This is a genomic window from Kitasatospora sp. NPDC036993, from assembly GCF_055607525.1.
Map to the genome: position 1 here is coordinate 454,131 of NZ_JBVJRP010000005.1, position 57,671 is coordinate 511,801.

The following is a 57,671-nucleotide window of genomic DNA, read 5'->3' on the forward strand; positions in this document are numbered from 1 at the left end:
CGGCTGCACGGCGAGGACCTGCTCGCCGCCACCCCCGCCCGCCGCGCCGCGCTGCTCGGCACCGGGATCGCCATGGTCCACCAGGACCCGATGACCTCGCTCAACCCCGTCGTCAGGATCGCCGACCAGGTCACCGAGTCCATCACCAACCGGCGTCGCCTCTCCCGGCGCGAACGGCTGCGCACCGCCACCGAGTTGCTCGCCGCCGTCGATGTCCCCGACCCCGCCCGGCGGGCCCGCGCCCACCCGCACGAGCTCTCCGGCGGCCTGCGCCAGCGGGTCGGCATCGCCGCCGCCCTGGCCGGCGAACCCGCCCTGCTGCTCGCCGACGAACCCACCACCGCCCTGGACGTCACCGTCCAGCGCACCGTCCTCGACCTGCTCGACCAGCACCGGCGCAGCCGCGGCCTCGCCACCCTGCTGATCACCCACGACATCGGCCTGCTGTACGGGCGGGCCCGGCGGATCGCCGTCATGTACGGCGGCCGGATCGTCGAGACCGGCCCCACCGAGGCCGTCACCCAGCACCCCCGCCACCCCTACACCGCGGCGCTGCTGCGCTCCGTCCCGAGGGTCACCGGCCCGCTGCGCCGCACCCTGCCCGCCATCCCCGGCTCACCTCCCGACCTCAGCAGGCCGACCCCCGGCTGCCCCTTCGCGCCGCGCTGCGAGCGGGCGACAGCGCTCTGCACCGAGACCGCGCCGCCCACCCACACCGCGGCGGACGGCCACACCGCCGACTGCCACTTCCCGCTCACCGTGCCCGGGGCCACGCCCGACGCCCCCGCCCCCTCGCCCGACGAACTGGAGTCCGTGGCATGACCACCGCCCCCGCAGCCGTCGCCCCCGACGTCGCCACTCCGGGAGAGGCCGTCCTGGAGGCCACCGGCCTCGCCGTCGTCCACCGCACCCGCTCCGGCCCGCTGCACGCCGTCAGCGGCGTCGACCTCACCCTGTACCCGCGCCGCACCCTCGCCCTGGTCGGCGAGTCCGGCTCCGGCAAGAGCAGCATCGCCAAGGCCCTGCTGCGGCTGCCCCCGCCCACCGCCGGCACCGTCACCCTGGACGGCACCGACCTCGCCACCCTCTCCCCGCGCGCCCTGCGGGCCGTCCGGCCGCGCCTCCAGATGGTCTTCCAGGACCCGGTGTCCTCGCTCAACCCGCGCCGCCGGGTCCGCGACCTGGTCGCCGAGTCCCTCGACGCCCACCCCGACCCGGCCCGTGACCGCGAGGAGACCGTCACCCGGCAGCTGGAGGCCGTCGGCCTGCCGCCCGCCCTGTTCGGCGACCGCCGGCCGAGCCAGCTCTCCGGCGGGCAGGCCCAACGGGTCGCCATCGCCCGGGCGCTGGCCGCCGAACCCCGGGTGCTGATCGCCGACGAGGCGGTCTCCGCGCTCGACGTCTCGGCCCAGGCCACCGTGCTCAACCTGCTGCGCGGCCTCACCGAGGAACGCGGGCTGGCCGGCCTCTTCATCTCCCACGACCTCGGCGTCGTCCGGGCGGTCAGCGACGAGGTGGCCGTGCTCCAGCTCGGCCGGATCTGCGAACGCGGCCCCACCGAGGCCGTCCTCGCCGCCCCGGCCCACCCCTACACCGCCGCCCTACTCGCCGCGGTGCCCGAACCCGGCCGCCCGCTGGGCGACACCGGGCTGCTCCCCGCCGACCCGCCCTCGCCGCTCGACCCCCCGTCCGGCTGCCGCTTCCGCACCCGCTGCCCGCTGGCCGACAGCCGCTGCGCCGGCGAGGAGCCGCGGTTGCGGGAGGTTAGCCCCGGCCGCGCGGTGGCCTGCCACCGCCCGCTGGTCGAGGCGGCCACCCAGGCCACCCAGTCCACGCAGGCCACCCGGGCCTGACCGGCGCGGGCGCGGCGCGGCCCCCGGTCCGGAGGCCGCGCCCGGCCGGGGCCCGTGCCGTTCCGGTCAGGCGGCGGACGGGACGGGGTCGCTGGTGAACAGGGCGCGCCGCTCGTCCTCGGTCAGACCGCCGCGGACGCCGTACGGCTCCCGGGTGGCGAGCGCGTGGCGGCGGCACTCCACCCGGACCTCGCAGCCGGCGCAGACCGCCTTGGCCTCCTCCTCCCGCTCCCTGGCGGCGGCGCCCGCCTCCTCCGCGGAGCGGTCGAAGAGGCCGCTGTCGGCGCTGCCACAGGCTCCGGCCGCCTCCCGGCTCCAGGGCTGGTCCGGTACGACGGGCGGGCGGGAGAGGTCGGACACGGCGGTTCCTTCCGATCGGGGTACGCGGGTGTCCCGCTCGTCTAACCCCGTCGCGCCCGTTCATGCCTCTTTCCCCCGGGCCGGCTGGTGGCGAAGGAGCGGGGCATGCCTTCGCCGTCCGGGGGCAGGAGGGCGGTCACACCGCCTATCCGAGGAGGTCCAACCATGATCCCGCTCCTGCTGGTCCTGCTGCTCGCCCTGATCCTGTTCGGCGCCGGCTTCGCCCTGAAGGTGCTCTGGTGGGCAGCCGTCATCGTGCTCGTCGTGTGGCTGCTCGGCTTCATCGCCCGGGGCACGACCACAGCCGGCGGACGGGGCCGCTGGTACCGCTGGTAGCCGCTCGCCGGACGGGGCGCCCGTGGTCGCGGGCGCCCCGTCGGCATGGACCACCGGGTCCGGCGGCGGCCCCGGGCCGCACGGCGTCGGCGACCGGCTCCGCCACCAGCAGCACGACGGCCGGGTGGACATCGGGCACGTACCAGTCCCCCACCACCTCGGCGGTGAAGCCCCTGGCCCGGGCGACCGGCCTCGGCACTGCGGCCGGCGTCAGCCGTCTGCGCCGGCCGCCGACGGGCAGGGCCGGGCAGGGCCGCCGCGGCTCACCGTCCAGGGTCCCCCGGCCCGTCGTCATGTGAGGCCGCCCCTTCGGATCGACGGCGGTGTCGCGTGCTGCCCGGTTTCCCCCGCGCACGCGGGACCATGACCGTCCGCCGGCTCCCGCGGTGCCCGCCGGGGATCTCCCGGCTCAGCGGGTCAGGGCCTCCTCGGCGGACTCCGCCGTGAAGGTTCCATGGAGAACGTTCGTACACCTCGGGTGCGCCACCGAACCGCCCACCCCACCGTGACCTCCGGCCGTTTCGGGCCGGTCAAGGCCTGCGATAGCCTCCGAACGGGTACACACCATACTTGACACCTCGAACCACGGCTGGGTCCATCCGGTCCGCTCCGCGGTGCCCACGCCCGGAGGCGGCCCGTCGGCCCGGCGTTCTACGGAGGCGACGTTTTCGATGGCCGGCCCGACCCTGTCCGACGACCCGCGGGACCGCCCTCAGGACGGGCCGGCCGTCGCGCTGGTGAACGAGCCCGAGCTGCGGCAGCTGCTGGCGGGGCTGACGGCCGTGCGGGACGGTGACTTCAGCACCGAACTGCCCAGCGACGCGGACGGGCTGCTCGGTGAGATCGCCACCGTGTTCAACGGGATGGTCGACCAGCTGTCGCACTTCACCTCGGAGGTGACCCGGGTGGCCCGCGAGGTCGGCACCGAGGGACGCCTCGGCGGCCAGGCGCAGGTGCCGGGGGTGTCGGGCACCTGGGCGGACCTCACCGACTCGGTCAACGCCATGGCCGGGAACCTCACCTGGCAGGTGCGCAACATCGCCCAGGTGACCACGGCGGTGGCGCGCGGGGACCTCACCCAGAAGATCGAGGTCGACGCGCGCGGCGAGATCCTGGAGCTCAAGGACACCGTCAACACGATGGTCGACCAGCTGTCCTCGTTCGCCGGGGAGGTGACCCGGGTGGCCCGCGAGGTCGGCACCGAGGGACGGCTCGGCGGCCAGGCCAGGGTCGAGGGCGTCTCGGGAACGTGGCGCGACCTGACCGACTCGGTGAACTCCATGGCCGGCAACCTGACCGGCCAGGTCCGCGCCATCGCCCAGGTCGCCACGGCGGTGGCCGAGGGCGACCTCACCCAGAAGATCACCGTCTCCGCCCGGGGCGAGATCCTGGAGCTGAAGACCACCATCAACACGATGGTCGACCAGCTGTCCTCGTTCGCCGACGAGGTGACCCGGGTGGCCCGCGAGGTCGGCACCGAGGGGCGCCTCGGCGGCCAGGCCAGGGTCGAGGGCGTCTCCGGCACCTGGAAACGACTCACCGCGAACGTCAACGAGCTGGCCGGCAACCTCACCCGGCAGGTCCGCGCCATCGCCGAGGTCACCGGTGCCGTCACCGCAGGGGACCTGACCCGCTCGATCACCGTGGACGCCTCCGGCGAGGTCGCCGACCTCAAGGACAACATCAACGCCATGGTGGAGTCCCTGCGCGAGACCACCCGCGCCAACGAGGAACAGGACTGGCTCAAGACCAACCTCGCCCGCTTCTCCGCGCTGATGCAGGGCAGGCGCGACCTCGCGGTCGTCGCCGAGTCCGTCATGGACGAACTCGCCCCGCTGGTCGGCGGGCAGTGCGGCGCCTTCTACCTCGCCGAGGACAGCCAGGACGGCACCGTACTGCGGCTGGTCGGCTCCTACGCGTTCCCCGACGGCGAGCGCCCGACCCGCTTCCGGCTCGGCGAGTCCTTCGTCGGCCAGGCCGCGCGCAGCCGGCGGATCATCGCCGTCGACGCCCTTCCGCCGGACTACCTGGCCGCGTCCTCCGGCCTCGGCCGCACCGAGTCGCTGTCGCTGATCGTGCTGCCGATCGTGGTCGAGGAGCAGGTGCTGGGCGTCATGGAGCTGGCCTCGGTCCGGCCGTTCACCCAGGTCCACCGGGACTTCCTGGGCCGGCTCATGGAGACCATCGGCGTCAACGTCAACACCATCATCGCCAGCGCCCGCACCGACGAACTCCTCGGCGAGTCCCAGCGGCTCACCACCGAACTCCGGGCCAGGTCCGCGGAGCTACAGGCACGCCAGGAGGAACTCCAGGCCTCCAACGCCGAGTTGGAGGAGAAGGCGGAACTCCTCGCCGCCCAGAAGGGCGACATCGAGACCAAGAACCTGGAGATCGAACAGGCCCGCCAGGAGCTGGAGGAGCGCGCCCACCAGCTGTCGCTCGCCTCGAAGTACAAGTCCGAGTTCCTGGCCAACATGAGCCACGAGCTGCGCACCCCGCTCAACAGCCTGCTCATCCTCGCCCAGCTGCTCGCCCAGAACCCCACCAGGAACCTGACCGCCAAGCAGGTCGAGTACGCCGGCATCATCCACTCCGCCGGATCCGACCTGCTCCAGCTCATCAACGACATCCTCGACCTCTCCAAGGTCGAGGCCGGGAAGATGGACCTCAACATCGAGGCCGTGCCGCTGCAGGCGCTGCTCGACTACGTCGAGGCCACCTTCCGCCCCATGACCAGCCAGAAGAACCTCGCCTTCGCGGTCCGGACGGCCGACCGGGTCCCGACCGAACTCCCCACCGACGACTACCGGTTGCGCCAGGTGCTGCGCAACCTGCTGTCCAACGCCGTCAAGTTCACCGAGCAGGGCCGGGTCGGTCTGCACATCGCGCCCGCCGACGAGACGGAGATCCCCGAGGGCGTCCGCCGCGACGGCCCCGTGCTCGCCTTCCGGGTCACCGACACCGGCATCGGCATCGCCCCCCAGCACCTGGAGACCGTCTTCGGCGCCTTCCAGCAGGCCGACGGCACCACCAGCCGCAAGTACGGCGGCACCGGGCTCGGCCTGTCGATCAGCCGGGAGATCGCCTTCCTGCTCGGTGGCGCGATCACCGTGGAGAGCACCCCGGGCCGGGGAAGCAGCTTCACCCTCTTCCTCCCCGCCGAACGCCCCGACCTCTCCGCGAACGGCACCGGCACGACGCCCGGGGCGCTCGAAGGCCGTGCGCCGGAGCCCTCGGCGGACACCGGGCACGGTCCGGACCACCCCGCCGCCCCCGGCCGCCCGCGGCGCCTGCTCGTGGTGGAGGGCCGCCCCAACGGTCTGCTCTCCCTGGTCGCCGAGAACGCCGTCGACGACCTCGCCCGCTACTCGGACGGGCAGCGGAGGGTCGAGATCGTCACCGCGGTCGGCGCCCAGGAGGCCGCCACCGCCCTGGCCACCGCGCCGTGCCACTGCGTCGTCCTGGAACTGGGCCTGCCCGACGGGACGGCCGTGACCCTCCTGGAGGAGATGGAGGGCGATCCCGCCCTGTCCACCGTCCCGGTGCTGGCCCACGACAACCGGGGCGTCACCGCGGAGCAGGAACACGCGGCGAGCCGCGAGGGCTCGCGGCCCCTGGAACTCATCTCCAGCCTCGACGAGCTGCGCGAACGCATCGCGCTGCACATGAGCGCCGACCGGCCGGGGAACGTCGTGCAGCTGGTGCGCGACACCGGCCGCAGGCCCGCCTGGAGCCCCGGGGCCGACCCGGTGCTCTCCGGGCGCACCGCGCTGGTGGTCGACGACGACGACCGCAACCTGTACGCGATCACCAGCATCCTGGAACTGCACGGCATGAACGTCCTCCAGGCCGAGAACGGGCGCGCCGCGCTCGAAGCGCTCGCCGTCCACCCGGGGATCGACGTGATCCTGATGGACGTGATGATGCCGGAGATGGACGGCTACTCCGCCACCGCGGCGATCCGCGCCATGCCCGAGCACGAGGGGCTGCCGATCATCGCGGTGACCGCCAAGGCCATGGTCGGCGACCGGGAGAAGAGCCTGGCGTCGGGAGCCAGCGACTACATCACCAAGCCGGTCGACTCCGACGAGGTGATCAGCCGGATCAGGCACAACCTCGCCCGCTGACCGCCTCCCGCGATCCAGACCCCAGGAGCCACGACCGTGCAGCAGCCACCGGACCGGTCCGCCACCGGCCGCCCCCCGTCGGCCGGACCGGCCGCCGGCCCCGCGCGGGTCGGACCGCAACGGAGCGCCACCGCCCCGGGGGCGCCGAGCGCGGCGGGGGCGCCCGGCCTCCGGGAGGCCGAGCGCGAGGCGACGGCGGTCGGCCGGCTCGCCGGCACGGTCGAGCGGCTGCGGCTGGAGCTGGACCACGCCCAGGCCCACTCGGCAGGTCGGGCCGTGGTCGAGATGGCCGTCGGCGTGCTCGTGGAACGCCTGCGGTGCGGCCCCACCGAGGCGGGCAGGCAGCTGGAGACCCTCGCCGAGCAGGCCGGGGTGTCGGTCCTGGCGCTCGCCGCCGACCTGGTCAACCAGTCCGCGTCGGACGAGATCTCCGCACTCGCCCGCGGCTTCGTCGCCGGTGCGTCGGTCCCGCCCGCGGAGCCGGTGGCCGTCCGGCTCCGGAGCACCGAGGCGGACGCCCTCGCGGGCGGTGACGCCCCGGCGGCCGCCCGCTCGATGCTGGAGCACGCGCTCCGGCCGCTCGGCGTGGCCGCCGTCGCCGTCTGGGCGGCCCACCCCGACCTCTCGCTGTCGCTGGCGGGCAGTGCCGGCTTCCACGAGGAGGAGGCCCGCCGCTGGCGTCACGTCCCACCGGGCGTGCCGACCCCGGCCCGCCGGGCCCTCGACGAGCGCTCGGCCATCGGCTACCCGACGCTCGCCGAGGCCTCGCTGCCGTCGATCGGCCAGCACGAGATCCGCGGCGGCCGGCTGGCCGTCCCGGCCGGCACCGGCGGCCGGCTCATCGGTGTCCTGGAGATCTGCTGGCACGACGCGCTGCCCGAGCAGTCCCAGTCGCTCCAGCGGCAGTTCGAGGCGCTCGCGGAGCTGGCCGCCGCCACGCTGGACTCCCGGAGCGGCCAGGAGCTCTCCGCCCCCGGCCTCGCCGACCGGGAGTTCGGCGAACTGCGGCAGCTGGTCGACGGCCTCCTCGACCCGTGCCTGGTCCTGCGGCTGTCACCCGACGGCGACGGCCACCCGCCGCACTTCGTGATCCGGCACGTCAATCCGGCCTTCGTCGACTTCGCCGGCCGGCCGACCAGTGCCATCGCGGGCACCCGCCTGCTGGAGGCGTACCCGCTGGCGGCCGAACCCGGCGGCCTGGCCGAGAAGGTCGAGCACGTCCTCGCCACCGGGGAGCCCTTCCGCACCCACGACATGCGGCTCGCCGCCGTGGTCGACGGCGTGCGGCTGACCGCCGGGGCCCGGGTGAGCATCAGCCGGACCGGCACCCACCTGGCGGTCGTCTGGCGCCTCGACGACGGCACCCCGAGGGTCGCCCGGCTGCTCCAGCACGCCCAGCGGCTCGGCCGGATCGGCGGCTTCGAGGAGAACCTGCGGACCCGCCGGATCGCCTGGAACGAGACCCTGTACGAGTTGCACGGGCTGCCGCCCACCGCGCCGCCGATCGCCCTGGACCAGCTGGCCGAGCACGCCCACCCGGACGACCGGCACACCATCGGCCGGTTCCTGCGCACCCTGCTGCACCACCGGCGTCCGGCCTCCACCGCGTTCCGCCTCCAGCGCCCCGACGGCGTCACCCGGCACATCCGCGTCGTGGCGGAGCCCGTCCCCACGCCCGGCAGCGACCTGCGGCTCGTCCGCGGCGCCTACCAGGACATCTCCGCCCAGCACTGGACGGAGGTCGCCCTGGCCGCCACCCGTGACCAGCTGGCCCAGAGCGAGCAGCAGGCCGCGGAACGCAGCCGCCTCGCCCTCCAGCTCCAGCACGCCATCATGCCGCCCGCCCGCGGCCCGCTGGACCTGCACGACCTGCGGGTCGCCGTCCGCTACCGTCCGGCCGAGAAGGGCCACCTGGTCGGCGGGGACTGGTACGACGCGCTCACCCTACCCACCGGGGACGTGCTGCTGTGCGTGGGCGACGTCGCCGGGCACGGCATCGAGGCCGCCACCGGCATGGTCGCCCTGCGCAACGCGCTGCGCGGCCTGGCCGCCACCGGTGCCGGGCCGGCCCAGCTGCTGAGCTGGCTCAACAGCGTCACCCACCACCTCACCGACAACGTCACCGCCACCGCGGTCTGCGGCCTCTACGAGCCCGGGACCCGCCGGCTCCGCTGGGCCCGGGCCGGCCATCCGCCGCCGGTCCTGCTGCGCGGCGGGCACGCGACGACCCTCCCGCAGCTGGGCGGCATCCTCCTCGGGGCGGTGGACCACGCGGACTACGCGGAGGGCGAGCTGGCCCTGGCGGCCGGGGACACCCTGGTGATGTACACCGACGGGCTGATCGAGCGTCGCGACGAGTCCCTCCAGGCGTCCCTGACCAGCCTGATGGCGCTCACCGAGCAGGCGCACAGCGGGTCGGCCGCGGGGGCCGACGGCCTGGAGGAGCACCTGGACCACCTGCTGCGGTACAGCAGCGCCGACACGGACGACGACACCTGCCTGGTCGGGGTGGCGGTCCGGTAGCCCGGGCCGCCACCGGCCTCCGGCCGGCCCGGCCGGCCCCGGTCGGTCAGGACGCGACCGACGGGCGGTACACGGTCAGCCCGGCCGGCTTCTTGGACAGCCGCAGCGCGCCGCGGGCGGGAACGCTCTCGCCGTCGACGGCGATCCGGTCGGCGTCGCCGAGGAAGTCCAGCTCCAGGGCGCTCAGCCGGGCCGTCCGGTAGACCCGGGAGCGGTGCAGGGTGCCGGACAGGAACGCGGCGGCCAGCCGGGCGCGGGCGAAGGGCCGCCCGCCGTCGACGACCCGGACGTCGAGTTCCCCGTCCGCCAGGGCGGCGCGGTGGGTGGGGGCGAATCCGGCCGGTTCGTACGCCCCGTTGCCTGCGAACAGCAGCCACAGCCGGTGCGGGCGGCCGCCGGCGTGGACGGTGACCGGTTCGGCGGTCGGCAGCAGCCTGGCGACGGCCACCGCGAGGGCCGGCCACTTGCCGAGGCGCTTCTCCAACCGCTCCCGCTCGTGGACGAGTTCGGGGTAGATGCCGAGACTGAAGGTGTTGACGAAGGTCCGGGTGCCGGTGCCGTCGGTGGCCAGTCCGAGGTCCACGCCGGCCGCGGTGCCGGCCTCGACGGCCCCGGCGGTGGCCTCGTGGGTGGTGGCGCCGAGGTCGAGCGCGAAGTGGTTGAGGGTGCCGCCGGGGAAGACCGCCAGCGGCAGGGCGCGCTCGACGGCCAGCGCCGCGGCCAGGTTGACGCTGCCGTCGCCGCCGCACACCCCGAGCGCGCCGCCGGCCCGGTCGGCCCGGTCGGCGGCCTCGGCCAGCAGCTTCGGCAGGTCGTCCTCGGGACCGCACACCCGGACGTCCGCCTCGGGCAGCAGTGCGCGCAGCTTCTCGGCCGTCTCCTCGGGACCGGGGGTGAGCGGGGAACCGTTGCCGGAGCCGGAGTTGACCACCACCGACAGGCCCAGTCCGCGCGGCAGGGCCGGGGCCGGGGAGGTGGCCGGGGCGGCCGGCGGCGGCACGTCGGAGGAGCGCGGCCACCAGCGCAGGGTCGTGGCGGCGGCGGCCGTCCCCAGCGCGGCGCCCGCCAGGACGTCGCCCGGGTAGTGCGCCCCGGTGTAGACGCGGGAGAACGCCACCGCCGCGGCGACCGGCGCGACGGCCGCTCCCAGCAGCGGGGACTCGATCGCCACGCCGGTGGCGAAGGCGGCCGCGGAGGCTGCGTGGCCGGAGGGGAAGGAGGTGGTGAAGGGCCGGCGCAGCAGCCTGCGCACCGACGGCACGCCGTCCAGCGCCGGGCGGGGCCGGCGGGTGGCGTGCTTGGCGACGGTGTTGGCGGTGGTCGAGGCGATCGCTAGCGCGCCGAGCCCGCGCAGCGCGGCGCGCCGGCCGCGGCGTCCGCCGACCGCGCCGAGGACGGCGGCGGTGCCCATCCACAGCACGCCGTGGTCGGCGGCCCGGCTCAGCCCCCGCAGCCACGGGCGGGTGCCGTGCCAGGGCGCGGCGGCGACGCGGTCGAACAGGGCCCGGTCGATGGCGTCGAGTCGTGTGGTCCCCAGTCGTGTCATCCGACGAGCCTAACCGAGGCCCCGGAACGCGGTCGGGCGCCGCCGACGGCGTGTTCGAACGGGCCCCGGTGCGGGTCCGGCCGCGGGGCCGGCGTGCTGCGCTCGGCGTGGGGTGCCGTTCGGACGCCGTCGACACCTGCCAACCGCCACCCCGGTCACGGGTGGCGCGCGCCGGGCCGGGGCCTCACCCGCGCACCGGCCCGGCGCGCCTCACCGCGCGCCTCAGCTGACGCCGGCGGCCTGAAGCGCGGCCGAGACGACCGCGGCGGTGTTCCGCTGGCCGGCCGCGTTCGGGTGGAACGGCACGTAGGGGCCGGCCGGGATCAGCGGCTCGACCCACCGGACGGACGCGCTCTTGCAGGCGTCGTGCCCGAGGCTCGGGGTGTAGGTGTCGACGTACGTGGCGCCGTTGTTCTGCGCCACCCGCTTCAGGGTGTCGTTGAGGACCTTCTCGACGTTGTTCAGGTAGACGATGTCCTTGGTGGTGATGAGGATCTGCGGCTTGCAGCTGCCGCTCGTCGGCAGGATGCTCGGGTAGCCGACGACGAAGACCTTGGCCTGCGGCGAGAGCTGGTGGATCCGCTGGACGGACGCGGCGATGTTCGGCTCGCTCGCGGCGATGGCGTCGGTGAAGGTCGACTTGTACTTGTCCGCGCACGGGGAGCCGAGGTTCAGCCAGTCGGCCGCGCCGAGGATCTCGCAGCCCTGGACGGCGGTGCTGAAGGTGTTGTTGTCGTTGCCGCCGATGCCCAGGGTGACCACCGAGGTGGCCGGGGTCAGCGCGTTGAACTGCGGCGGGGAGTCCGCCGACTGGGCGTTCGACAGGTCGGAGGTCGCGGCGCCGGAGCAGCTGACGTCGACCAGCGGCAGCCCGAGGGTCTGGGCCACGACGTGCGGGTAGTTGTCGGTGCTCTGCGCACAGGACGACGGCGTGCCCGGCGAAGCCAGGGGCAGTGTGCCGACGGCGGTGTAGGAGTCACCCAGGGCGACGTAGCCGCCTGATCCCGCCGCCTGGGCCGGGGCGGCCGCGGCCAGCGCGGTGGTGAGGGCGAGGCAGGCCGCGGCGGCGAGGCCGGCGGTCTTGATGGAGGTCATCGAGGTCTCTTCCCGTTCGAGTGACGACAGGTCAGCAGGCGGGAGGGCACCGTGGAACGTGCGATGCCCACCGCCGGGTGGCTGTGCAGGTCCCACAGGGGCTCCGGCCGGACATCCGGACGTCCGGATGCGGCAGCTGCCGTCCGCTGCGCGGTCGCATCCGGCCGAACGGCGGGAGGACTCCACGGATGCGGACCAGGACCGGCCCCTCGCCGCTGATTGTGCCTCAGATTTCTTGATCTACACGGTAGTTGCGGGAAGCAGGGGGACCCCTAAACCTTCCGTCGGGGGCCCGCGGCACGGGTGGTCACACGCCGCGGGCCCGGCCCGGTCAGGCCGGATCGGCGGCGCCGGTCGCACCGGCGCCGGCGGTCGAGGCAGCGAACAGGCTGGACACCGAGCCGTCGTCCGCGACGACGTCGCGCAGGTGCCGGAAGCCCAGCCGCCGGGACAGCGCCAGGCTAGGGGTGTTCTCCGCGCCCACCAGGCCGTACACCTCCTTGAGCCCCAGTTCCTCCCCGGAGTAGCGGATCAGCCCGCGAACCACCTCGCTGCCCAGTCCCCGGCCCCAGAACTCCGGGGCCAGCGCCGTCACCAGTTCGTGGCCGTCGACGTTCCCGGCCCGCTTCACCTCGGCGTGGCCCGCGTACGTCCCGTCCGCCCACAGGCCCCAGACGTCGAAGAGGTTCCTGGGGTAGACGTCGGACAGGATCGCCCGGAACAGCGTGCGGATGTCCGGCTCGGGCACGAGGTCCTGGCCCATCCAGCGGCACACGTCCGCGTTGCGCAGCAGGGAGACGAAGGCGTCCTCGTCGTCGGTCCGGTAGGGGATGAACTCCAGGTGTTCGGTGCGCAGCGGAGGGGTCATGGTGCTCTCCTCGGTGTTGTGGTGGTTCGGTGGTGCAGCGGCCGGACGGGGCCGGACGGCGCGTGGCGCGACCGGCGGCCCCGTCCCGACGGCCGGTCAGGCTCCGGCGTTCTCCATGCGCTCGCGCAGGCTCTTCGGGCGCATGTCGGTCCACACCTCGTCGACGTAGGCGGTGCACTCGGCTTCGGTGCCCTCCGTGCCGACGGGCTGCCAGCCGGCCGGTACCTCCAGGTCGGCGGGCCAGAGGGAGTACTGCTCCTCGTCGTTGCGCAGCACCTGGTAGCGGGTGTTCTCGTCCATGTCGGTCTCCTTCGTCATCGTCGGTCGGTGGTGGATCCGGTAGGGGTGTCGGGTGTCGTCAGCGGTCTCCCCTCGCGTGCCGGGCGATCTGCCGCAGCGCCTCGGCGAAGTCCCCGGCGGCCCGGCGCACCGCCTCGGTGTCGTGGACGGCCGGGCGGTGGTGCCAGGTGAAGGCGAGGCGGCCCGCCTGGGCGGCGCCGACCACCTCCAGCGGGTGGGAGCCGCCGTCCCCGGGGTCGTGGTCCTGGCCGAAGGAGCCGAGTTCGGCGCGGACCAGGCCGTCGCCCGCGGCCTCGGGCCTGGCGTCCCACTGGCCGAGGTAGTTGAAGACGACCTGGCCGTGGCCGGCGGCGGCGAGGCGCTCGCGGACCCCGGGCGTGCCGAAGGTGCGCAGGGCGCCGAAACCGAGGCCGTTGCCGGGCACCGCGCGCAGTCGGCGGCGGACGGCCTTCACCAGGGCGCGCCAGTCGCGGTCGGGGCCGAGGTCCGCGGGGTCGGGGACGTCGAAGCTGACGGGGTGGACGGTGGTGAACCAGCCGACCGTACGGGACAGGTCGACGCCGTCCAGCAGGTCCTCCCGGCCGTGTCCCTCCAGGTCGAGGCCGATCCGTTCCCGGCCGCTCCAGCGGGCCAGGGCGAGGGCGAGGGCGGCCAGCAGGACGTCGTTGACCCGGGTGCGGTAGGCGGCGGGGGCGGCGCGCAGCAGCGCCTCGGTGTCGGCCTCGTCGAGTTCGACGGTGACGGCCGCGGTCTCCGTGTCGCCGCCGGCGGCCGCGGTCTCCGCCTCGCCGGGCGCCGCCGGGCGTCCGGGCAGGGCCGCGCGGGCGCTCACCGCCTCCTCCCAGTACGGGAGTTCGTGGTCGAGGCCGCCCTCGGCGACGTGGCCGGCGAGCCGCCGCGCCCAGTCGCGGAAGGAGGTGCCGCGCTCCCCCAGGGTGATCGGCCCGCCCTGGACGGCCTGCCGGTGGGCGCTCTCCAGGTCGTCGCGGAGCACCCGCCAGGAGACGGCGTCGACGACGAGGTGGTGGGCGACCAGGAGCAGCAGCGCCGGGTGGTCGGGGTGGCCGGTGAACAGGGCGGCGCGCAGCAGCGGGCCGCGGGCCAGGTCGAAGCCGGCGTGCAGGTCGTCGGCGGCCTTGGCCATGGCGGCACCGGCGGCTTCGGCGCTCTGTCCGGTGAGGTCGTGGCGGAGCAGGAGGTCCTCGGCGGGGGCGGGCGGCGGGTTGAACTGGTGCCAGCCGTCCGCGTCGTGGGTGAAGCGCATCCGCAGGGCGTCGTGGTGTTCCAGCAGGGCGTCGAGGGCGGCGCGCAGCGCCTCCGGGTCGGGGTCGGTGCCGAGTTCGAGCAGGGTGGACTGGTTGAAGTGGTGGTGGGCGGTGCGCGGGGTGGTCAGGAACCACTCCTGGATGGGGGTGAGCGGCACGTCGCCGGTGACCGGGCCGTCGTCCGCGCGTTCGGTGGCGGTGCGGACGACGGTGGCCAGTTCGGCCACGGTCTGGTGGCTGAACAGGTCGCGGGTGGCCAGGTGCAGGCCGTCCCCGCGCAGCCGGGACACCACCTGCATGCTGAGGATGGAGTCGCCGCCGAGCAGGAAGAAGTTGTCGTCGGCGCCGACCGCCTCCAGGCCGAGGACGTCGGCCCAGATCCGGGCGATCCGGCGTTCGGTGTCGGTCCCGGGAGCCCGGCCGGGCCCGGTGATCGGCTGGGCAGGTCCGGGGTCGGGCAGGGCCCGCCGGTCGAGCTTGCCGTTGGGGGTGAGCGGGAGCCGGTTCAGCGGGACGAAGGCCGCGGGGACGAGGTGCGGTGGCAGCGACTCGGCGAGGTGGAGCCGCAGTTCGGCGGCGGGTGCGCCTTCGGCGGGGTCCGCGGGGACGACGTGGGCGACCAGCCGTCCGCCGCCGGGGCCGTCGGCGCGGACGGTGACGACGGCGTCGCGGACCAGCGGGCTGCCGCGCAGGGCGCTCTCGATCTCGCCCGGTTCGATCCGGAAGCCGCGGAGCTTGATCTGCTCGTCGGCGCGTCCGGCGAACCGCAGTTGCCCGTCGGCGTCGCGGCGGGCGAGGTCGCCGGTGCGGTACATCCGGGTGCCGGGGGCGCCGTGCGGGTCGGCGAGGAAGCGCTGGGCGGTGAGGCCGGGGCGGCCGAGGTAGCCGCGGGCGAGGCCGGGGCCGGCCAGGTAGAGCTCTCCGGTGATGCCGGGCGGCACCGGCCGCAGGGCGATGTCCAGGACGTACGCGCGGGTGGCGCCGCTGGGCCGGCCGATCGCGGGGCTGCCGGTGCCGGGGGCGAGCGGTCCGGTCCAGGTGGCGACCACGGTGGCCTCGGTGGGGCCGTAGGAGTTGACCATCCGGCGGCCGGGGGCCCAGGTGTCGACCAGGTCGGCCGGGCAGGCCTCGGCGCCGACCACCAGGGTGCGCAGCCCTGGCAGGGCGGCGGCGGTCTCCGGTTCCATGGTGGCCAGCGCGGCCGGGGGGATCAGGGTGTGGCTGATCCGGCGGACGGCCAGCACCTCGGCGAGCCGTTCGCCGACCAGCGGGCCCTCCTCCCCGGTGACCAGCGCGGCCCCGGAGAGCAGGGAGGTGCAGAGTTCCAGGACGGAGGCGTCGAAGCTGGGCGAGGCGAACTGGAGCACCCGGTCGCCGGGGCCGACGGCGTACTGCTCGGCGGCGGCCGCGGCGAAGACGGCGAGGCCGGTGTGGGTCACCTGGACGCCCTTGGGCGTGCCGGTGGAGCCCGAGGTGTAGATGACGTAGGCCGGGTGGGCGGGGGTGAGGGCGGCGCCGCGGTCGGCGTCGGTGGGCGCGGTGTCCGGCCCCTCGGCGGCCCACACCAGGGCCGGGTCGTCGAGCAGCAGGTGCGCTCCGGCGTCGCGGACCATGAACTCCCGCCGGGGCGCCGGGTAGTCGGGGTCGACGGGGAGGAAGGCGCCGCCGGCCTTGGCGACGGCGAGCTGGGCGACGACCATGGCCGCCGAGCGGGGCAGCGCGAGGGCGACCAGCCGCTCCGGTCCGACGCCACGCCCGATCAGGTGGTGGGCCAGCCGGTTGGCGGCCCGGTCCAGTTCGGCGTAGCTGAGCTCCCGTTCGCCGTCGAGCAGCGCGGGCGCCCCTGGGGTGCGGGCGGCCTGGCGTTCGAACAGGGCGGGCAGGGTGGCCTCGGCGACCGGGCGGAAGGTGCCCCGGGGGTCGGCGGGCGGCGTGTCCTGGCCGGCCAGCGGCAGCGCGCCGACGGCGCGCTCCGGGTCCCGGGCGACGGCGGTGAGCAGGGCGGCGAGCTGGCCGGCCATCCGTTCGACGGTGGCCGGGTCGAACAGGTCGGTGTTGTAGGTGAGCAGGCCGTGCAGCGCGCCGCCCTCGGCCTCGGCGAACTCCAGCACCAGGTCGAAGGCCGTCCGGGTGCTGTCGGTCTCGATGTCGCTCACGTCGAGGCCCGGCAGGTCGAGGTCGGCGGACGGGGTGTTCTGGAGTACGACGAGGACCTGGAAGAGCGGGCTGCGGCTGGTGTCGCGTACCGGCTGGACCTCGTCGACCACCTTCTCGAAGGGCACGTCCTGGTGGGCGAAGGCGTCCAGGACGGTCTGCCGCACCTCGCCGAGGAACGCGGCGAAGGGCTGCGCGGGGTCGACCCGGGAGCGCAGCGCCAGGGTGTTGACGAAGAACCCGACGAGCTGCTGGACCTCGGGCCGGTCGCGGCCGGAGGTGACGGTGCCGACGGTGATGTCGGTGTCCCCGCCGAGCCGGGCCAGGTAGGCCTGGGCGGCGGCGACCAGGGTGGTGAACAGGGTGGTTCCGCGCTCCCGGCCGGCCAGGGCCAGCCGGCGGGCGGTGTCGGCGGGCAGCTCCAGCCGGGCGGTGGCGCCGTTGCTGGTGCGCACCGCGGGCCGGGGCCGGTCGGTGGGCAGCCGCAGCGGTACGACGCCGTCCAGCCGGCGCCTCCAGTAGCCGAGCTGTTCCCCGGCGGGGGCGCCTTCGGTGCGCTGCCAGTGGGCGTAGTCGGCGTACTGGACCGGCAGTGGCGCCAATTCGGCGTCCTCGGAGCCGAGTTCGGCCCGGTAGAGGTGGGCCAGGTCGGTGAGCAGTACGGCGGTGGACCAGCCGTCGGTGACGATGTGGTGCAGGGTCAGCGCCAGCACGTGGTCGCCGTCGGCGGGCCGGGCCAGGGCGGCGCGCAGCAGCGGGCCGCGGCGCAGGTCGAAGGGGCGGGCGCGTTCGGCGGCGAGCAGGTCGCGCAGCGCCCGTTCCCGGTCTTCCGGCGGCAGTGCGGAGAGGTCGTGCAGGGGCAGCGGGACGTCCCGCGGCGGGTGGACGAGCTGGACGCCGTGGCCGTCGACGCTGTCGAAGGTGGTGCGCAGCGACTCGTGGCGGGCCGCCAGGGCGGTCAGGGCCGCGCCGAGCGCGCCGGGGTCGAGGCTGCCGCGCAGCCGCAGCGCGAGCGCGGTGACGTACTCGGCGCCGCCGGGGGCGAACTCCTCCAGGAACCAGAGCCGTTGCTGGGCGTGGGACATCGGGGCGGCGCCCTCGCGGGCGACCGGGCGCACCGGTGGGCGCGCCGGGGCGGCGGGCTCCGAGGTGAGCAGCCGGGCGAGGCCGGCCGGGGTGGGGTGGTCGAAGACGGCGCGGGGGCCGAGGTCGGTGCCGAAGGCCTCGGCCAGCCGGGCGGCGAGCCGGATGCTGAGGATGGAGTCGCCGCCGAGTTCGAAGAACCCCTCCGCCATGCCGGGCGGGCGGATGCCGAGGACCTCGGCGAAGACCTCGGCGGTGCGGCGTTCGGCCTCGGTGCGCGGTTCGACCCGGGCCCGTCCGCCGCCGGGCTCCCGCTCCGGCGCCGGGAGGGCGGCGCGGTCGACCTTGCCGTTGCGGCTGAGCGGGAGGGCGGCGAGCGGGACGAAGGCGGCCGGGACGAGGTAGTCGGGCAGTGCGCGGGCGGCGAAGGCCCGCAGCTCCTCCGGGTCGACGGGGCCGACCGGGTAGGCGACCAGCCGGCGGGCGCCGGGCCGGTCCTCGCGGACCACCACGGCGACGTCGGTGACCAGCGGGTGGGCGGCGAGCGCGGACTCCACCTCGCCGGGCTCGACCCGGAAGCCGCGGATCTTCACCTGGTCGTCGGCGCGGCCGAGGAACTCGACGGTGCCGTCGGTGCGGCGCCGGGCGAGATCCCCGGTGCGGTACATCCGGGCGCCGGGCGGGCCGGCCGGGTCGGCGAGGAAGCGGGCCGCGGTGGCGCCGGGCCGGCCGAGGTAGCCGCGGGCCACACCCTCGCCGGCCACGTACAGTTCGCCCGCGCAGCCCGGCGGGACGGGCCGCAGCCGCCGGTCCAGGACGTGCACCCGGCGGTCGTCCAGCGGCCGGCCGATCGGCACGGTGTCGGGCACCGCCGTCGCGTCGGGCAGGGCGTGGGCGGTGGCGAAGGTGGTGGTCTCGGTGGGGCCGTAGCCGTCCACCACGGTCAGCCCGGGGCAGGCGGCCAGGACCCGGCGCACGGCGGCGGCGGGCACCACGTCCCCGCCGGTCCACAGGGTGCGCAGGCCGGTGAAGCAGTCCGGCGCGTCCTGGGCGAGCAGCCGGAACAGCCCGGCGGTGAGCCAGAGCGCGGTCGGCCCGTCCGGTCCGGCGAGCCGGCGCAGCAGCGTGGCGTCCACCGGTCCTTCGGGGGCGACGAGCACGCAGCCGCCGTTCAGCAGCGGCGCCCACACCTCGAAGGTGGCGGCGTCGAAGGCGACCGGCGAGTGCAGCAGCACCCGGGCGCAGCGGCCGTCGGTGAAGCGGCTGTCGGTGGCGAGCGAGGCCACGTCGCGGTGCCGGACGGCGACGGCCTTGGGCTCGCCGGTGGAGCCGGAGGTGTACATCACGTACGCGAGCCGGTCGGGGTCGGCGGGCGGCAGTGCGGGCGCGGTCGGCCCGGCCGGTTCGTCGCGTACGGCGGCGACCTGCCCGGCGGTCAGCAGCAGGCCCGCGCCGGCCCGGTCGAGCAGGGTGCGGCGGCGTTCCTCGGGGGCGCGCCGGTCGACGGGCAGGTAGGCGCCGCCGGCCTTGAGGACGGCCAGCTGGGCGACGACGAGTTCGGCGCCGCGGTCCATCGTCAGGGCCACCCGGCCCTCGGGGGCCAGGCCGTCGGCGAGCAGCCGGGCGGCCAGCCGGTCGGACCAGTCGTCCAGGCCGCGGTAGCTCAGTTCGCGCCCGCCGTCGCGCACGGCGGGGGCGTCCGGGGTCTGGCGGACCCGCTCGGCGAAGACCGGCAGCGGGCTGCCCGGCGCCGGCGGGCGGGCGGTGGTGTGCCAGGAGGCCAGCAGCGCGCGGTCGGCCGGGGTGAGCGGGTCCAGCGCGGCGAGGTCGCCGTCCAGGCCGTCGGCGAGGGCGGCCAGCAGCAGGGCGAGGCGGTCGGCGGCGTCCCCGGCCGTGCGCCGGTCGAAGAGCGCGGGGTCGTACGCCAGGTCGAAGGCGAGCTGCCCGCTCAGGTGGGCGCGCAGGCACCAGGGGAAGGTGGTCGCGTCGTCGGCGCGCACCTCGGCGACCCGGACGCCGGTTCGGTCGGCGGCGGACTCGTCGACGGGGTAGTTCTCGAACACCACCATGCTGTCGAACAGCGGTTCCCCGGCGGGCAGTTCGCTCAGGGTCTGGATCCGGTGCAGCGCCAGGTGGTCGTGGCGGCGGCCGTCGCTCTGCCGGTCCTGGAGGTCGCGCAGCCAGGGCAGTACGCCGGTCGCGGGGATCTGTACCCGCGCCGGCACGGTGTTGATGAACAGGCCGATCATCGTCTCGACGCCGGGCAGTTCGGCCGGGCGCCCGGAGACGGTGGTGCCGAAGACCACGTCCCCGGTGCCGCCGTAGCGGGCCAGCAGCAGCGCCCAGGCGCCCTCGACCAGGGTGTTGACGGTCAGTCCCGCGGCCGCGGCCCGTGAGCGCAGCCGGTCGGAGAGGGCCTCGTCCAGGGTGCGGTGGACGGCGGCGGTGGAGCGGGCCCGGTGGGCTCCGCCGGGCCCGCGGTCGTAGGGCAGCGCGGTCCGTTCGGTGAACCCGGCCAGGGCGTCGGTCCAGTGGTCCTCGGCGGCCTGCCCGTCCTGTTCGCGCAGCCAGGCCAGGAAGTCCGCGAACGGGCGCCGGACGGGGCGGGGGGCCTGCGGTCCGCCGGTCAGCGCGGCGTACTCCTCGCAGACCTCGGTGAGCAGCTGGCCGGTGCTCCAGCCGTCCAGGATCACGTGGTGGGTGGACCAGAGCAGCAGCACCTCGTCGTCGGGCAGCGCGGCCAGGGTCAGCCGGGTGAGCGGGGCGGTGCCCAGGTCCATCCCGGTGGCGCGCTCCTCGGCGAGCAGCCGCTCGGTCTCCGCGCCCAGCTGCCCGGGCGTCAGCGCGCGCCGGTCGAGCTGCCGGACGGGCAGCGCGGCGTGCCGGGCGACCACCTGGACGGGGTGCGGCAGGCCGCGCCAGTGCACGGCGGTGCGCAGCGCGGGGGTGCGGTCGGCGACCAGCTGCCAGGCCTCGGCGAAGGCCGCCGGGTCGGCGACGCCGGCCAGCCGCACCGCGATCCGGTCCACGTAGGCGCCGTCCTCGCCGACCAGGCCGTGGAACAGCATGCCGGACTGGAGCGGGGTGAGCGGCAGCACGTCCTCGGTGTCGCGGCCGTCGCCGACCAGGCCGTCCAGCCGCTCCTGGTCGAGGCCGGCCAGCGGGAAGTCCGACGGGGTGCGCCCGCCGGCGCCGGGGCTCGCGCAGTGCTCGGCCAGCTCGCGCAGCGCCCGGAGGGTCTGCTCGGCGAGGTCCCGGACGGTCGCCTCGTCGTAGACGGCCGGGGGGTACGTCCAGCCCAGTTCGAGCCGGCCGTCCTGGACCGCCCCGACGACGTCCAGCAGGTAGGGGCGGGGCTCGTCGGGGTCGGTGTCCCGCCCGGCCGGGGGCAGCGAGCCGCGCAGCAGCCCGTCGGCGCCGGCGCGGGTGTCCCACTGGCCGTGGTAGTTGAAGCCGACCTGCGGTGCGGCGGCGCCGTCCGGCAGGGCGGACGGGCGCAGCTGCCGCAGCGCGCCGTGGCTGAGGCCGCGCAGCGGGACGGCGCGCAGCTGTTCCTTGACCGAGCGCAGGGTGTCGTGCCAGCCGGCCTCGGGGTCGACGCGCAGCGCGAGCGGGAACTCGGCGGTGAACCAGCCGACCGTCCTGGACAGGTCGAGGCCGGGGAACAGGTCCTCGCGGCCGTGGCCCTCCACGCCGATCGGCACCGTCGCCCGGCCGCACCAGCGGGCCAGGGTGCGGCCGAGGGCGCTGAGCAGCACGTCGTTGACCTGGGTGCGGTAGACGGCGGGCACCTCGCGCAGCAGCGCCCCGGTGGTCCGTTCGTCGAGCGTCACGGTGAGGGTGGCGGCGGTGCCGTGGGTGTTGGGCCCGGGCCGTCCCGCGGGCAGGGCGGCCGGGGCCTCGCCGGTGCGGGTCCAGTACGGGATGTCGCCGTCCAGGGCGCCGGAGCGGGTGTGCCGCTCCAGCCGGGTGGCCCACCGGCCGTGGGAGGTGCCGGGCTCGGGCAGCCGGACGGGTGCGCCGGTGCGGGCCGCGCGGTAGGCCGCTTCGAGGTCGGCCAGCAGGACGCGCCAGGAGACGCCGTCCACGGCGAGGTGGTGGACGGTCAGGACGAGCTGGGCGGGCCGTCCTTCGCCGCCGTCGAAGTGCAGGGCGCGCAGCATCCGCCCCTCGACCGGGTCGAGGGAGCGCTGGGCCTCCTCGGCGGCGCGCTGCACCGCGTCCTCGGCGCCGTCCCGGTGGTGGGTGAGGATGCCGTCCGGTGCCTGGTCCAGGACCTCCTGGCGCCAGCCGGCCTCGCCGTGGCGGAAGCGGGTGCGCAGCGCCGGGTGGTGTCCGGCCAGGGCGAGCACGGCGCCGCGCAGGGCGGCCGGGTCGGTGTCCGGGGCCAGCGCCAGCCGCTGGGTCATGGTGAAGCGCAGCGGGTCGCCGGGCCGGCGGCCGTCGAGGTACCAGTGCTGGATCGGGGTGAGCGGCGCCTCGGCGGGCTCGGCCTCCTCGGCGGCCGCCGGGGACGACGTTCCGGCGCACAGGGCGAGTTCGGCGACGTTCTGGTAGCGGAAGACGTCCTTGGTGGTGAGCGCGAGCCCGGCGGCGCGGGCCCGGGAGACGATCTGGATGCTGAGGATGGAGTCGCCGCCGAGCGCGAAGAAGTTGTCCCTGGCGCCGACCCGCTCCACGCCGAGCACCTCGGCCCAGATGGCGGCGAGCCGCTGCTCGGTGCCCGGGCGGGGTGCGACGTAGGGGGTGGTGCGGTCCGGCTGGGCGGGCGGGGCGGGCAGGGCGCGCCGGTCGGTCTTGCCGCTGGTGGTGCGCGGGATGCGGGCCAGCGGGACGAAGGCGGTGGGCACCAGGTGGTCGGGCAGGGTGCGGCGCAGCCAGGTCCGCAGGTCCTCGGCGGGCGGCACCCGGTCGCCGGCCGGCACCGGGTAGCCGACCAGCATGGTGCGGCCGCCCTGTTCACGGGCGGCGACGGCGCAGTCGGCGACGTCCGGGTGGGTCAGCAGCGCGGCCTCCACCTCGCCGGGCTCGATCCGGAAGCCGCGGATCTTGACCTGGGCGTCGGCCCGGCCGAGGAACTCCAGCTGCCCGTCCGCCGCCCGGCGGGCCAGGTCCCCGGTGCGGTACATCCGGGCCCCGGGCGGGCCGTAGGGGTCGGCGAGGAAGCGGGCGGCGGTCAGCCCCGGCCGGTTCAGGTAGCCGCGGGCGACCTGCTCGCCGCCCAGGTACAGCTCCCCCGGTGTGCCGGGCGGCACCGGGCGCAGCGCGCCGTCGAGCACGTGGGCGCTGAGGTTGCGGCCGGGCCGGCCGATCACCGGGCGCTCGGGGTGGTCGGCGCAGCGGGTGTAGGTGGCGTCGACGGTGCACTCGGTGGGCCCGTACAGGTTGTACGCGGTGACGCCGTACTCGGCGTGCGCGGCGGCCAGTTCCCGCCAGGTGGCGGCGGGGACGGCCTCGCCGCCGACCAGCAGCAGGCGCGGGTGGTGCGGGGCGGCGGCGAGCAGTCCGGCGGCGGTGAGTTCGCGCAGGTAGGACGGGGTCACGTTGACGACGTCGAGGCGCTGTTCGACGATCCGGGCGCAGAAGGCCTGCGGGTCGAGCCTGACGTCCTCGTCGATCAGGTGGAGTTCCTGGCCGTACGCCAGCAGCAGCGGGCCCAGCCAGCTGGTGTCGAAGGAGAAGGAGGCGCTGAGCGCGGCCCGCAGCCGGCCGCCGTCGGCGGTGTGCGGGGCGAGCAGCCCCTCGCGGTGGTCGCGGCAGAGGTTGACCAGCTGGCGGTGTTCGACGAGCACGCCCTTGGGCCGGCCGGTCGAGCCCGAGGTGTGGATGAGGTAGGCGGGGTGCCCGGGCAGCAGCGGGGCGGTCCGCTCGGTGTCGGTCAGGTCGTGGCCCGCCAGGTCGTCCCAGGGCACCTCGCGCAGGGTCCGCCCGGTCAGCACGGTGTGCGGCCGGGTGTCGTCGAGCAGCAGGGCGGCCCGTTCGGCGGGCAGGTCCGGGTCGACGAACTGGACGGCGGCGCCCGCCTTGAGCACGGCGAGCAGCGCGACCGGCAGGTCCGAGGTGCGCGGCAGCCGGACGGCGACCACCTGTTCGGGGCCCGCGCCGAGGGCGGCCAGGTGGCGGGCGAGCCGGTTGGCCCTGGCGTTGAGGGCGGCGTAGTCCAGGGTGGCGTCCCCGGCGACCAGTGCGGTGGCGTCCGGGGTGCGGGCGGCCTGCTCCTCGAACAGGGCGGTGAAGGTGGTGCCGGGACCCGGCAGGGGTTCGCCGAGTCCCTGCCGCAGCACCTCGCGGCGCTCGTCGTCCGTCATCAGCGGCAGCGCGCCGACGGCCGTCCGCGGTGCCTCGGCGACGGCCGCCAGCAGGGTGGCCAGCCGGCCGGTCAGCTGTTCGGCGGTGCGGGCGTCGAACAGCCCGGTGTCGTACTCCAGGTAGCCGGTGAGGCCGCCGTCGTGCTCGGCGAAGTCGAAGGAGAGGTCGAAGGTGGCGTTGCGGACCGGCGGGGTGACCGGCTCCACCGTCAGTCCCGGCAGCCGGGGCGCCTCGGCGCCGAGGTTGTGCAGCGCCACCATGACCTGGAACAGCGGGGTGCGGCTGGTGTCGCGCTCCGGCTGGAGGGTGTCCACCAGCCGTTCGAAGGGCACCTCCTGGTGGGCCAGGGCGTCCAGGACGGTGTGCCGGGTGGCGGTCAGCAGTTCGTGGAAGGTGAGCTCGGGGCGGATGTCGCCGCGCAGCACCAGGGTGTTGACGAACATCCCGACCACGTCGTGGAGTTCGCCCTGCTCGCGGCCGGAGGTGACGGTGCCGACGGCGACGTCCCGCTGCCCGGACCAGCGGGACAGCAGCACCTGGCAGGCGGCCAGCAGGACGGTGTAGAGGGTGCCGTCGGCCTCCCGGGCGCGCTCGCGCAGCCTGGCGGTCAGCCCGGCGGGCAGCGTGAAGGTGACCAGCGCGCCCGCCCTGCTCCGGATCGCCGGGCGCGGCCGGTCGGTGGGCAGTTCCAGCGGGGCCAGGCCGGCCAGGGTCCGGCGCCAGTGGTCGAGGTCGGCCTCGGCGGCGGCGGTGCGGGTGCGCTGCCAGGCCGCGTAGTCGGCGTACCTGACGGGCAGCGCGGGCAGCCGTGGCGGGCGCCCTTCGAGGGCGGCGGCGTACAGCTCGCCGAGGTCGCGGCCCAGGACGCCCATCGACCAGCCGTCGGTGGCGATGTGGTGCACGGCCAGGACCAGGACGTGCTCCCGTTCGGCCGGCCGGAGCAGGTGGGCGCGCAGCACGGGGCCGGCCGCGAGGTCGAAGGGGGTGGCGGCGATCCGCTCCAGCCGGGCGTCCAGGTCCGCCGGGAGGACGTCCTCGCCGGGCAGGTCCACGGGGTGCGGCGGGTGCACCACCTGCCGGGCCCGGCCGTCGCGTTCGGCGTAGGTGGTGCGCAGCGCCTCGTGCCGGGCGACCAGGGCGTCCAGGGCGCCGCCCAGCGCCGCCCGGTCGAGGGCGCCGCGCAGCCGCAGCACCGCCAGCGAGGTGTACTCGGTGCTGCCGGGCTCGAAGCGGTCGAGGAACCAGAGGCGCTGCTGGGCGTGGGAGAGCGGCGGTTCGGCGGACGGGTCGGCGGCGGGGATGAGGGGCCGTGAGGTGTCGGGGGCCGGCTCGCCGAGCGCCTCGGCGAGGTCGGCGAGCACGGGGTGGGTGAACAGCAGCCGGGGCGAGAGGTCGGCGGAGCCGAAGGCGGCGCGCAGCCTGGCGGTGACCCGCACGGCGAGGATGGAGTCTCCGCCGAGGGCGAAGAAGTCGTCCTCGGCGCCGATCGCTCCGGTGTCCAGGACCTCCGTCCAGGCCTCGGCGACCAGCCGCTCGGCGCGGGTGCGGGGCGCGGTGCGCTCGCCGCCCGCGGCGAAGCCGTCCGGGCCCGGCACCGGCAGGGCGCGCCGGTCGAGCTTGCCGTTGGGGGTGAGCGGCAGGGCGGCCAGCGGGACGTAGGCGGCGGGCACCAGGTAGGCGGGCAGCAGCCGCTCCAGGTGGGCGCGCAGGTCGGCGGCGGACGGCGGCCGGGCCGGGTCGTCGCCGACGAGGTGGGCCACCAGCCGGCGGGTGCCGGAGGCGTCCTGGTGGACGCCGACGGTGGCCAGGGCCACGCCCGGGTGGGTCTGGAGGGCGGCCTCGATCTCGCCGGGTTCGATCCGGTAGCCGCGGATCTTGACCTGCTGGTCGGCGCGGCCGAGGTAGCGCAGGGTGCCGTCGGCCTGCCGGCGGGCCCGGTCGCCGGTGCGGTACATCCGGGTGCCGGGGGCGCCGAACGGGTCGGCGGTGAAGCGGCCGGCGGTCAGCCCGGGGCGGTTGAGGTAGCCGCGGGCCAGGCCCTCCCCCGCCACGTACAGTTCGCCGACCGCGCCGGGGGGCACCGGGGCGAGGTCGCCGTCGAGCAGGTACAGCCGCAGGTCGGCGATGCCGGTGCCGATCGGCCCGGGGCCGCCGGCGGTGGCGGTGACGGTGGCGCGGTCCAGGGCGGCGTGGGTGACGTGCACGGTGGTCTCGGTGATGCCGTACATGTTCACCAGGCGCGGCGCGTCGTCGGGGTGGCGCCGGTACCAGCCGGCGAGCCGGCTGACGTCCAGCGCCTCGCCGCCGAAGACCACCGTGCGCAGCGCCAGCCTGCTTGCCAGTTCGGGGTGTTCGGCGTCGGCGCGGGCCAGCTGGTGGAACGCGGACGGGGTCTGGTTGAGGACGGTGACCCGCTCGTCGGCGAGCAGCCGCAGGAAGTCCTCCGGGGAGCGGGCGGTGTCCTCGGGCACCACGACGAGCCGGCCGCCGTGCAGCAGCGGGCCCCACAGCTCCCAGACCGAGAAGTCGAAGGTGTAGGAGTGGAACAGCGTCCAGACGTCGTCGGCGCCGAAGCCGAACAGCTCCCTGGTCTGCTCGAACAGCCGCACCACGTTGGCGTGCGGCACCACCACGCCCTTGGGGCGGCCGGTGGAGCCCGAGGTGAAGATGGCGTAGGCGGGGCTGTCGGGCAGCGGGCGCCGGCCGGGGGCGAGCGGGCCCGCGGGGCGCCGGGCCAGGTCGGCGCGCACCCCGGGGTGGGCGAGGGCGAGGACGGGGATGTCGACGCCGGCCGGCTCGTCGAGGGTCACCAGGGCCACCGGGGCGGCGTCGCGCAGCAGTTCGGCGCGGCGTTCGGCGGGCAGGCCCGGGTCGAGCGGCAGGTAGGCCGCGCCGGTCTTGAGGACGGCGAGGACGGCCACCACCAGGTCGGTGGTGCGGGGCAGCGCGAGGGCGACGTACCGCTCGGGGGCGGCGCCGTACTCGGCCAGCCGGTGGGCGAGCCGGCCGGCCCTGGCGTCCAGTTCGGCGTAGTCGAGGTGCTCCGCGCCGCAGCTGACGGCCCGGGCGTGCGGGGTGCGGGCGGCCTGGGCCTCGAACAGCTCGGGCAGGGTGTGCCGGGGCCGGCCCTGGGCGGTGCCGTTCCGGTCGACGAGCAGCCGGTGCCGCTCCTCGGCGGTGGTCCAGGCGAGTTCGCGCAGCGGGCGGTCCAGGCCGGCGGCCAGGCCGGTGAGCAGCAGCCGGAGCCGTTCGGCGAGGGCCTGGACGGTCGCCGCGTCGAACAGGTCGGGGTCGTAGGCGAGGTCGAAGCCGACCTGGCCGCCCTGGTAGGCGCGCAGCACCAGCGGGAAGTTGGTGGTGTCCCGGGAGGAGACCTCGGCCAGCCGCACCCCGGTGCCGGCGGCGCGGGCGTCGTCGAAGGGGTAGTTCTCGAAGGCGACGATGCTGTCGAACAGCGCGCTGCCGGCGGGGACGTCGCTGTAGCCGGTGAGTTCGGCGAGCGAGACGGCGGCGTGCCGGCGGGCCTCGGCCTGGCCGTCCTGGAGGTCGCGCAGCCAGTCGGCGGCGGTGCGGGCGCCGTCCACCGTGACCCTGGTGGGCAGGGTGTTGATGAACATGCCGATCATCGACTCGACGCCGGGCAGCTCCTCGGGGCGGCCGGACACGGTGGTGCCGAACAGCACGTCGGGCTCGCCGCTGTAGCGGGACAGCAGCAGCGCCCAGGCGCCCTGCACCACGGTGCCGAGGGTCAGCCCGGACTGCCGTGCGGCGCTGGCCAGTCGGTCGGAGACCTGCTCGGACAGGGCGGCGCTGTGGCTGCCCGCAGAGCGGGCCCGGTGGGCCTCCCGGCGGACCCGGTCGGCCGGGAGCGGGGTGGCGGTGGCGAAGCCGTCCAGGACGGACCGCCAGTGGGTGCGGGCGGCCCCGGTGTCCTGCTCGGACAGCCAGCGCACGTAGTCGGCGAAGGGCCGGCGCACCGCCGGGACGGGGGCGCCGCCGGTGGTGAGCGCCGCGTACTCGGCGAACACGTCGGTGAGCACCTGGGCGAGGCTCCAGCCGTCCAGGATCAGGTGGTGGGAGGTCCAGAGCAGCTGGAGCCGGGCCTCGGGCAGCCGGACCAGGGTGAGCCGGGTGAGCGGGGCGGTGGCGATGTCCAGGCCGAGCGCGAGGTCCTCGGCGCGCAGCCGGGCCAGCCGCTCGGCGCGCTCGGCCGGGGCGGCGGCCCGCAGGTCGAGGTGGGTCACCGGCAGCCGGACGGCGCGGCGCACCACCTGGAGCGGGGCGGGGACGCCCTCCCAGACGACGCCGGTGCGCAGCGCGGGGGTGCGGTCGGCGACCCGCTGCCAGGCCAGCGCGAGGGCTTGCGGGTCGGCGACGCCCTCCAGCAGCAGGGCGGCCTGGTCGAGGTAGACGTCGTCGGGGCCGCCGACCAGGCGGTGGAAGAGCATGCCCTCCTGGAGCGGGGTGAGCGGCAGCAGGTCCTCGACGTCCCGGCCGTCGCCGACCAGCCGGTCCAGCGCGGCCTGGTCGAGGCCGGCCAGCGGGTAGTCGGAGGGGGTGCGGCCGCCGGCGCCGGGGGCGGCGCAGTGCTCGACGATGCCGGTCAGGGCGGCGGTGGTCGCCCCGGCCAGGGCCCGGACGGTCTCCTCCCGGTGCACCCGGTCGCTGTAGTGCCAGGTGAGTTCCAGGGCGCCGTCGGCGACCACGGCGGAGACGTCCAGCAGGTGGTCGAGCGGCTCGTCCGGGGCGAGGTCGCGGCCCGGGGCCTGCCCGGCGGGGGCGAAGTCGCCGGCCGCGGGGGCGGTCCACTGTCCGTGGTAGTTGAAGCAGACCTGCGGCAGCGGGACGTCCCGCAGGGCCGCGGCGCCCTCCGAGGGCGAGCCGAGCCTGGCCAGCGCCTCGTAGCCGAGGCCGCGGCGGGGCACGGCGCGCAGCCGCTCCTTGACCCGCTTGAGGGTGGCGGCCCAGTCCGCGTCCCCGGGCAGCTCCAGGGTGACGGGGTACTGGGTGGTGAACCAGCCGACGGTGCGGGAGAGGTCGAGGTCGTCGAAGAGCTCCTCGCGGCCGTGGCCCTCCAGGGCGACGGTGACCCGGCCGCTGCCGGTCCAGTCGGCCAGGGCCCGGCCCAGCGCGCTGAGCAGCACGTCGTTGACCTGGGTGCGGTAGACCTCGGGGACCTTGCGCAGCAGCGCCTCGGTGGTGGCCGGGTCGAGCCGGGTGCGCAGGGTGCGCACCGAGCCGGCCGTGGGGGTGCCGGGCAGGTCGACGGGCAGCGGCTCGGCGGGGGTGGCGGTCTCGGCGGTCCAGTACGGCAGGTCCTCGTCCAGGCCGCCGGCCCCGACCAGTTCGGCGAGCCGGTGCGCCCAGTCGGTGAACGCGGTGGGCTCGGGCTCCGGCCGCGGAGTGCCGCCCCCGGCGGCCTGCCGGTAGGCCTGGTGCAGGTCGGCGAGCAGCACCCGCCAGGAGACGCTGTCCACGGCGAGGTGGTGGGCGGTCAGGAAGAGCCGGGGCCGTTCCTCGCCGCCGGTCCTGAACAGGACCGCGCGCAGCAGGGTGCCGGCGGCCGGGTCCAGCTCGGCGCGGGCGGCCTCGGCGGCCCGCGCCGAGCTGGACCCGGGGTCCTCGCCGGGGGCGGGCGGGTCGAGCCGGGTGAGGAGCGGTCCGGCGTCGGCGGCCGGCTCCTGACGCCGGCCGGCGCCGGCCGGGGTGAAGCGGGTGCGCAGCGCCGGGTGGGCGGCGACCAGCGCGTCCAGCGCCCGTTCCAGGGCCGGTTCGTCGAGCCGGTGCGGCAGGTCGAGCAGCATCGACATGGTGAAGTGCCGCAGCGGGCCGTGGGCGGCGAAGAACCACTCCTGGACCGGGGTGAGCGGGGCCGGCCCGGCCTCCCGGCGGCGCTCGACGGCGGCCGGCGCCCCGGCGGTGCGGGCCGCGGCGGCCAGGTCGGCGACGGTCTGGTGGCGGAAGACGTCCTGGGAGCCGATCCGCAGCCCGGCGGCGCGGGCCCGGGAGACGGCCTGGATGCTGAGGATGGAGTCGCCGCCGAGTTCGAAGAAGTTGTCGGTGACGCCGACCCGCGGCACGCCCAGCACCTCGGCCCAGATCGCCGCGAGGGTCTCCTCCTCGGGGGTCCGCGGGGCGGTGAACCCGCCTTCCCCGGCGTCGGTTCCGGGGGCGGGCAGGGCGCGGCGGTCCAGCTTGCCGCTGGTGGTGAGCGGCAGCGCGTCGAGCACGGTGAAGGAGGACGGCACCAGGTGGTCGGGCAGCACCCGGCGCAGGGCGGCGCGCAGTTCGGCGGCGGGGCGGGCGGCGCCGTCGGTGAAGACCAGGTAGGCGGCCAGCCGGGCGTGGCCGTGGACGTCCGGCACGGCGAGGACGGCGGCGCCCGCGACGCCGGGCAGGTCGAGCAGGGCGGCCTCGACCTCGCCGGGTTCGATCCGGTGGCCGCGCACCTTGACCTGGTCGTCGGCGCGCCCGAGGTACTCCAGGCGCCCGTCGGCCGTCCAGCGGGCGAGGTCGCCGGTGCGGTACATCCGGGTGCCGGGCGGGCCGTACGGGTCGGCGGTGAAGCGGGCGGCGGTCGGGCCGGGGCGGCCGGCGTAGCCGCGGGCGACCTGGGCGCCGGCCAGGTGGAGCTCGCCGCTCACCCCGGGCGGCACCGGCCGCAGCCGCCCGTCCAGGACGTAGGCGCGGACATTGGGCAGCGGGCGGCCCACCAGCGGCCGGTCCCCGCCGTCGATCCGGCAGGCGAGGGCGTCGACGGTGCACTCGGTGGGGCCGTAGTAGTTGTAGGCGGCCACCCCCGGCCGGGCGGCGAGGTCGCGCCAGAGCCGGGGGCCGACCGCCTCGCCGCCGAGCATCAGCACCCGGGGGCGGTGGCGGGGGTCGTCGAGCAGCCCGGCGGGCAGCAGTTGGCGCAGGTAGGAGGGGGTGAGGTCGAGGAAGTCGATCCGGTGGCGCACCACGTACTCGACCAGGGCGGCCGGGTCCATCCTGGTGGTCTCGTCGACCAGGTGCAGCGGGTGGCCGTCGGCCAGCAGCAGCACGCCCTCCAGCGAGGTGTCGAAGGAGAAGGAGGCGGTCAGCGCGACCCGCAGCGGCCCGCCGCCGGCGTCGGCGACGAAGCCCGCCCGGTGGGCGGCGAGCAGGTGGACCAGGGCGCGGTGCGGGACGGTGACGCCCTTGGGGCGGCCGGTGGAGCCCGAGGTGTAGAGCACGTACGCGGTGGTGTCCGGGTCCGGCGGGGCGAGCGGGCCGGTGTCGCCGGGGTCGGTGTCCGCCAGGGTGCGCAGCGTCGGCTCGTCCAGCAGCAGGGCCGGGCGGGCGTCCTCCAGCAGATGGCGCACCCGCTCCTCGGGCAGCGCCGGGTCCAGCGGCAGGTAGCCGGCGCCGGTCTTCCAGACCGCGAGGACGGCGACCACCAGGTCGGCGGTGCGCGGCAGTCGCAGGGCGACCAGCCGTTCGGGGCCGGCGCCGCGGGCGGCCAGGTGGCGGGCGAGCCGTTCGGCGCGGGCGTCCAGGGTCGCGTGGTCGAGCCGTTCCTCCCCGGCGACCAGGGCCGGGGCGTCCGGGGTCAGGGCCGCCCGGCGCCGGAACAGTTCGGGGAGGCTGGTCTCCTCGACGGGCAGCGCGGTGCCGTTCCAGTCCCGGGTGACCTGCGCGGTCTCCCGCGCGGAGAGCAGCGGCAGGGTGCCGAGCGGGCGGTCTGGTTCGGTGGCCGCGCCCTCCAGCAGCCGCAGCAGCTGGCCGGCCATCCGCGCGGCGGTGGGCGCGTCGAAGAGGTCGGCGCGGTACTCCAGGACGCCGGTGAGCGCCTCGCCGTCGGGGACGAACTCCACGCTGAGGTCGAAGGTGGCGGCCTGCCGGGGCACGGTGACCGGGGCGGTGGCGGGCCCGTCGGCGGTGCCGGCCGCGGGCGGGGCGGGGTGCAGCAGGACCAGCACGTCGAACAGCGGGTTGCGGCCGGCCTCGCGGGGCGCGCCGACCGCTTCGACGAGCCGTTCGAAGGGCGTGTCGCCGTGCGCGAGGGCGTCGTTGCCGGTCTCGGTGGCGGCCGCGAGCAGGTCGCGGAAGGAGGCGCCGGGCTCGACCGGGGTGCGCAGCACCACCGTGTTGACGAAGCAGCCGACGGCCCGTTCCAGCTCGGTGCGGGAGCGCCCGGCCGTCAGCGAGCCGACGGTGACGTCCGGCTGCCCGGACCAGCGGGCCAGCAGCGCCTGGGTGCCGGCCACCAGCGCGGTGTTGAGGGTGGTCTGCCGTTCGGCCGCGAGGGCGCGCAGCCGGGCGGTGAGCGGCGCGGGGACGGTGAAGGCGTGCAGGGCGCCGGGGCCCGCCTCCTCGCCGCGCCGGGGGTGGTCCAGCGGCAGTGCGGGCGGCACCGCGCCGGCCAGCTTCTCCCGCCAGTGGGCGAGCTGCCGTTCCAGCCGGTCGCCGGACAGCTGTTCGCGCTGCCAGAGCGCGAAGTCGGGGTACTGGGCGGCGACTTCGGGCAGATCGGGCTCCTCGCCGCGGGCCAGGGCGGCGTGGGCGGTGCACAGTTCGTCCAGGACGACGCCCATCGACCAGCCGTCGGTGACGATGTGGTGGGCGGTCAGCTGGAGCACGTGGGAGTGCTCCGCCTCGGCGACCAGCAGGGCGCGCAGCAGCGGCCCCCGCGCGAGGTCGAAGGGCCGGGAGTACTCCCGCAGCAGGACGTCGTCCAGGCTCTCCCCCGCGTCCGGTGCCAGGACCGGCAGCGGCACCGGGGCGGCGGGGCGGACGCGCTGCACCGGCCGCCCGTCGTCTTCCTCGAAGACGGTGCGCAGCGCCTCGTGGCGCGCCACCACGGCGGTGAGCGCCGCGGCGAGCGCCGTGCGGTCCAGCTCTCCGGTGAACCGCAGGGCGACGGCGCTGTTGTAGCGCGGGTCGCCGGGGCGCAGCCGGTCCAGGAACCAGAGCCGCTGCTGGACGAAGGAGGCCGGCAGCGGACGGCCGCGGTCGGCGCGCGGGATGGCCCGGCCGGCGGCCTCGGCACCGCCGCCGGACCGGCCGGCCAGCCGCTGCCGCAGGGCCTCGCGCAGGTCGGCGGGCAGCGCGGCGGCGCGGTCCCGCTTCGAAGGCGTCGAAGGCGTCATGGTCGGCTCCTCACCGTTCGTCATCGTCGGGGCTGCCGGTGGCGCCGGCTTCGTCGGGGCCGCCCAGCGCGGCTTCGAGTTCGCTCAGCACCAGGTCCTCCACCAGGTCCGCCAGGGCGGCCACGGTGCGGGAGACCAGCACGTCGCGGGGGGTGAGCGTGACGCCGAAGGCGTCGTTGGCCCGGGAGGCGATCAGCAGGGCCCGCATCGAGTCGCCGCCCAGCCGGAAGAAGTCGTCGGTGGCACCGACGGCGGTGTGCAGGGTGTCGGCCCAGATCTCCGCCACGGCCTCCTCGGTGGGGGTGCGGGGTTCGACCCGTCCGGCCGGTTCGGCCTCCTCCGGTCCGGGGGCGGGCAGCGCCGCGCGGTCGGTCTTGCCGCTCGCGGTGAGCGGGAAGCGCTCCAGCACGGCGAAGGCCGAGGGGACCATCGGGCCGGGCAGCGAGCGGGCGGCCAGCGCGCGCAGTTCGGCGCCGGTCGGCGGTTCGGCGCCGGGGGCGGCCAGCAGGTGGGCGACCAGCCGGGGCAGCCCGGGCTCGTCCTCCCTGATGCTCACCACCGCGTCCAGCACGGCCGGGTGGCGGGCCAGTACGGCCTCCACCTCGCCCGCCTCGATCCGGTGGCCGCGCAGCTTGAGCTGGTGGTCGGTGCGGCCCAGGTAGTGGAGTTCGCCGTGGCGGTCGCGGCGCACCAGGTCGCCGGTGCGGTACATCCGGGTGCCGGGTGGGCCGTACGGGTCGGCGGTGAACCGGGCGGCGGTCAGTCCCGGCCGGCCGAGGTAGCCGCGGGCCAGGGCGGGGCCGCTCAGCCACAGCTCGCCGGGGACGCCGTCGGGCACCGGGCGCAGCCGGGCGTCCAGGACGCGGGCGCCGGTGCCGGGCAGCGGGCGGCCGATCGGCGGGGCGGCGCCGTCCGCGGTCAGCGGCGCGGACCAGGTGGCGACCACGGTGGCCTCGGTGGGGCCGTAGGAGTTGACCATCCGGTGGTGCGGGGCCCAGCGGGCGACCAGGTCGGGCCCGCAGGCCTCGGCGCCGACGATCAGCGTCTTCAGCGCGGGCAGGGTGCCCGGGGTGCCGGCCGGCAGGGTGGCGAGGGCGGCGGGCGGCAGCAGGGTGTGGGTGATCCGCTGGGCCGCGAGCAGTCCGGCGAGCTGTTCGCCGAGCAGCGGCCCCGGTTCGGGCACCACCAGCCGGGCGCCGTGCGGGAGGGCCAGGCACAGTTCCAGCACCGAGGCGTCGAAGCTGGGGGTGGCGAAGGCCAGTACCCGGTCCCCCGGGGCCACCCCGTAGTGCGCGGCCTCGGCGGCGGCGAAGGCGGCGAGGCCGCGGTGGGTGACGACGACGCCCTTGGGGGTGCCGGTGGAGCCGGAGGTGAAGATGACGTACGCCGGGTCGTCGAGGTCGAGCGGGCGGCCGCGGTCGGCGTCGGTGGGCCGGTGGCCGGGGGCGCCGTCCGGGTCGGCGGCGAGCAGTTCGGCGACCTCCTTGGCGTCCAGGGTCAGCGCGGGGGCCGCGTCGCGCAGCATCGCCCCGATCCGTTCCTCGGGGTAGTGCGGGTCGACGGGCAGGAAGGCGGCGCCGGTCTTCGCCACCGCCAGTTCGGCGAGCACCGTGTCGGCCGAGCGGGGCAGCAGCAGGGCGACGATCCCGCCCGGGCCGGCGCCGCGGGCGATCAGCCGGTGGGCGAGCCGGTTGGCGTGCTCCTCGGCCTCGGCGAAGGTCAGCTCCAGGCCGGCGGCGCTGAGCGCGACGGCCCGCGGCCACCGGTCGGCGGCTGCCTCGACCAGGGCGGGCAGGGTCGCCGGGGGCACCGGGGCGAGTGCCGGGCGGGCCGGGCCGTGCAGCAGCCGTTCGCGTTCGCCGGGCGGCAGCAGGTCGAGCCGGTCCAGCGGGGTGCCGCCGTCGGAGGCGGCCAGCGCGGACAGGGTGTGCAGCAGCCGGTCGGCCAGCCGCTCGGCGGTCTCCCGGTCGAGGTGGCGCGGGTCGTGGCCGAGTTCCACGGCGAGCCGCTCGCCGGGCGAGACGACCAGGGTGAGCGGGTAGTTGGTGGCCTCCCTGGCGTCCAGGTCGCGCACCAGCAGGCCGTGCGCGCCGGCCGTGGCGTCGCCGACCGGGTAGTTCTCGAAGACCACCAGGCTGTCGAACAGCTCGGTGCCGGGCGGCACCCGGCTCAGCCCGTGCATCCGCGCCAGCGGCAGGTGGTCGAAGCGGCGGTCCTCGGCCTGCTCCTCCTGGAGGGTGCGCAGCCAGTCGGCGCAGGGCCGCGCGCCGTCGACGGTGACCCGGGCGGGCAGGGTGGTGATGAACAGGCCGACGATGCCGTCGGAGCCGGCCAGGTCGGCGGGGCGGCCGGAGACGGTGGTGCCGAAGCAGACCCGCCGTTCCCCGCTCCAGCGCGACAGCAGCAGCGCCCAGGCGCCCTGGACGACGGTGTTGAGGGTGAGGCGGTGGCGGCGGGCGAACTCCTGGAGCCGCTCGGTCCGCGCCTCGTCGAGCCGGTAGGAGAGCCAGTCCCCGGAGCGGGCGGTGTCGCCCGGGGCGGGCCGGCGGTCGTAGGGCAGCGGGGTGGGGGCGGCGAGGTCGGCCAGCACGCCGCGCCAGTGCGAGACGGCGGCGCCGGTGTCGCGGGCGGCGAGCCAGCCGACGTAGTCCGCGTAGGGGCGGCGTTCGGGCAGGGCGGGCCGTTCGCCGCGGGCGAGGGCGGCGTGGGCGGCGAGGACGTCCGCGAGGACGTGGAAGACGCTCCAGCCGTCCAGCAGGACGTGGTGGAACTCCCACACCACCCGGACGGCGTCGGGGCCGAGCCGGATCAGGTCGAGCCGCAGCAGCGGGGCGCGGTCCAGGGCGAGCGGGCGGGTGCGCCGGTCGGCGAGCAGTTCCTCCAGCCGGCCCTGCCGCTGCTCGGCGGTCAGGGCGCTCCAGTCGTGCTCGGTGACCGGGAGCACCGCCTGCCGGTGGACGACCTGGAGCGGCACCGGAACGCCGCGCAGGACGACGGAGGTGCGCAGCACCGGGGTGCGGTCGACGACGTGCTGCCAGGCGGCGGCCAGCAGGCCGGGGTCGCGGGCGCCGTCCAGGACGAAGGTGATCTGTTCGACGTACAGGCCGTGTTCGGCCTCGTCCAGGCCGTGCACCACCATGCCGGTCTGGGTGGGGGTGAGCGGCTGGATCTCCGTCACCTCCCGTCCGGTGCCGGCCAGCCGGTCGACGGCGGCCTGGTCGAGGCCGGCCAGCGGGAAGTCCGAGGGGGTGCGTCCGCCGGCGCCGGGTCCGGCGCAGTGGCGGACGATCTCCCGCAGCTCGTCCAGCAGTTCGGCGGCGAGCCGGGCGACCGTCCCGCTGTGGTGCACCCGGCGGGAGTAGGACCAGGTGAAGGAGAGCCGGCCCTCGGTGACCTGCCCGAGCACGTCCAGCAGGTGGGGGCGGCGGGCGGTGCGGTCCATGCCGCCGGTGAGCGGGCCCGCCGGGGCGTGCAGCAGGCCGCCGGGGGTGGCGGTCCAGTCCTGCCGGCCCAGGTAGTTGAAGCCGATCCGCGGGAGCGTGAGGCCGGGTGCCGGGCTGAGGTGGCGCAGCGCGCCGTGGCCGAGGCCGCCGCCGGGGACGGCGCGCAGGCTCTCCTTGACGGCCTTCAGGGCGGTGCCGGTGTCGGCGTCCTCGGGCACCTCCAGGGCGACGGGGTACATGGTGGTGAACCAGCCGACGGTGCGGGACAGGTCGACGCCGTCGAACGGTTCCTCGCGGCCGTGGCCCTCCAGGGTGACCAGCACCCGGCGCCGTCCGGTCCAGCGGGCCAGGACCCGGCCGAGGGCGCAGAGCAGCACGTCGTTGACGCGGGTGCGGTAGGCCTCCGGGACGTCCTGGAGCAGCCGGCGGGTGTCCTCGGTGCCGAGGGCGAAGGTCAGCGACTCCTCGGTGGCGGCCGTGTTCGCGCCGTCCAGGTCGGTGGGCAGCCCGCCGTCCGGGCCGATGTCCTGCGTGTCGTCCACCAGGCTCTGCCAGTACGGGAGTTCCTCGTCGAAGCCGCCGGCCGCGGTGTGGGCGGCGAGCCGTTCGGCCCAGGCCGGGAAGGAGGTGCTCCGGACGCCGAGGTCGGGCCGTTCGCCGGCGCTCACAGCGCGGTGGGCGCGCTCCAGGTCCTCCAGCAGGATCCGCCAGGACACGGCGTCGACCACCAGGTGGTGCGCGGCCAGCAACAGCACCGGGCGCGGCTCGCCGGCGAAGCGGCAGAGCGCGGCACGCAGCAGTGGTCCGGCGGCCAGGTCGAAGTCCTCGGCGAGCCGTTCGCCGAGATCGCGCAGGACGGCCTCCCGGTCCTCTCCTTCGGCCGCCTGGTGGACGTGCAGTTCGGGGGCCTGGCCGGGTTCGGTGCCGTGCTGGCGCCACCGGCCTCCGGCGAGCGGTTCGTAGCGCAGCCGCAGGGCGTCGTGGTGGTCCAGGACGGCGGCCAGGGCGGCCCGGAGCGGGCCCTCCTCGGTGCCGGGCGCGAGGGTGAAGGAGACGGACTGGGTGAGCCGGGCGGGGTCGCCGTCGAGGGTGTCCAGCAGCCAGTGCTGGACGGGGGTGAGCGGGGCGTCGCCGGTCACGGCGCGCTGGTCGGCGGCGGGCCCGGGGCGGGGCGCCCGTTCGGCGGCGCGGGCGAGTTCGGCCAGGGTCTGGTGGGCGAACAGGTCCCTGGGGGTCAGCGCGAGGCCGGCCCGGCGGGCCGCCGAGACGACCTGGATGCCGAGGATGGAGTCCCCGCCGAGGGTGAAGTAGTTGTCGTCGGCGCCGACGTCGGGCACGCCGAGCACCTCGCGCCAGATCGCGGCGAGGGCGCGCTCGGTGTCGGTGCGCGGCGGCCGGTCGTTCCCGGTGCTCCCGATGTTCCCGGTGCCCCCGGCGGCCGGGGCGGGGACGGGCAGGGCGCGCCGGTCGAGCTTGCCGGTGGCGCCGAGCGGCAGCCGCTCCAGCGGCACCACCAGGGCGGGCACCAGGTGGTCGGGGAGGGAGCGGCCGAGGAAGGCGCGCCACTCGGCCGGGTCGGGCAGGGCCCCGTCGCGCGGCACGGCGTAGCCGACCAGCCGCTTGTGGCCGTCCTGGTCGACCACCCGGGCGGCCGCCGCGGCGACCCGCGGGTGGCGGGCCAGCGCGGCCTCGACCTCGCCGAGTTCGATCCGGAAGCCGCGCACCTTGACCTGGTCGTCGGCGCGCCCGAGGTAGCCGAGTGCGCCGTCGGCGTTCCAGCGCACCCGGTCGCCGGTGCGGTACATCCGGCTGCCGGGCGGGCCGTACGGGTCGGGCAGGAAGCGTCCCGCGGTCAGTCCGGGGCGGCGCAGGTAGCCGCGGGCCACGCCGGTGCCGGCCAGGTACAGCTCCCCCGGCGCGCCGACGGGCACCGGGCGCAGCCGCTCGTCGAGGACGTAGGCCCTGGCGCCGCCGGCCGGGCGGCCGATCGGCGGGTCGCGGTCCGGGTCGCCGGGGTCGCAGGTGTGGGCGGTGGCGTAGACGGTGGCCTCGGTGGGGCCGTAGACGTTCAGCACCCGGCAGCCGGGGACGGCCTCGCGGACCCGGCGCACGGTGCGGGCGGGCAGTCCTTCGCCGGCCAGCACCACGGTGTCGGCCGCGAGGTGCACGGCGCCGTCGGCGAGCAGTCCGCCGAGCGCGGAGGGCACCGCGCTCAGCAGGCCGGCCCGCCAGGGGCCGGGGCGCTCCGCGAGGGCCAGCAGGTCGCGCAGGAGTTCCACCCGGCCGCCGGAGAGCAGCGGCGCGAAGATCTCGAACACCGACACGTCGAAGTTGAGCGAGGTGGCGGCGACCACGTGCTCCAGGCCGCGGCCGGCGAACTCGGCGGCGGCCCAGTCGGTCAGCGCGAGCACCGAGGCGTGGGCGACCACCACGCCCTTGGGGCGGCCGGTCGAGCCCGAGGTGTGGATGACGTACGCGGGGTGCTCGGGCCGCAGGGCTCCGCGCCGCTCCCCGTCCCGTACGGCGTCGGTGCGGGCGGCGGCCAGCCGGTCCCGGCAGGCCGGGTCGTCCAGGACGATCCGGGTGTACGGCCCGTCGGGCAGCCGCCCTTCGGTCGCCGCGGCGGTGACGACGGCGTCGGGCCGGACGTCCTCGAAGAGGTAGGCGATCCGCTCGGCCGGGTAGCCGGGGTCGACCGGCAGGTATCCGGCACCGCTCTTGAGCACCGCGAGCAGGGCCACGGCCAGGTCGACGGTGCGGGGCAGGGCGAGCGCGACGAACCGCTCGGGGCCGGCCCCGGCCTCGATCAGCAGCCGGGCCAGCCGGTTGGAGCGCTCGTCGAGTTCCCGGTAGGTCAGCATTTCGTCGCCGGAGTGCACCGTCGGGGCCTCGGGGGTGCGGGCGGCCTGCCGGGCGAAGGCCTCGGGCAGGGTGCCGGCGGGCGCCCGGCGCACCGGGCCGCCGAGGCGGTCCAGGAGTGCGCGCCCCTCGGCCGGGTCCAGCAGCGGCAGTTCGGCCGCCGGCCGGTCGAGACCGGCCGCCATCCCGGCGAGCAGGGTGCGCAGGCTCGCCCCGAGCCCTTCGACGGTGGCGGCGTCGAAGGCGGCCGGGTCGTGGTCGAGGCTGACCTCGATGGAGTCGCCGGGCGCGACCACCACGCTGAGCGGGTAGCTGGTCGGCTCCAGCACGTGCTCGGTCTCCACGCCGAGGCCGTGCCTGGTCAGCGAGCCGGCGTCGAAGGGGTAGTTCTCGAAGACCACGATGCTGTCGAACAGGGCGGTGCCGCCGGGCAGTTCGCTCCAGCCCTGGAGCTGGGCCAGCGAGACGGCGTCGTGCCGCCTGGCCTCGGACTGGGCGTCCTGGACCTCGCGCAGCCAGTCCAGCAGCGGGCGCCGCCCGTCGATCCGCACCCGGGTCGGCAGCGCGTTGATGAACAGCCCCACCATCGAGGTGACGCCGGGGAGTTCGGCGGGCCGGCCGGAGACGATGGTGCCGAACACCACGTCGTCCCCGCCGCCGTAGCGGGAGAGCAGCAGCGCCCAGGCGCCCTGGAGCACGGTGTTGACGGTCAGCCCGGCCTGCCGGGCGGTGGTGCGCAGCCGCTCGGAGAGCCCGGGGTCGAGGGCGACCCGCACCGAGGCCGAGGAGGAGGCGCGGTGGGCGCCGTCCTGGCGGCGGTCCCTGGGCAGTTCGGTGGGGGCGGGGAAGCCGGCCAGGGTGTCCCGCCAGTACTGCTCGACCCGGGCCCGGTCCTGGCCGGCCAGCCAGCGCAGGTAGTCGGCGTAGGGGGCGCGCTCGACCGGTTCGGGCGCGCGGCCCGCGGTGAGGGCGGCGTAGCGCTCGCACACCTCGTCGAAGACCTGGGCGGCGCTCCAGCCGTCCAGCAGCACGTGGTGGAAGGTCCACACCACCCGTACCCGGTCCGGCGCCAGCCGGATCAGGGCCAGCCGCAGCAGCGGTGCGCCGGTGAGGTCGAGCCCGGCCGCCCGGTCCTCGGCGAGCAGCCGGGCGGTGTCCCGCTCGGCCTGCCTGGCCGGGCGCCCGGTCCAGTCGTGGTGGGTCACCGGGACGACGGCGCGGTGCTGGACGACCTGGAGCGGTTCGGCGCCGTCCTGCCAGCTGAGCCGGGTGCGCAGGACGGGGTTGGCGTCGGCGGTCTGCTGCCACGCCTCGGCCAGCGCGTGCGGGTCGGTGACCCCGGTGAGCACCAGCTGGACCTGGTTGACGTAGGTGTCGCCGTCCGGGTCGAGCAGGCTGTGGAAGAGCATGCCGGCCTGCATCGGCGTCAGCGGGTAGACGTCGGCGACCGTCCGGCCGTCCCCGGCGATCCGGTCCACCGCCGCCTGGTCGAGGCGGGCGAGCGGGAAGTCGGCGGGGGTGCGGCCGCCGGCGCCGGGCTCGGCGCAGTGGGCGACGATCTCCTCCAGCGCGCGCAGCATGGCCCGGGCGAGCCCGGCGACGGTCTCCGGGCGGTGCCGGCCGGCGCTGTGGTACCAGCCGATCTCCAGCCGGCCGTCCTCGATCCGGGCGACCACGTCCAGCAGGTGCGGGCGCTCGGTGCCGGGGGCCTCCGCGCCGCCGAGGCCGCCGGGGACGGCGCGGACCAGGGCGGCGCCGTCGGCGGACCAGTCGAAGCGGCCCAGGTAGTTGAAGCTGATGGCGGGGGCGGGCAGGGCGGCGAGCGCCTCGTCCCGGGCGAGGTGGCGCAGCGCGCCGTAGCCGAGGCCGCGGTCCGGCACCGCGCGCAGCTGTTCCTTGACGGCCTTCAGGGCGGTGCCCCAGTCCCCCGCGGGGACGTCGAGGGCGACGGGGTACAGCGAGGTGAACCAGCCGGCCGTCCGGGACAGGTCGAGGTCCTCGAAGAGCCGGTCCTCGCGGCCGTGTCCCTCCAGCCCGACGGCGACGGTGCCGCGCCCGGTCCAGTCGGCGAGCACCCGGCCGAGCGCGGTGAGCAGCACGTCGTCGATCCGGGTGCGGTAGACGGCGGGGACCTCGCGCAGCAGGGCGTCGGTGCGTTCGCGGTCCAGCCGGACGGTGACCTCGCGCAGGTCGGCGGCGGTGTTGCCGCCGTCGCCGTCCACCGGCAGCGGCTCGGCACAGGCCCGGGCGGCCGCCAGCCAGTGGGCGCGCTGCCCGGCGAAGCCGCCGGCGGCGGTGTGCCCGGCCAGCCGGCGGGCCCACTCCCGGACGGAGGTGGTGCGGGCGGGCAGTCGCAGCGGGCGGCCCTCGACGGCCTGCCGGTAGGCGGTCTCCAGGTCCTCCAGCAGCACCCGCCAGGAGACGCCGTCGACGGCGAGGTGGTGGACGGCCAGCAGCAGCCGGTCGGGGCGGGCGCCGTCGTCGCCCGCCGCCGGGGAGCCGACCAGCAGCCGGGCGGTGAACAGCGGGCCGTCGGCCAGCCGGAAGGAGCGGTGGGCGGCTTCGGTCACCGCCTCTTCGAGGGCTCCGTCGTGGACCTCCAGCAGCTCGGGCGCGGCCTCGTCGGCGGGGACGCAGTACTGCTGCCACGCGCCGTCCGGGGTACGGACGAACCGGGAGCGCAGCGCGTCGTGGTGGGCCCACAGGGCGGCCAGCGCGCGGCGCAGCGCCTGCGGGTCGACGGCGCCGGGGGCCTCCACCACCAGGGACTGGTCGAAGTGCCCGGCGTACGGCGGGTTCGGGTCGAGGAACCAGTGCTGGATCGGCGTCAGGCCGACCTCGCCGCTGACCGGTTCGGTGCCGGCCACGGTGACGGCGCTGCCGGCGGCCGCGGCCAGGGCGGCGACGGTGGGGTGCCGGAAGAGGTCGCGCGGGGAGAGCGCGAGTCCGGCGGCGCGGGCCCGGGAGACGACCTGGATGCTGAGGATGGAGTCGCCGCCGAGCAGGAAGAAGTCGTCGTCCAGCCCGACCCGTCCGACGCCGAGCAGCTCCGCCCAGATCGCGGCGAGCAGGCGCTCGGCCCCGGTGCCGGGGGCGCGGTGCGGCCGGTCGCCGCCCGCCCGTTGCGGGTCGGGGGCGGGCAGCCGGCGGCGGTCCACCTTGCCGTTGGCGGTGAGCGGGAGCCGGGGCAGGGTGACGTACGCCGCGGGCACCATGTAGTCGGGCAGGCCGGCGGCCAGGTGGGCGCGCAGGTCGGCGGCGGTGGGCGGCTCGGCGCCCTCGGCGGGCACCAGGTGGGCGACGAGGAGCTTGCGTCCGGCCTCCTGGTGCAGTGAGACCACGGCCTCGGCGACGGCCGGGTGGGCGGTGAGCCCGGCCTCGATCTCGGCGGGTTCGATCCGGAAGCCGCGGATCTTGATCTGGTCGTCCGCGCGGCCGACGAAGTGCAGTTCGCCGTCCTCGCTCCACCGGACGGTGTCGCCGGTGCGGTACATCCGGGTGCCGGGCGGGCCGAAGGGGTCGGCCCGGTAGCGGGCGGCGGTCTCGCCGGGGCGGCCCGCGTAGCCCCGGGCGAGCCCGGCCCCGGCGATGTACAACTCCCCGGTGATGCCCGGTGGTTGGGGCTGGAGCGCACCGTCCAGGACGTACACCCTGGTGTTGTCCAGCGGGCGGCCGATCGGCAGCACGGCGGGCAGCACGTCGCCGGGCAGGAAGGCCCTGCGGGTGGCGAAGGTGGTGGTCTCGGTGGGGCCGTAGCCGTCGACCACGGTGAGGCCGGGGCAGGCCTCCAGGACCCTGCGGACGGCCGCGCCGGGCACCGCCTCGCCGCCGGTCCACACCTCGCGGGCGCCGCGCAGGCAGCCCGCGTCCTCCTGGGCGAGCAGCCGGAACAGGCCCGCGGTCAGCCACAGGCAGCGCACGCCCCGCTCGGTGACGGCGTGCCGGACGGCGGCGGCGTCCAGCTCGGCGGGCGGGGCGAGGACGGCGGTGCCGCCGCGCAGCAGCGGCACCCACAGCTCGTAGGTGGCGGCGTCGAAGGCGTGCGGGGAGTGCACCAGCACCCGGTCGTGGCCGGTGAAGGCGCGGTCCAGGGCGAGCGCGGCGACGTCCCGGCGGCGCACCGCGACGCCCTTGGGGGTGCCGGTGGAGCCCGAGGTGAACATCAGGTACTGGACGTTGTCGGGGTGGACGGCCGCCGGGGCCGCCGGGGCCACGACCGGCGGGTGCTCCTCGGGCAGGTCCACCCGCAGCACCCGCCCGGCCGGGCGCAGTCCGGCGGCCGCGCCGGCCCGGTGAGCGTCGGTGAGCAGCAGCTCCGCGCCCGCCTCGGCCAGCATCCGGTGCAGCCGTTCGCGCGGCGCCCGGCCGTCCAGCGGCACGTACACGCCGCCGGTGCGGACCAGCGCCAGCTGGGCGACGACCAGCTCGACGGAGCGTTCCATGAGCACCCCGACCGGCTGCTCGACCCGGACCCCGTGCGCGGCCAGCCGCCCGGCCAGTTCGGCTGCCCTGGCGTCGAGTTCGCGGTACGTCAGGCGCTGCTCCGCGGTCTCCAGGGCGACGGCCTCCGGGGTGCGGAGCACCTGCTCGGCGAACAGCTCGGCGATGTCGGCGGCGGGCTCCGGGGCGTCGGTGGCGTTCCAGTCGGCCAGGACGCGCCGGCGCTCCTCCCCGGTCAGCAGCGGCAGCAGCGCGGGCGGGCGGTGGGCGCCCTCGGGCAGGCCGGTCAGCACCGCGGTGAGCTGCCCGGTCAGCCGCCGCACGGTGGACTCGTCGAACAGCCGCGGGTCGTAGCAGAGCCGCAGGTTCAGCTCGGGGCCCGGGTAGGCCAGCAGGGTGAGCGGGTAGTTGGTGGTCTCGATCCCGTCGAGGTCGCGCAGCCGCAGGCCGTGGGCGTCGGCCGCGTCCTCGTCGACCGGGTAGTTCTCGAACACCACCAGGCTGTCGAACAGGCCGGTCTGCTCGGGCAGTCCGGTGGCGGCGCGCAGGCGGGTGAGCGGGACGAAGCCGTACCTGCGGTCCTCGCTCTGCTCCCGCTGCACCGTCCGCAGCCAGTCGAGCAGGGTGCCCTCGGCGGGCACCGCGGTACGGGTCGGCAGGGTGGTGATGAACAGGCCGGTCATCGTCTCGACCCCGGGCAGCTCGGGCGGCCGCCCGGAGGAGGTGGTGCCGAACACCACCTCGGCGCGGCCGGCCTGGCGGCCCAGCAGCACCGCCCAGGCGCCCTGCACCAGGGTGTTGAGGGTGAGCCCCGAGCCGCGCGCGAGGTCCTCCAGCGCCCTGGTCGCGGCGGCGGGCAGGGTGAACGGCACGGCCCGGGTGGACTCGGCCCGGTGGCTCTGCACCGGCTCGCGGTCGTACGGCAGCGGGGTGGCCTCGGCCAGTCCGGCGAGGCGGCCCCGCCAGTGCCGTTCGGCCTCGGCGTGGTCGCGCCCGGCCAGCCACGCCAGGTAGTCGCGGTAGGGCCGGCGCTCCGGCACGGTGCCGTACGGGATCTCGCCGTCCCGTCCGGCGCGGGCCAGCGCGGCGTGCACCGCGAAGACGTCCGAGAGCACCTGGAACAGGCTCCAGCCGTCCAGGACGAGGTGGTGGAAGGACCACAGCACCCGCACCCGGTCCTCCGGGAGCCGGACCAGCACCAGCCGCTGGAGCGGCGCCTGCCCGAGGTCGAGGCCGCGGGCCCGGTCGCGGTCCAGCAGCCCGGCCGGCCGGTCGCGGCGCTCCTCCTCGGACAGCGCCCGCCAGTCCAGGTGGGTGACCGGCACGGCCACCCGCCGGTGCACCACCAGCACCGGCTCGGGCACCCGCTGCCAGCGGACGTGGGCGCGCAGCACGGCGGTGCGGTCGGTGACCCGCTGCCAGGCCTCGGCCAGCCGCGCCGGGTCGGGCACGCCCTCCAGGACGAAGTCCAGCTGCTGGAAGTAGGCGCCGCTGTCCTCCTCGGCGAGGCCGTGGAAGAGCATGCCGGACTGGGTCGGGGTGAGCGGCAGGACGTCCTCCACCGCGCCCGGGTCGTCGCCGGTGATCAGGTCCACCGCCGGCTGGTCGAGCCCGGCCAGCGGGAAGTCGGACGGGGTGCGCCCGGCCGCGCCGGGGCGGGCCGCGTGGCGGGCCAGGCCGGCCAGCTCCTCGGCGAACCGCCGGGCCAGCGCCTCGACCGTCCCGCTCCGGTGCACGGCGGCGGAGTGGAACCAGGTGAACTCCAGCGCGTCGCCGTCCAGCCGGCCGACCACCTCCAGCGGGTGGGGGCGCTCGACGACCGGGTCGGCGTCCAGCTCCAGCGGCCTGAAGGTGCCGCGGAACAGCCCGTCCGCGTCGTCCGGCAGGGCGATCCGGCCCAGGTAGTTGAAGCTGATCCGGGCGGCCGCCACCTCGGGGGCCGTGCCGGGCCTGCCGAGGTGGCGCAGCGCCTCGAAGCCGAGGCCGCGCCGGGGGACGGCCCGCAGCTGCTCCTTGACCTGCTTGAGGACGGTGTCCCAGCCGGCCTCGGCGGGGACGGCCAGGGCGACCGGGTGGCGGGTGGTGAACCAGCCGACCGTACGGCTGAGGTCGAGCTCGGCGAACAGTTCCTCGCGTCCGTGGCCCTCGACGTCCACCACGACCCGCTCCAGGCCGCTCTCCCCGCACAGCGCGCGGCCGAGGGCGCTCAGCAGCACGTCGTTGACCTGGGTGCGGTAGGTGTCGGGCAGGGTGCGCAGCAGGGCGGCGGTGTCGGCGGCGCTCAGCCGGACGGTGACGGAACGTTCGGTGGCGTAGGTGGCGGGTCCGTCCGGCTCCGCGGGAAACGTTTCCGCGGGCCGGCCGGGGACGGCCCCGGCCCAGTACTCCGTCTCGTCCTCGAAGCCGCCCTCGGCGGCGAAGGCGCTCAGCCGCGCGGCCCACTGCCGCAGCGGCGAGGACTTGGCCGGCAGCGCCGCCGCGCCGTCCCGGCCGTCGCGGCGGGCGCGGTAGGCGGTGTCCAGGTCCTCCAGCAGCACCCGCCAGGAGACCCCGTCGACCACCAGGTGGTGGACGGCCAGGTGCAGCACGGGCGGCCTGCCCCCGGCGCGCTCGTGCAGCACGGCGCGCAGCAGCGGCCCGCCCGCGGCCAGGTCGTACGGGCCGAAGTGCGGGGTGTCGTCGTCGGGGCCGGTGTGCCTGGTCAGGACGGTCCGCGGCGCCGGCTCCTCGATCCGCCAGTGCACGGCGCCGGCGCCGTCCGGGGCGGAGAAGGCCGAGCGCAGCGCGTCGTGGTGGGCGACCAGGTCGTTCAGGGCCGCCTCCAGCGCGGCCCGGTCCAGGTCGCCGGGCAGCAGCAGGGAGAGCGCCTGGGCGAAGTGGCCGGCCCGGCCGCCGGCCCGGTCGAACCACCAGCGCTGGATCGGGGTCAGCGCCGCCTCGCCGGTGGCGGCCACCGGTGCGGGCGCGGCCGGCGCCTCGGCGTCCTCGGCGGCCCTGGCGAGCGCGGCCACCGTCTGGTGCCGGTACAGGTCGCGGGAGGTCACCGGCAGCCCGGCCTGCCGGGAGCGGGCCACCACCTGGATGCCGAGGATGGAGTCGCCGCCGAGGTCGAAGAAGTTGTCGTCGGCGCCGACCCGCTCCAGCCGCAGCACCTCGGCCCAGATGCCGGCCAGCGCGCGTTCGGCGGGGGTGCGGGGGGCGACGTGGCGGACGGCGGGCGCGGCCGGCCCCGGGTCGGGCAGCCTGGCGTGGTCGAGCGTGCCGTCGGGGCCGAGCGGCAGGGCGGGCAGCGGTACCACGACCGCGGGGACCAGGTGGTCGGGCAGGGTCAGGGCGAGGGTGCGGCGCAGCGCCTCGGGCTCGATCGGGCCGCCGGGGACGGGCACCGCGTAGCCGACCAGCCGTCCGGGGCTCCCGGTGAGGACGGCGGCGGCCTCGGCCACCCCGGCGCAGCTCCGCAGCGCCCGCGCCGTCTCCTCCGGGTCGGCCGCCAGGCCGCGGGGCCGCGCCCGCTGTTCGACCCGGCCGAGGTGCTCCAGTTCGCCGTCCGCGGTCCACCGCACCAGCTCCCCGGTGCCGTACATCAGCGACCCCGGCGGACCGTACGGGTCGGCGACCGGCCCCGGCTGCTCCCCGAGGTCGCCGGAGAGGTACAACTCGCCCGGCACACCGTCCGGTTGGTGGCGCAGCGCGCGGTCCAGCACGTACGCCCGGCTCCAGCCGGGCGGCCCGGCCGGGTCGCCGCCGGGGAGGGCGGCGGGCGGCTTCCGGGAGCCGGGCAGCGCGCGCTGCTCCGCCTCGGGGATCAGCGGCAGTTCGGCGAGGGTGCGCTGCGGCCCGTCCGCCATCGCGGCGAGCAGGCGGTGCAGGTGGTCCGCCAGCGCGGTGACGGTCCGCCGGTCGAACAGGTCGGTGTTGTACTCCACCGTCAGCGCGCAGTCGCCCGCCTCGGACGGGGTGAACTCCAGGACCAGGTCGAACCGGGCGGCCGGGCGGGGCAGCGGGTGCTCCGTGAAGCGCAGGCCGCCGGCCGGGGCCGGGGCGGTGGGGGTCTGCTGGACGACCACCACCTGCACCAGCGGGGTCCGGCCGGGGTCGCGGGGCGGGGCCAGCTCCTCGACCACCCGGTCGAAGGGCACCGCGGCGTGGGCGAAGGCGTCCAGCAGGGTGGTCCGCATCTCCGCCACGAACCGGTCGACGGTGGCCCGTTCGTCCACGTCGGCGCGGAGCACCACGGTGTTGACGAAGAAGCCGGTCACCTCCTCCAGTTCCCGGCGCTCCCGCCCGTTGGTGACGGTGCCGAAGGCGACGTCCCGCTGGCCGGAGTGGCGCGAGAGCAGCAGCGCGGACGCCCCGGCGAACAGGGTGAACACGGTGGTGCCGCGGCCCGCGGCGAGGTGGCGCAGCCGGTCCACCAGTTCGGCCGGGAGGTGGTGGCGGTGGGCCGCGCCGCCGCTGGTGCGCTCGGCGGGCCGGGGCCGGTCGGTGGGTATCCGCAGGGTCGGCAGGCCGGCCAGGGCGCGCTTCCAGTAGGCGAGGTCGGCCGTGTGGTCGGTCCGGCGGTGCTGCTCCCAGTGCGCGTAGTCGGGGTACTGGAGCGCGGGGGCGGGCAGCCCGTCGGGTTCGCCGGTGGCCTCCGCCCGGTGGAGCGCGGCCAGTTCGCGGGTGAGGACGCCCACCGACCAGCCGTCGGTGACGATGTGGTGCTGCGCCAGCAGCAGCAGGTGGTCGTCGGCGGTGAGCCGCAGCAGCAGCGCCCGGGCGAGCGGGCCCCCGGTCAGGTCGTAGGGCCGTTGCAGTTCCTCGGTGAGCAGGCGCTCGGCCGCCTCGGCGCGCTCCGCGGCGGGCAGTGCGCCGAGGTCCTCGGTGCGCAGCGGCAGTTCGGCCCGTTCGGCGACGTGCTGCACCGGCTGTCCGTCGACGGTGGGGAAGGTGGTACGCAGCGAGTCGTGCCGGGCGGCGAGGCGGTGCAGGGCCCGGCCGAGGGCCTGGTGGTCGACGGTGCCGTGCAGCCGCAGGGCGACGCCGGTGTGGTACTCGGTGCCGCCGGGGGCGAGGTCGTCCAGGAACCAGAGCCGGAGCTGGGCGCTGGACAGCGGCAGCGGCGCCCCGCGCGGGGCGGGCGGGATCGGTTCGGCGGGCGCGGCGGTGCGGGCACCGTCGAGCAGCGGGGCGAGGGCGGCGACGGTGCGGGCGGTGAAGACGTCCCTGAGGGTGAGCCGGACGCCGAGCCGCTCGCCGGTCCTGGCCAGGGTGCGGGCGGCGAGGACGGAGTCGCCGCCCAGGTCGAAGAAGTCGTCGTCGGCGCCGACCGCGTCGAGGCCGAGGACCTCGGCCCAGATGGCGGCCAGGGCGCGCTCCCGCTCGGTGCGCGGGGCGAGCCGTCCCGCGCTGGGGCGGGCGGCGGGCGCGGGCAGCGCCCGCTGGTCGATCTTGAGCTGCGGGGTGAGCGGGAGTTCGGCCAGCACGACGACGGCGGAGGGCACCAGGTGGGCGGGGAGCCCGGCGGCCAGGGCGGTGCGCAGCTCGGCCGGATCGGGGGCGCGTTCCGGGTCGGCGGGCGTGGCGTAGCCGACCAGCCGGGCGTGGCCGGGCTCGTCCTCGCGGACCACCACCACGGCCTGGTCGACGGCGGGGTGGGCGCGCAGCGCGGCCTCGATCTCGCCCGGCTCGATCCGGAAGCCGCGGACCTTGACCTGCCGGTCGAGCCGGCCGAGGAATTCCAGCTCCCCGGTGGCGTTGCGGCGGGCCCGGTCGCCGGTGCGGTAGAGCCGGGCGCCGGGCGGGCCGAAGGGATCGGCGACGAAGCGGGCGGCGGTCAGGCCCGGGCGGCCGAGGTAGCCGCGGGCGACGCCCTCGCCGCCGAGGTACAGCTCGCCGTCGGTGCCGTCCGGCCGGGGCCGCATGGCCTCGTCGAGCACGTACACCCGGGTGTGCGGCAGGGCTGCGCCGATGCCGGGCGTGCCGGTGCCGGCGGTGAGCGCTCCGGTCCAGGTGGCGACGATGGTGGCCTCGGTCGGGCCGTAGGAGTTGACCATGCGCCGGCCGGGCGCCCAGCGGTCGACCAGCTCGGCGGGGCAGGCCTCGGCCCCGACGATCAGGGTGCGCAGGTGGCGGCCGGCGCCGGCGGGCACGGTGGCCAGGGCGGCGGGCGGGATCAGGGTGTGGGTGATGCGGTGCTCGTCCAGGACGGCGGCGAGTTCCTCGCCGAGCCAGGGGCCGTGCGGGGGGATCACCAGGGTGGCGCCGGTGAGGACGGAGACGAACAGTTCCAGCACGGAGGCGTCGAAGCTGGGCGAGGAGAACTGGAGCACCCGGTCGCCGGGGCCGACCGCGTAGTTCTCGACGGCCGCCGCGGTGAAGCCGCCGATCCCGCGGTGGGTGACGACGACGCCCTTGGGAGCCCCGGTGGAGCCCGAGGTGTAGATCACGTACGCCGGGTGGCCGGTGCCGGCCGGCCGGGGCGGCGCGGCGGCGTCCTCGGGCCCGGCCGCCTCCGGGGCCTCGTCCTGCGGGGCCTCGTTCTCCAGGGCCTCGCGCACCAGCTCCGGGTCGTCCAGGACGAGGGCGGGCCCGGCGTCGGCGAGCATCAGCGCCCGCCGGTCGGCGGGGTAGGCCGGGTCCACGGGCAGGAAGGCGGCGCCCGCCCGGGCGACGGCCAGTTCGGCCGCGATCAGCTCCATCGAGCGCGGCAGGACGAGGGCCACTGTCCGCTCCGGTCCGGCGCCGCGCCGGCGCAGGTCGCGGGCCAGCCGTCCGACCCGTCCGGCCAGCTCGCGGTAGGTCCAGGTGCGCCGGCCGTCGGTCAGCGCGGGTGCGTGCGGGGTGCGGGCCGTCTGGGCGGCGAACAGCTCGTCGAGGGTGCGGTGCTCCGGCGACGCGGGAACCGGGCCGGGGGGTGCGGGGGTGCCGCCGGCCTGCGGCGGAGCGGAGGAGTGCGCGGGCTGGGCAGGCCGGTCGGCCATGGCGGAAGGTCCTTCCGGATGGAGGCGAGCGACGCGGGCGTCGGGGCAGGCGGTAGCCGGCCCGCGGGCCCGGGGAAGCGACGGGATGCAGGGGGAAGCGGCGGTGCGAGGTGTGCCGCGGCGGGCCGGTGGGCTCAGCCGGAGCCGGCCCGGCGGGCGGTGCGCCCGGAGACCTGCACCCGGTCGATCCGGCCGGTGGCCCGGTCCCGGTGGAAGTGCCCGCCGGGCTCGGGGAGGCCGGTGTCGGGGGCGATCAGGTCGTACGAGAGGTCGGCGTAGCAGCGCAGCGGGATCGGCGGGTCGCCGTCCACGGAGAGGGTGGCGGGGCCGTCCCCGGCCGGTTCGACCCGGTAGCGGACCGAGCCGTTGCGGTAGTCGCCCGCGCACTCGGCGACGGCCGCGGGGTCGGCGAGGGCCACCGGCCGGCCCGCGCCCACCGGCTCGATCGCGGCGGGCACCCGCAGGCCGGCCGTCTCCGCCAGGTCGGCGGCGAGGGCCCGCCAGAGCGCGGTGGCGGCCCCGGCGTTCCCGGTGAAGGCGACCACCACACCGCTGTCCGGGTCGGCCCGCAGGTGACAGGAGGTGCCCATGGCGTTGCCGTCGTGGCCGCACCACAGCCGTCCGTGCCGCCGGTAGAGGGCCACGCCGGTGCCCCAGTCGTCCGCGAGCGCTCCCGGGCGGGCTCCCGGTTGCGGGCGGCGCATCCGCCCGGCGACGTCCGGGGGCAGCACCTTGGACCGGCCGACCAGGGCGGCGCCGAGCGCGGCGAGGTCCGCGGCGCTCGCCAGCAGGGCGCCGGCCGGGGCCTCCAGCGGGGCCAGGTTCTGCCGGACGGCCCTGGGCAGGCCGGTCGCGGCGTTGAGCGCGTGTCCGGCGGCGACCGGGCGCCCCGGTATCGCCGTGTCGGTGAACACCGCCGTGGTGCCGAAGGGTTCGAGCAGCAGGGCGCGTACCGCCTCGTGCCAGGGCATCCCGGTCACCGTCTCGACCAGGCGCCCGGCGGCGACGTAGCCGGCGTTGGAGTAGGAGAAGCCGGTGCCGGGCGGGAACAGCGCGTCCCCGGCGGTGCACACGGCGGTCAGGTAGCGCGCCGCGGTGGTCCCGGCGGCGGCGTCGGAGTCGGGTCCGGTGGGCAGTCCGCCGGTGTGGCCGAGAAGTTGACGAATCGATACTTCAGGTAGCTGACGGAACTCCGGCAGGTGCTCGGCGACCGGTTCGTCGAGGTCCAGGTCGCCGTCGTCGGCGAGCAGCATCACCAGGGCGGCCGTGTAGGGCTTGGTCAGCGAGCCCACCGGCACGACGGTGTCCTCGGTGAACGGCGCGCCCGTGCCGGTGTCGGCCACACCGGTGTGCAGGGCCACGGTCTCCGAGCCGGTGTCCAGCACCAGTTGGGCGCCGGGCACCCGGTGGGCACGCGCGAGCACGTCGAGCCGGTGCTGGAGTTCACCGCGCCGGAGGAGCGGCACACGTTCCCGGACGGGCGCCGGGCTGGGATACGGCATGACGGAAGCTCCCGTTGACTGGTTCTCGGGTGCGGGCGCGCCGGGCGCCCGCGGTGGAATTGCGGATTGGAGTGCGGCACAGCGGGAATTTTCCGGCCGCGGGCCCCGCCCGGCTCAGGACGTGCGGGTACGAGGGGAATCGGCGCGGGCCGCGCCGGTGGCGGTCGGCCGTCCCGGGAATCCCCGGTCACCCGCGCCGGGGCGCCGCACCCGCCCGGAGCCGTTCCGGCGCCGCTCCCACGTGTCCGGACCGGACGGTGCGAATGCGACCCGAATTCCCCGCCGCGCGGGGAACGGCGAACCGGGGAACGGTCCACGGTGAACCGTGGACGACCGAATACTCACCCCGCCGGCGCGACCGGACAGAAACCCGGCCACCGCCGGCCGACTGCTCCCCCGGCCCCCACCTGCGCGTTCGCCGTCACCGGCATGTCCGATCCCCCTTTTTGCGAACCGCCCCCGCAACCGCGGCGCGGAACGCGCCGACACGGCCGGAGAGCCGCACAATCCCTGCCGTCCCGAACGTCCGGACGACGAACGCGCAACAGTCTTCACGGCGGATCAGCCGCTCGCAACCCCCTTCGATTGAACGGAAAGCGACCGCACCCGGAATCGGAACCGCAAAATCCCTGGTGCGACTCGCGGCCCTGCCTGCGACGTCGGATCAGCACCGTGAATTCTTTGGCCGAAAATATGACATCAGAACCTCACCATTCACTCGAACAGTTATTCGCGATTATTCGAGTGAATTTTCGGGCACCTGTGACGGCTGTGCCGGAATTCACCGGCTGGGCCGCCTGTGCACCGGCGGCCCGGCGACCACCCCCGCCGTCCACCTCCGCGCCACCTACGGGAAACGCGGCGGCGGCCCCTGCGAGCCGGCCGGGTACTCCTCCAGCGGCACCAGGTCCCGCTCCCAGCCGGACAGCACGGGTTCGAGCACTCGCCAGGCCTCCTCGGCCTCGTCGCCGCGGATCGACAGCGCCGGGTCCCCGTTCAGGACGTCCAGCAACAGCCGCCCGTACGCGGGCAGTTCCTGCGGTTCCATCCGCGCGGTCAGCGAGACCGGGGCCAGCTCGTGGGCGTGGGCGCCGATGCCCGTCAGGTCCAGGGTCAGTCCCTCCGGCTCCAGCTCGAACCGCAGCACGTTGGGCGCGGCCGCCCCGCTGTGGCCGAACGGCAGGTGGGGCACCGGGCGGAAGTGCACCGCGACCTCCTTGCGGTCCTCCCCCAGCGCCTTGCCGCTGCGCAGCCGGAACCGCGTCCCGGCCCACCGCCAGCTCTCCAGCTCCAGCTCCACCTCGGCGAAGGTCTCGGTGCGGCGCTTCGGGCTCACCCCCTCCTCCTCGACGTAGGAGGGCACCTCGCGGTCCCCGATCCGGCCGGCCAGGTAGCGGGCCCGCCGGGTGCGGTGCAGCACGTCGTTCCCGGTGAGCGGCCGCACCGAGCGCAGCACGTCCACCTTCCGGTCCCGCAGGTCCCGTTCGCCGAGCGTGATCGGCGGCTCCATGGCGACCAGGCAGAGCAGTTGCAGGAGGTGGTTCTGGATCATGTCCTTGAGCGCGCCGACGTGGTCGTAGTACCCGGCCCGCCCCTCCAGCGCCAGCGTCTCGTCCCAGGTGATGTCCACCCGGGAGATGTGGGTGCTGTTCCAGATCGGCTCCAGCACCCGGTTGGCCAGCCGGCTGCCGAGGACGTTCTGGACGGTCGTCATGGCCAGGAAGTGGTCGACCCGGAACACCGCCCGCTCCGGCACCAGGTCGGCGAGCAGCCGGTTGAGCTCCTGGGCGCCGGCCAGGTCCTCGCCGAACGGCTTCTCCAGCACGATCCGGCTGCCGGCCGGCAGGCCCGCCGCGTGCAGGGCGGTGATCACCGAGGGGAAGAGCGCCGGCGGGAGGGCGAGGTAGACGGCCACCGGTCCCTCGCCGGCCACCACCGCGGCCACCTCGGCCGGGTCGGTGACATCGGCCCGCCGGTAGTCGACGGCGGCCGCCACCGCCTTCCGCGCGTCGGCCGGGAGGTCGCCGCCGTGCTGGTCGAGCCGGTCGGCGGCCCACCCGCGGTAGTGCTCGGTGACCCAGTCCTCCCGGCTGGCCGCGGTCACCCGGAGCCGGTCGCCGACGTGTCCCGCCGCCCGCAGGGCGGCCAGCGCCGGCAGCAGGAAGCGGGCGCTGAGGTCCCCCGTCGCGCCGAGGACGGCGAGCCGGTCGATCATCCTCGCCCACCCGCCTTCGCCCGGCCGATGCTGACGCCACTGGCGATGATCCCGATGTGACTGAACGCCTGGGGGAAGTTGCCCATGAACTCTCCTGTGGACGGGTCGATCTGCTCGGACATCAGCCCCAGCGGGCTCGCCCGGGAGCACAGCGAGACGTACAGCTCCTCCGCCTCCCCGATCCGGCCCTGGCCGACCAGGTTGTCGACCAGCCAGAAGCTGCACAGCACGAAGGCGCCCTCGTCGCCCGGCAGGCCGTCCGGGGACTCCTCGTGCAGGTAGCGGTGGAGCAGCCCGCCGCCGGCCGAGAGGCGCTCGGCGACGGCGGCGGCGGTGGCCACCATCCGCGGGTGCCCGGCCGGCACCACCTGGCGCAGCGGCAGCGCGAGCAGGCTCGCGTCCAGCGCCCCGCCGCCGTCCAGGTGGGCACTGAGGGTCCCGGCGTCCTCGTCCCAGGACTGCTCCAGGATGAGCCGGCGCAGTTCCTCGGCCGAGGCCCGCCACCGGTCGGTCCCGGCGGGCAGGCCGAGCCGCTCGCCGATCTGCGCGGCCCGGTCCAGGGCCACCTGGCACAGGCCCGCCGAGTACGTGAACACCCGGCCCTCGCTGCGCACTTCCCAGATGCCCTGGTCGGGCCGGCGCCAGGCCTGCCCGGCGGTGTCGGCCAGGCCGGCCAGGCCCGCCCACAGCGCGGGCTGGATCTCGCCGCCGGCCCGCAGCCACTGGTCGGCGCAGTCCAGGATCTCGCCGTAGACGTCGTGCTGGCGCTGGTCGGCCGCGCCGTTGCCCCAGCGCACCGGGGCGGAGCGCTGGTAGCCCTCCAGCTCCCCGTCCTCGACCTCGTCCGGCACCGGGCCGCCCCTGAGGTCGTACATGATCCGTGGCCGCCGGCTGGACTCGAAGGCGTCGAGGACCCAGCCCAGGAAGGCGTCGGCCTCGCCGCGGAAGCCGATCCGGCGCAGCGCGAACACGGCGAACGCCGCGTCGCGGATCCAGCTGTAGCGGTAGTCCCAGTTGCGGATGCCGCCGATCGGCGCGGGCAGCGAGGAGGTGGGTGCCGCGACCAGGGAGCCGTTGGCCCAGTCGTCGCAGAGCTTCAGCGTGATCGCGGCCCGCCTGACCAGCGGTTCCTGGGGGCCGTCGTACGCGAAGTGCCGCATCCAGCGGCGCCAGGCCTCGGCGGTGCCGCGCAGCGTCGCGTCGGTGTCGAAGCGGTGGTGCCGGTGGAAGCGGCCCCAGGAGAGCACCAGGTCCAGCCGTTCGCCCTGGCGCAGTTCGTGGGTGCCGTGCGGGCCGGTCAGCGGACGGTTGGAGCGCAGGTGCAGCCGCAGGTCGGGGCGCCGGTTCGGCCGCACCTCCAGTCCGCTGAACAGGGCCCTGGTCTGCGCGCCGCCGCGCGGCTCCAGCTCCGCCCGCAGGCGCACCGTCCCGTCCAGCACCACGGCCGAGCGCACCAGTTCGGCCCGGTCGGCCGGTGCGTCGTCGGTGAGGTCGGCGCCGGAGCGCAGGGTCAGCGCGTCGGTGACCCGCACCAGGCCGGTGGGGCCGCGCAGTTCGGTGACCAGGACGCCGGTGTCCGGTTCGTAGCGCTGTCTGGCCTCCACCAGGCCCTCGGGGGCGAGTGTGAACTGCCCGCCGCGGGCGTGGTCCAGCAGTCCGCAGAACAGCGGCTCGGAGTCGAAGCCGGGCAGGCACATCCACGGGATGGTGCCGTCCAGGCCGACCAGCGCGGCGGTCGTACCGTTCCCGATGAGGCCGAGGTCCTCCAGCGGCAGGTAGCCGTGGCGCCGGGTGACCGGCCGGAACGGTGGATCGGGGTCGTACATGCCGCCTCGCTTCCGCAGCTCCGGGGGAACCGGCCGTCGGGGAGGTCGCCCCGGTGCCGCCCGGAAGGTGATCGTCACCCTGACGATCCGGACGACGGCGTCGTCCGGTCCCGGCCGCGCGACCGACAGCTCCCACGTTCCCGGAGATCGGGCCGGTCCGCGATTCGGCCGCTCCGGCAGCGGGTGCCTTCCGGGGAAAGCACCTGCTAGCGTCTGAGCGCAGTGACGGACGGCGGAGGTTGCTGTGGTTGACAGGGGCGCGGAGCGGGCGTTCATCGGGTCGTTCACCTCGACGGGCGGGCGCGGCATCGTCCTGGCCGCGGTCGATCCCGACACCGGGGCGCTGACCGCCACCGGGGTGGTCGAGGCCACCGACCCGTCCTACCTCACGGTCGCGCCCGCGCAGGGCGGCCCGGTGCTGTACGCCGTCTCCGAGACGGCGCCGGGCGCGGTCACCGCCCACGACGTCTCCGGCCCCGTGCCCCGGCCGCTCGGCGCCCCCGTACCGGTGGACGGGGACCACCCGACCCACCTGAGCGTCACCCGGGGCCACCTGCTGACCGCCAACTACGGCTCCGGCAGCCTCAGCGTGCTGCCGCTCGACGCCGACGGCACCCCCGAGGCCGCGAGCAGCGTGCTCCAGCACCGGGGCAGCGGGCCGCACCCGGACCGCCAGCGGGGCCCTCACGCCCACCAGGTGCTCCCCGACCCGTCGGGCCGCTGGGTGCTCGCCGTCGACCTCGGCACCGACTCGGTGCGGGTCTGCGCCCTGGACCGGGCGGCGGGCGGGCTGACCGTGCACCAGGAGATCGCGCTGCCGCCCGGCACCGGCCCCCGGCACCTCGCCTTCCACCCCGACGGCCGCCACGTGTACGTGCTCGGCGAGCTGCGCCCGGTCGTGACGGTCTGCCGCTGGGACGCCGACGCCGGGGCGCTCGAACCGGTCGCGGAGGTCCCGCTGTTCCCCGACGGCGTCCAGGGCCCGGTCTCCCCGTCGGCCCCGGTGGTCTCGCCCGACGGCCGGTTCCTGTGGGCGGCGGAGCGCGGCACCGACACCATCGTGGTGCTCGCCCTCGACGGGACGGGCGAGCGGGCCCGGGTGGTCACCTCGGTGTCCTGCGGGGGCCGCTGGCCGCGCGACCTGGTGCTGGGCCCTTCGGGCACCCGGCTGTACGCGGCGAACGAGCACTCCGGCGACGTCACCTGGTTCGACGTGGACGCCACCACGGGCGTCCCCCGCCGGGCGGGTTCGCTGGCCGTCCCGTCGGCGTCCACCGTCCTCTTCGCCTGAGCTCAAGCCCGAACCCGAACCCGGTCTTGGGCCCGGGGCCGGGCACCGGATCGCTCACTGCCCGCCGTCGCGGACCACCACCACAGGGACGGTGGCGTGCCGGGTGCAGTGCTGGGCCACCGAGCCCAGCAGCATCCCGGTGAAGCCCCCGAGGCCCCGGCTGCCGACCACCAGCAGGTCCGCTCCCCTGGCCGCGTCGAC

At 76.5% G+C, this 57,671-nt stretch carries 17 protein-coding genes (2 of these 17 cut by a window edge); 6 read left to right on the top strand and 11 right to left on the bottom strand.

Annotation, left to right across the window (positions count from 1 at the left end):
* Together ACZ7C5_RS13720 and ACZ7C5_RS13725 are read left to right on the top strand one after the other, a co-directional pair.
* Positions 1–822: the 3' portion of an ABC transporter ATP-binding protein gene (locus tag ACZ7C5_RS13720; RefSeq protein WP_401082482.1), read on the top strand. The gene continues 219 nt to the left of window position 1, outside the view; only the last 822 of its 1,041 coding nucleotides appear in the window; the start codon falls outside the window, past its left edge; its stop codon occupies positions 820–822.
* Positions 819–1,853: an ABC transporter ATP-binding protein gene (locus tag ACZ7C5_RS13725; RefSeq protein ID WP_470322641.1), complete on the top strand. Its 1,035-nt coding sequence runs from the start codon at positions 819–821 to the stop codon at positions 1,851–1,853. The genes ACZ7C5_RS13720 and ACZ7C5_RS13725 overlap by 4 nt, the downstream gene beginning before the upstream one ends.
* A 66-nt stretch (positions 1,854–1,919) precedes the next feature.
* Here the strand turns inward: ACZ7C5_RS13725 and ACZ7C5_RS13730 are convergent, their stop codons facing one another.
* Positions 1,920–2,213, bottom strand: a complete 294-nt coding sequence (locus tag ACZ7C5_RS13730) for a WhiB family transcriptional regulator (RefSeq protein WP_401082487.1) — start codon at positions 2,211–2,213, stop codon at positions 1,920–1,922.
* A 165-nt stretch (positions 2,214–2,378) separates the two neighbouring features.
* On the opposite strand from ACZ7C5_RS13730, the gene ACZ7C5_RS13735 reads away from it, so the two are divergent.
* The 3 genes from ACZ7C5_RS13735 to ACZ7C5_RS13745 all read left to right on the top strand — a co-directional run bounded on the left by ACZ7C5_RS13735 (position 2,379) and on the right by ACZ7C5_RS13745 (position 9,199).
* Positions 2,379–2,549, top strand: a complete 171-nt coding sequence (locus ACZ7C5_RS13735) for a hydrophobic protein (protein WP_401082490.1) — start codon at positions 2,379–2,381, stop codon at positions 2,547–2,549.
* A 671-nt stretch (positions 2,550–3,220) separates the two neighbouring features.
* The gene (locus tag ACZ7C5_RS13740) at positions 3,221–6,676 is read left to right on the top strand and encodes a HAMP domain-containing protein (protein WP_470322642.1); all 3,456 of its coding nucleotides are present in this window, start codon (positions 3,221–3,223) and stop codon (positions 6,674–6,676) included.
* A gap of 36 nt (positions 6,677–6,712) precedes the next feature.
* Positions 6,713–9,199, top strand: a complete 2,487-nt coding sequence (locus ACZ7C5_RS13745) for a SpoIIE family protein phosphatase (RefSeq protein ID WP_470322643.1) — start codon at positions 6,713–6,715, stop codon at positions 9,197–9,199.
* Positions 9,200–9,245: 46 nt separating this feature from the next.
* On the opposite strand, the gene ACZ7C5_RS13750 is transcribed toward ACZ7C5_RS13745, so the two are convergent.
* The 9 genes from ACZ7C5_RS13750 to ACZ7C5_RS13790 all read right to left on the bottom strand — a co-directional run bounded on the left by ACZ7C5_RS13750 (position 9,246) and on the right by ACZ7C5_RS13790 (position 56,179).
* On the bottom strand, positions 9,246–10,745 hold the full coding sequence (locus tag ACZ7C5_RS13750; protein ID WP_401082495.1) for a bifunctional phosphatase PAP2/diacylglycerol kinase family protein: 1,500 nt from the start codon (positions 10,743–10,745) through the stop codon (positions 9,246–9,248).
* Positions 10,746–10,967: 222 nt separating this feature from the next.
* On the bottom strand, positions 10,968–11,840 hold the full coding sequence (locus tag ACZ7C5_RS13755; protein WP_401082497.1) for an SGNH/GDSL hydrolase family protein: 873 nt from the start codon (positions 11,838–11,840) through the stop codon (positions 10,968–10,970).
* Positions 11,841–12,171: 331 nt separating this feature from the next.
* A complete protein-coding gene (locus tag ACZ7C5_RS13760; protein WP_401082500.1) occupies positions 12,172–12,708 on the bottom strand; it encodes a GNAT family N-acetyltransferase in 537 nt (178 codons plus the stop codon).
* A 96-nt stretch (positions 12,709–12,804) separates the two neighbouring features.
* On the bottom strand, positions 12,805–13,008 hold the full coding sequence (locus ACZ7C5_RS13765) for an MbtH family protein (protein WP_363384014.1): 204 nt from the start codon (positions 13,006–13,008) through the stop codon (positions 12,805–12,807).
* A 58-nt stretch (positions 13,009–13,066) separates the two neighbouring features.
* Positions 13,067–32,929 carry a non-ribosomal peptide synthase/polyketide synthase gene (locus ACZ7C5_RS13770; protein WP_470322644.1) on the bottom strand — a complete coding sequence of 6,621 codons (19,863 nt, stop codon included), beginning with the start codon at positions 32,927–32,929 and terminating at the stop codon, positions 13,067–13,069.
* A 10-nt stretch (positions 32,930–32,939) separates the two neighbouring features.
* Complete coding sequence (locus ACZ7C5_RS13775; protein ID WP_470322645.1) at positions 32,940–50,636, bottom strand: non-ribosomal peptide synthase/polyketide synthase; 17,697 nt, start codon at positions 50,634–50,636, stop codon at positions 32,940–32,942.
* A gap of 134 nt (positions 50,637–50,770) precedes the next feature.
* Positions 50,771–52,138: a serine hydrolase domain-containing protein gene (locus tag ACZ7C5_RS13780; protein WP_401082509.1), complete on the bottom strand. Its 1,368-nt coding sequence runs from the start codon at positions 52,136–52,138 to the stop codon at positions 50,771–50,773.
* Between the two features lie 847 nt (positions 52,139–52,985).
* Complete coding sequence (locus tag ACZ7C5_RS13785; protein WP_470322646.1) at positions 52,986–54,353, bottom strand: glucose-6-phosphate dehydrogenase; 1,368 nt, start codon at positions 54,351–54,353, stop codon at positions 52,986–52,988.
* Positions 54,350–56,179, bottom strand: a complete 1,830-nt coding sequence (locus tag ACZ7C5_RS13790) for a glycoside hydrolase family 15 protein (protein ID WP_470322647.1) — start codon at positions 56,177–56,179, stop codon at positions 54,350–54,352. Before ACZ7C5_RS13790 ends, ACZ7C5_RS13785 begins: the two co-directional genes overlap by 4 nt.
* A gap of 244 nt (positions 56,180–56,423) precedes the next feature.
* Between ACZ7C5_RS13790 and ACZ7C5_RS13795 the strand changes: the two genes are divergently transcribed.
* A complete protein-coding gene (locus ACZ7C5_RS13795) occupies positions 56,424–57,470 on the top strand; it encodes a lactonase family protein (protein WP_470322648.1) in 1,047 nt (348 codons plus the stop codon).
* A gap of 54 nt (positions 57,471–57,524) precedes the next feature.
* Here the strand turns inward: ACZ7C5_RS13795 and ACZ7C5_RS13800 are convergent, their stop codons facing one another.
* Positions 57,525–57,671 carry the 3' end of a universal stress protein gene (locus ACZ7C5_RS13800; protein WP_470322649.1) on the bottom strand. The gene runs 312 nt beyond the window's last position, so the window shows 147 of its 459 coding nt (coding positions 313–459); its start codon lies off the right edge, out of view; its stop codon occupies positions 57,525–57,527.

Bases quoted from the DNA above. Each gene is read 5' to 3' on its own strand.
- ACZ7C5_RS13725 (WP_470322641.1), top strand. From the start codon at position 819: ATGACCACCGCCCCCGCAGCCGTCGCCCCCGACGTCGCCACTCCGGGA.
- ACZ7C5_RS13735 (WP_401082490.1), top strand. From the start codon at position 2,379: ATGATCCCGCTCCTGCTGGTCCTGCTGCTCGCCCTGATCCTGTTCGGC.
- ACZ7C5_RS13740 (WP_470322642.1), top strand. From the start codon at position 3,221: ATGGCCGGCCCGACCCTGTCCGACGACCCGCGGGACCGCCCTCAGGAC.
- ACZ7C5_RS13750 (WP_401082495.1), bottom strand. From the start codon at position 10,745: ATGACACGACTGGGGACCACACGACTCGACGCCATCGACCGGGCCCTG.
- ACZ7C5_RS13755 (WP_401082497.1), bottom strand. From the start codon at position 11,840: ATGACCTCCATCAAGACCGCCGGCCTCGCCGCCGCGGCCTGCCTCGCC.
- ACZ7C5_RS13760 (WP_401082500.1), bottom strand. From the start codon at position 12,708: ATGACCCCTCCGCTGCGCACCGAACACCTGGAGTTCATCCCCTACCGG.
- ACZ7C5_RS13765 (WP_363384014.1), bottom strand. From the start codon at position 13,008: ATGGACGAGAACACCCGCTACCAGGTGCTGCGCAACGACGAGGAGCAG.
- ACZ7C5_RS13770 (WP_470322644.1), bottom strand. From the start codon at position 32,929: ATGACGCCTTCGACGCCTTCGAAGCGGGACCGCGCCGCCGCGCTGCCC.
- ACZ7C5_RS13775 (WP_470322645.1), bottom strand. From the start codon at position 50,636: ATGGCCGACCGGCCTGCCCAGCCCGCGCACTCCTCCGCTCCGCCGCAG.
- ACZ7C5_RS13780 (WP_401082509.1), bottom strand. From the start codon at position 52,138: ATGCCGTATCCCAGCCCGGCGCCCGTCCGGGAACGTGTGCCGCTCCTC.
- ACZ7C5_RS13785 (WP_470322646.1), bottom strand. From the start codon at position 54,353: ATGATCGACCGGCTCGCCGTCCTCGGCGCGACGGGGGACCTCAGCGCC.
- ACZ7C5_RS13790 (WP_470322647.1), bottom strand. From the start codon at position 56,179: ATGTACGACCCCGATCCACCGTTCCGGCCGGTCACCCGGCGCCACGGC.